Genomic DNA, 57671 nt, shown 5'->3' on the forward strand with positions numbered 1-57671 from the left:
CCTGCTTTCCACTAACTCGAAAACAGCGGTCGCGCTCGAGCTTTCTAAATATTATTCGATCGCGGCGCTACATTCCAGACAGAAGCCCCCTGCTTTCGGTAGCGGGACGAAACCTGTGCGTCATGGCCGCAACTCGTGCGAATCGAGGAGCGCGCCCGAATCTCACTGAATAGCGGCCGGATCGAATTATTGATATCGCAGCTCGAGCGAATGACATCGACTTCGTATTGGGCGCGTATGATCGAATGCCGACGCGCTCCGGCCGAGCGTCTTTCAGTTCTGTCCGCCGAAAGATCGGGTTAAGGCCTCAGCGCATCGCGGAAGGCTGGCGTTCCCTAACACGCGGGACCCAATCGTTCCGCTGCGCCTTCTTCGCCGCTCAAAGTCCATTTGCGGAGTGGATGCAGACAATCGATTGTTTCCCTTGGCCGCGTCTTTCGCTAGTGGTGGCTGGTCAACATGGATAGGATCGAGCGTCGCCCGTCTCCATCTGGGCGGCCGTATCCGTCAGAAAAGGGCCTGCACATTGCCGTTTCCAGAAGACGAGCAGATTGAACCCGCGTCCGGCGCATTCGCATGGTGGCGCGGGTTGCCGCTTTATGTGCGTATACTGGCGGCGGTGGCGCTGGGCGTCGTCACTGGCCTCTTGCTGGGGGACGGCGCCGCGTCGCTGGCGATTCCGGCGAAGCTCGTTCTGCGGGTGTTGGGAGCGCTTGCGCCGCCGTTGATCCTGTTCGCAATTGTGCAGGCCGTCATTAACGCGCCCGTGAGCGGGCGGCAATCGCTGCGTCTCACGACATTGCTAGCGGTGAATACGATCGTCGCCATCGTCATTGGCCTTGCGGTCGCGAATGTTCTTCGTCCCGGCGAATGGGTGCGGATGACGCCGCCAGTCACGAACGCAAAGGCCGCGGCGTCCGCTGCGGATCCTCTCACACAGTTTCTCGACAGCGTGCCGCGGAGCATCGCCGGCCCCTTTACCGACGACGGCAAGGTGATCGGCGTCATTCTCCTTGCGATCGCATTCGGCCTCTCGCTGCGAAAACTTCGAAACTATCCAATCCGGACCGTCGAAGATCTCGTCCATGTCGGCCTGTCGAGCCTCGTCACGATCCTAGAGGCGGTCGTGGAAGTCGTGCCGCTCGCCGTGTTCGGCGTCGTCGCGAGCATTGTCGGCGCCAAGGGCTTGAGCGATTTCCTGGCGCTCGGCGGCTTCGTCGGCGCAGTGATTGCGGCGCTCCTCCTTCAAGGAGTGTATTATCTCGTCCGCGTGCGGCTCGGGTCGTGGGTTCGACCCGCTGCGCTCTTGCGCGGCGTTCGGGACGCCCTGACGATGGCCTTTTCCACCGCCAGTTCGACGGCCACCATGCCCGTGACCTATCGCTGCCTGCGGGACAATGTCGGCCTGAGGGAACAATCCGCGAGTCTCGGCGCGCTGGTCGGAGCGAATTTCAACAATGACGGAACCGCGCTTTATGAAGCGATGTCGGCGCTGTTCGTCGCGCAGATGCTCGGGATAAACCTGACTTTCAGCCAGCAGCTCATGGTGGTGCTGACGTCCATCGTCGCTTCCGTCGGCGCGGCCGGCATTCCCGAGGCCGGACTCGTCACCATGACGCTTGTCTTCAAATCGGTGGGGCTGCCGACCGAATATATCGCCTTGCTCCTGACCGTGGACTGGTTTCTCGACCGCTGCCGGACCGCGATCAACGTAATGGGAGACGTGACCGTCAGCAGCCTCCTCGACGGTAAGACACCGGAGAAGCCGGTTTCGCCTACGCTACAGAACGTTTAGGCGAGCGATCGATCAACGCTGGAGGCCGGCGACTTCGCGATTGGCTATATCGAGCCGCGACGCCAGCATGCGCACCACGAATTTGTGGAAAGCGTGCGCGAGTTGGGGCTCCTCCCGCTCCATTCGGTCGAACGCCTCGTCGGAGAGCCGATAGACGTGGGTCGGCTCGTCGACCAGAACCGAGGCGCCGCGCGGCGCGCCGCGATACAGACCCATTTCGCCCAGCAATGTATTGTCGAGCATGCTGCGCAGCCGCACGACCTTGCCGTCGGGCGAATTGAAGAGAATGGTGACGCGTCCGGACGACAGAAGGAAGAGACTGTCGCCCGCGTCGCCTTGTTCGAAGACGAATTCGCCGGGCTGCAACTCGATCGACGTGAGGTAATTCGTCAAGCGCTCGAACAGGCCGGGGGCGCCGAGTTCGGCTTCGAGCCATTCCCTGGTCGAGCGTTTCCCTGCCGCGACGCCCGCCGAACTGGCGAGCAGCCTGTCCTCGCACCATTCGAGCGCGGCGTCGAGATCGGGGAAGACGCGACAGGACGCGTCTCCCTTCTCCCGAAGGAGGCCGCCATTCGCGAGCGAGAGCGCGACATTGGGCGGCAATTCGGCGAGCACCAGATCGAACCTTTCGCGCTCCGCGAGATGACGAAGTTTGAGCAGCGTCATGACAGCCGAATAATCGATCCCGAGCACCTGACGAAAATCGAGGATCAGACTTCGGCAGGCGCCTTCCTCGCCTGTCAGCGCTTCCTTGACATGCATGAGGAGATTGTGCGCGCTGCCAAAGAAAATAAAGCCGTGAAGCCACATGATCTGGATCTCCGAGCCCTGACGTCTCAGCGCGTCGGCGTGGTGGCTCGGCCGATCCACGCGGCTGGAGTAATTGCTGCGATCCATGCCGTGCTTCACGAGCCGCACGCGGCTCGTGCTGACGGCGAAAGTAATGCAGGCGGCGATGACGCCGACGCCGACGCCCGCGACGAAATCGAAAAGTACAATGGTAAGAAAAATAATGATCAATTGAAGATAGTCGGCGCGCTGCAACGTGCGCCAGCTCCTGACGAGCCATTCGTCTAGCATTCCGACGCCGAGTTGGAGCAGAAGTCCGCCGAGAACCGGCACGGGCACAAAACCGAGCGGCGTGGGGCCGAGCGCCAGTGGAAACAGGCACAGGGCTCCCGCCACGAGACCGCCCGCGCGCGATCTCGCTCCGATCTGGTGTCCGAAAAGAGTGCGGCTGACCGAAAGCGTTCCGACGGTTCCGCCGCCGAGACCGGCGACGGCGTTCGCAACGCCGTTGACTTTCAGCTCATGATCCAGGTCGACCTCGGCTCGCGTTTCGACTTCTATGGCCATGATGCTGAGAAGCAAGGTCGCGACGGTCACCGTGATCAGAGCAATATAATCTCCCGCAGATTTCAGGATCTCGTCCGGAGCGACCTGCGTCAGGGCGCCGTAAAGCCAATGGACGGGGAGCGCGCCCGAAGAAGTCGCGGGAAGCGGAAGCAGCCAGCCGGCTTCGCGCGCCTGCGGGACAGGGACGCCCATCACGAGCAGCGCCAATGGAATCCCGGCGGTGGTGAAAATGAGAAGGCCCGGGAAAACCGCCGGATGACGGGCGCGGCGCGCCTGAGCGAGGGCAATCGCGAAAGCGGCGCCCACGGCGAGTTGTGCGAGATGGCGGCCCGAGGCGACATCCGTCAGGAGTTCGGGAGACAGGGGCTTGCGACTGAGAATGCGGATCGCGCCGCTCGCGAGAAACCATCCCGATGCGGCCATGAAACCGCCGATCACGGGGTAGGGCAAAAATCTTATCCATCGTCCAAGCCTCAGTACGCCGAAGGCGTAGGAGGTGACGCCGACGATCAGCGAACCGGCGAGAAGCGCGGCGATGACTGTCGGGCCCGCCTGATCAGCGCGTCCCAGCCCGATCAGATTGTTCGCAATGATTGTCGACATCGACGCCAGCACAGCGATCGCCTTGGAATCCGGCGCCGCTATGGCGAAGGGCAGTCCGCTCATGACGGCGAAAACAATCGCGCCCAGTCCGGCGCCAACGAGCCCGGAAGCGATTCCGACAGGAAGGAACTCGGCGAGCGGTCCCGAGAAAATCAGCGCCGAGTAACTCAGAGAAGTGGCGATGATCACGACGGACGCGATCACTCCGGACATGACGTCCCTGGCGTTCATCGGATCAATGGGCTCTGCGCGAGCTGCGGAAGGCCAAAGAGGCGGCTCGTGTGAGCAATGCAAATCTCTCCTGGTTTTTTCGTTCGCAAGCGACCAGCGGACCGGACAGCGGCGTCATGGGCGAAAGCGCGCCGCCTCGTCGACAGACGCTTCGATACCAAACTGTTGCAGCTGAACAAATGAATACAGCCAGGCGACCGGATGACGGCAACCTCCAATTTACTAAAAATGTCTCGGAAAGGTCCTGATGGTTATGATATCTCTTTACGGGCCGGCGAAGGCCGTGTTGGACTGACGTGCGTCGTTCCGAAAGCCGAGGTTAAGGTTATGCGTGTTTTGAATGCTTCGCGTCCATTTTTGATTTTGTCGGCGATCGGCACGATGGTCTCGCTGCTCTCCGCCTGTAACTCTACCCAGACCGCCGATCCGGGCGTGCAGGTCGCGCAGGGCGTCCCGTCAATTCCATCGACAATTCCTGCTGACTCGCTTGTCGGCCGTTGGGGGGTCGCCGCCTATCACCGCGACAGCGACCGCGCGCGCACCGAGAGCGAGGCGCGCCGACAGTGCAACAATCCCTACACGATCAAGCGCGGGTCCAATGGCGGGGTGATGATGCATCTTGCCGATGAATCGGAAATTCGGGAGCTCGTGTTGAAGGGCAGCCCGAGCGGAGTCACCTATCTCGGCCTTGCAGGGCCGGCGGCGATCGCGAGCGATCGCGAAATCGTCACGGTCAATGACAATTCATTCACCGTGAAATGGGTGAGCCCCGACAATTCTACCCGTTACGGCACGATGGTCTATGTCCGCTGCTCATGAGCAGTGGCGTCTGACCTTCCGAGTTCCTCCAGTCTCGCAAGGGGATCGACATGGGATTCATGAATGCGGGCGTCAAACGCCTGATGATTGCATCGGCGGCTTTTCTGTTTCTGGGTCATGGCCCTGTCGCTCTCGCGGCCGGCGCCCAACCTGATGAAATGGATATCGACGACCAGCCGGGCTACACGCCAACTCCAGAGGAGGAAAATCTCTCCGGCCCCTATGAGCGGCAAGTCGTTTTCTTTCGCACGACGGAAGCGCCCGGCACGATCGTCGTCCATACGGCGGAACGCTATCTTTATCTCGTGCAGGGCAACAACCGCGCCATTCGCTACGGCATCGGCGTTGGCCGCGACGGTTTTCAATGGGCCGGCATGCACAAGATTTCTCGCAAGCAGGAATGGCCCGACTGGCGTCCGCCGCCGGAGATGATCCAGCGCCAGCCGTATCTTCCGCGTTTCATGGCGGGCGGTCCGGGGAATCCGATGGGCGCGCGTGCGCTCTATATCGGCACGACGATTTACCGCATCCACGGAACGAACCAGCCGCAAACTATCGGCCACGCCGTTTCGTCCGGCTGTTTCCGCCTCGTCAATGGTGACGTCACCGACCTATACGGTCGCGTTCCCGTCGGAACCAAAATCGTGGTCAAGCAGGCTGCGGATCTGTAATTTTCGAAAAACAGGAAAGAGGTGTTCATGCGTATGTTCCAGAAGCGCGTCCGCGCGTCGCTATCACTGCTGATCGCCTCCTTCTGCCTCCTCGCGGCGCCCTCGCAGGCGTCCACGCTGGATAGTGTAAAACAGAGCGGCGCGCTTGCCTGTGGCGTAAGCAACGGCATTGTCGGATTCTCCATAGCCGACGATAAGGGCAATTGGTCCGGCTTCGATGTCGATTTCTGCCGGGCGGTCGCCTCCGCCATCTTCGGTGACGCTTCCAAATTACGGTTCGTGCCCGTCGGAACCGAGGAGCGTTTCGAGGCGCTGAAGTCCGGAAAATTCGATCTCCTGTCTCGCAACTCGACCTGGGCTTTCTCCAACGAGGTCGACCAGGGGCTGATTTTTGCCGGCGTCACCTTTTACGACGGTCAGGGCTTTCTTGTTCCCAAAAGCCGCAAGATCGCTTCTGCGCTGGAACTCAATGGCAGCAAGGTCTGCGTGAAGTCCGCAACGACGACGGAAGCGAATGTAGCGGATTTCTTCAAGCAGAATCACATGAGTTTCGAACCGGTTCGCTTCGAGACGCTCGCTGAAATCATCAAGGCCTATGATGCGGGGCAGTGTAACGCCATCAGCAGCGACATCTCTCAGCTTCATGCAATCAAGCTCGAACTCAAAAAGCCGGCGGACAACCTTATCCTGGCCGATGTGATCTCGAAGGAGCCGCTGGGCCCGGTTGTGCGTCAGGGCGACGACCAATGGCTGAATCTCGTAAAATGGGTCATTTTTGCGATGCTGAACGCCGAAGAGCTCGGCGTGTCGAGCTCCAATATCGAGCAGGCAAAGAAGTCGCAGAAACCCGCCGTGCGTCGCTTCATCGGCGCCGAGGGCGACATCGGCAAGCAACTCGGCCTGTCGCCGGACTGGGCGCTCAACATCGTCAAGAACGTGGGCAACTACGGAGAAGTCCTGGAGCGCAACGTCGGCAAGAAATCCAAACTCGGCATTGCTCGCGGGCTCAATCAACTTTGGTCCATGGGCGGCGTCCAATACGCGCCGCCGCTGCGCTGACGCGCCCGGACAGGAATCCGCGGAAATGAAACTAAAGCTTCCCCGACTTTGTTGGGGGAGCAGAAGAGCTATGACGTTTTCGGGAGTCCATCGACGAAATCGCCCCTCGTGAGCATCCAGCGCGCGGCGAAGAAGATCAATTATGGGTGACCATGAATGCCTTCTCTGATTGAGGTCGCCAGCCTCAAGTCGCCCTGTCTCAATCGGAATCGACTTTTTGATCGTTCGATTTTCTCTCGCTTTTTTTCACTTGCTTTGACGGATCGTAATCAGCGCTCCCGGGCTTCGCCATTTACAGCAATCTGGAGCCGCATACGCGCGGGTCATTCGCCGCCCTGTCATTCAGCCCTCAGTCCGGCCGGGGCGTGACCAATAAGGGATCGAAGCCTTTTGCCGCCGCGCCCTGACGCCCGACCTTCAAGTCATTTTCGATCCTGCTGAGAATCCGCTGGCGTCGAACGTGGTCGTTGGCGGAGTGTGGCTTCGAACTCTACTTTGATGCGTTCCTTTATGCCCGGCACATCGATATCCTGAATTGTCGGTTTCTCTTCCCATGTGTTATTTTAGGAAAAGGAGGGCGCGGGCACGCAATCGCTCCGGGAACTGTATCTCTGCCACATGCAATTTCGCCTCTGACGCAAGGGCGATCGGCCTTTGACCCTTGGGCTCATAGTTCTGACGGCCGACGTCGGTGTCGACCAAAGTGATCACGCGAGCTCAATGAATTTCATCACCTTTAACCCGGGCGCGCCTTTCAGTCGCCGGATCCAGCTTGCAGACGTCGTCCCCTAGCTCGAATCTCAGCACTCGGCTTTCTCCCCCGCTCCTCTGGCCTTCAGGGTCGTCGCATTGCCGCTTTCTCACCGATCAATCACAGCGCGGACGGTCGACCACGACAGGTCCGCCAAGTCGACATTCGACAGCGCCCTGTAGCCATTCTGATCGCGCCAAGCGCCTCGCTTGCGGCGCTCGTGAGGCTCACGCAGCGATTGAGTGTGCGCTACTACCTCTTCCCAAACAAACTCACGGGAAGCGACACCGCATATTCACACTTTAATACATTTTATGTATAAATGTGAATGGCTATTGCAAACTATTTGAATACACATTTTCGCCGTTTATAATAACGCATCGCAGATTTTCTTTTACCTTAGCTGTCTTTGGTGTAAATGGTTTTTAGCGCATGTGTTTAATTCGGGCAGAATGTGAACAAAAACATGAAGGTTTTAGCTGCCCTTGTCGCAAGCGCGATCGTCATCGGGCTTTTTGGCGGGCAGGCGCTGCAAAGCGGGCATTCGGGTGAAAATGTTTCATTCCAGGGATATGTCGAAGGTGATTTCGTTTATGTCGCGCCAAGTGACGCAGAAAGAATCGCGGAGCTACACGTCGAGGCGGGAAGTTTTGTAAACGAGGGAGATGTCCTCTTCCAAATGTCGACGTCGCTTCTCGATAATAAGCGCGCGGAGGCTAGCGCCCGGATTGCCCAAGCTGAAGCGACATTGGGAAATCTGGAAGCTTCCGTAAGCCGTCCGGAACAGATCAGCGCCCTTCAGGCCGGCGTCGAGCGGGCGAAAGCGGGTCTCGAACTTTCCCAAAATGACTACAGCCGTCATTCGGCGCTTTTTGAAAAGGGAGTCATATCCAAGGCGCTTCTTGAGCGCGTCGCTATGGCCAGGTCTCGCGACATCGCGACGGTGAAAGAGGCAGAGCGGCATGTCGCCGCTGCACGCATAAGCGGCAGGTCATCAGAGATCGACGCAGCGCGCGCGGCGCTGCAGGAGGCGAAGATCCAGCGCGACGAGCTCGATATTCGGATCGCAAGACAACGAGTTGTCGCGCCCGTGTCAGGCGTCGTGCAGGAAGTTGTATTTCGCGCAGGTGAAATGGTTAATGCCGGCCAACCGGTTCTCACGCTGCTGCCGCCGGAAAACCGCTCGGTTAGATTTTTCGTGTCTGAGGCTTCGCTGTCCCAAGTGAAGCTCGGTGAGCGCGTGACGATAAAGAGCGAGTCCGGCGACCGGGTGTTCGGCGGCGTCGTATACTACATGGCGCCCCGAGAGGAATATGCGCCTCCGGTGATCTTCGATTCCGCCGACCGGAAGCATCTCTTTTTCAAGGTATGCGCCCGTCTCGAAGGACGCGCGGAGGCGCTGGCGCTTGGTCAGCCATTGTCGGTGTCACTCATGACGGATGGACGACGCGCTGTTGCCAGCAGATGAACGAAACAATACAAGCGCAGGCCGGACGAGCGATGCGTCAATGCCAAATTCTGCAATAGCGATCGAAGTCGACGGACTCACCAAATCCTTCGGTTCCAGAAAGGTGGTGGATAATCTCAATCTGCGCATTACGCGCGGCCGCATACACGGATTTCTCGGACCGAATGGCAGCGGAAAAACGACGACTATTCGAATGTTGTGTGGTCTATTGACGCCTGATTCCGGGCGAGGCTCATGCCTTGGCTACGACATCCGCACGCAACAGGCTGAGATCAAGCGTCGGGTTGGTTACATGACGCAAAACTTTTCACTCTATCGCGACCTGACCGTGCGGGAGAATTTGGAATTTCTTGCCCGGGTGTATGGGCTCAGAAACCCCCGCATTCTGGCGAATGACGCGCTCGCGCGGCTCGGACTTGCATCGCGCGCGGATCAGCTCGCAGGCGATCTTTCGGGCGGATGGAAACAACGACTTGCGCTTGGCGCCTGCATCTTGCCGAATCCGTCACTCTTGCTGCTCGATGAACCCACGGCGGGCGTCGATCCGAAGGCGCGACGGGATTTCTGGGACGAAATTCATCGTCTCGCAGCAGGTGGGCTGACGGTGCTTGTCTCAACTCATTATATGGACGAGGCAGAGCGCTGTCACGAAATCGCATACATCTCCGGCGGTCATCTGCTTGCCAATGGCACGAGCGATGAAATCATCGGAGGTTCTGGCCTCGTGACCTATGTCGTTACCGGCCCGGAACTCGATAGTCTTGCTGAAAGGCTCAGAAACGCGAAAGGCGTCGAGATGGTCACGCGCTTTGGCGTCGCTCTTCACGTTTGCGGGCGCGATCTGCAAGATCTGGAAAAGCTTGCGAAAGACAGTGATGAAAAATCAGGACAAAAATGGATCCGCGAGCAGCCCTCTCTCGAAGACGTCTTCATTCATCTGATGAACGATAAGGAAGGGCGCAAGTGCAACTGATGCGAACTCGCTCTCAGGCACACCCCAGCCTTGAACGAAGTAGCTTAAGCGCCCTAGCGCCTCAAGGAATATGGGCCGTATTCATCAAGGAGTTTATACAGCTTCGTCGAGACGTGCCAACCTTTGTTTCGATCATCGCGATTCCGCTGATCGAACTGCTTCTCTTTGGTTACGCGATCAACACTGATCCAAAGCATCTGCCAACCGTGCTGCTTATCCAGGACGAAGGTCCTTTCGCTCGTTCGCTTGTATCGTCAATCGTCGGAACAGATTATTTTTCGGTGAAGGCAAAAGCGACGACTGAAAAGGAGGCGGAGATGATGCTGCTATCAAATAGCGCCTTGTTTGTTCTCCAGATACCAGCAGACTTTTCGAAGCGTCTGATGAGAGGCGAAAAGCCAGCCTTGCTCCTCGACGCGGACGCGACCGACGCGACGTCCACAGCAGGGGCGATCGCCGCCGCTTCTGGAGCCGTGGCGGCCGCGCTCGATCGGGAAATGAAGGGTCCGCTCGCCTACTTGGCACAGAGTCCGCCACCGTTCGAGCTACGCGTGCATCATCGCTACAATCCCGCGAGCGATACGCGGCGCAATATCGTGCCAGGCATGATCGGAACGATCCTCACAATGACCATGCTGATTTATACAGCGCTCTCCGTAACGCGCGAGGTAGAGCGCGGAAATATGGAGGCGCTTCTTGCAACACCGCTGCGTCCGGTCGAAATCATGCTGGGGAAGATTTTGCCCTATGTCGTTGTTGGCGCCGTGCAGATGGTCACAATCCTGATCGTCGCTCATTTTCTTTTCGACGTTCCGATCGTTGGTTCGCTGATGGTGCTCACCACGCTGACGATGCTGTTCATCGTTGCCAATCTCGCTGTCGGCTATACATTTTCGACCATCGCTGAAACGCAGCTTCAGGCTGTGCAGATGACATTCCTGTTCTTCCTGCCTAACCTACTGCTGTCAGGTTTTCTGTTTCCCTTTTTCGGGATGCCGGGATGGGCGAGAGTGATTGGCGAATGTCTCCCGCTCACGCATTACACGCGGATTGTCCGCTCTGTCATGCTCAAGGGTTCGGGATTCATTGATCTTCTACCCGACACCGGAGCGCTCATGCTGTTCGCGCTGGTCGCGATGAGCATTGCCGCCGTAAGATTTCGACAGACGCTCGACTAGCAAAGGAAGCCTTCGAATCGGCGCTGGCTCGGAATTGACGACCGTGGAGACTGCGTCACCTTCGACGACCCGAGTCCCGTCTCCGTCAAGCCGCACTCGACGGCCATGCGCGCCGAACTCCCAACGGGGCGGAACAAGCTCCTTTCTCAGCGCTGGCGCACTTCAACGCGACGGGGAATGGATAATCGAAATCTTCCATGAATACGCCCTGCAGAACTGGCTGGAGCGCGCAGTGTCTATCCGTTCATCGGCAATCGGTGACTCAACCTCTCGCGCGTAGCTGCTGCGCGCCGCCGCGTCGGCAAAATCGCTTTTTACGGCAGGAACCGGCTCACATCCGACAGCTTGCGCGGCAAATATTCGTCGATGACATAGTTCAGCCCCCATTTGGCGAGCGCCTGCTGCTCCGCGCGAACGCCCATATCGAGCAGCTGCCTGATCGCGGCGGTCCATTGCGGATGCGCAATGATGAAAGGATCATTGCTCAATGCGTCCTTCGCGCGCTTCACATCGACCGGGGTCAGCGGATGCGTCGCGTCCTGAAGGCCGAAGTCGATGATGTCCTGCGGCGTGACGCCCAGAAATCTCGCGCGGGGCACGCAAAGGAACCGGTTGACATGGGCGGCGTTTCCCGAACCCGCCTTCAGCGTCCGATATATGTTGGTGAAGCCGTAAGGATCGCAATCGACGAAGCAATAGACCGGCAGATCGTGTCTGTCGGACAGGAGGCGAATGAAGCGCCTTGTCGCGCGGGTCGGCACGCCTCCCATCTCGACGATGACGCATCGGGCGCTCTCCCAGAAACGGTGATTGTTGAGGCGCTGGAACATGCCGCCGGTTTCGATGGCGAGAATGAAGCGCGCATCCGTCCTGAAGCGCAAGTGTTCGGCGGACCGCGGTATGGTGTAAGCGCCGCTCCCGAGGTTGGCGCAATCGATCTCGATCGGCTCCCCCGTGACCGCGTTGCGATCGACGATAACGACCCGTCCCGCGACCGAGCCGCCGTGCGACTCGGGATAAAATCTGAGGTTCTCGCGCGACAGGCCATGGCGCGACGCGATCGCCTCGATGTCGTCCATGATGGCGTCGGACTCGGCCTGCTCGTCGAAACGGCAGTCGCCCCAGTTCTTGCTGATGTAATAGGCCTCGCGCTTGGTGGCGAAATCATTGCTCTCGACCATGGTCCGCGACGCCGCCATCAGTCGAAGCATCTGGGCGAAGGACCGCGCGGTGTTGACCGTCAGAGTGCGGACGCGCTCGATCCTGCCGAGTTCGAGATAGCCGGCCGCTTCGTCATAGGTCACATTCTCCAGCCCGCGCGCCGGCGTCCTGATGTTCGGCAGGCTGCCGCTCGCGATGGCGTCGCGAACCTTGTTGGCGATCGACTCGATCAGCGCGATCGTCCGCCTGTCCTCATCGCCGCCGGAGGCGTTGGCGCCCTTTTTCATGAAGCTGACCTTTTCCCGGCTCGGCTCGAATGCAGCACGTCGTCGAGCTTCGTCACCGTCGCGTCCCGCTCGTCGTCGCTGAGCGCGAGGATTTCCTGAAGGGCGAGACCGATATGGGGAAGGTATTTCTCGATATAGGACCGCCGCTCATACTCGTGCTGCAAGCTGGATTCGCGCTGCAGATAATGCGACAGCCGCCGCGCGCATTGCTGCAGCCCGAGTTTGATCTCCCTGACCAGCTCGGGATAAGGCTCGATGGCCTCCTTGGCCTCCGACGTATAGGGAACCCAGACCGACGCGACATGAACGACGATCGCCATCGGCGCGATGGGCAAGGCGCCCCTCGACTGATGCAGGCCGTAGGCGCGCCAGTTGGTCTGCAGCACAGATTTCGTGATCGCGCAGCTCGCCTGCTGATAAAGCAGCGGGACGCGGTTCGCAAAGCGCAGGAGGCGAACGGGTTCATCCTTCCTCGCGATCAGATGTCGCGTCGCGTCGGGACGTTCCTGCTTCTTCCTGCGCATGTGGCCGAGCGCGTCCACTTCGATTTCAGACTCGCCGGGACGGGCGAAGGCGATGCCCACTTCCACCTGAAAGGGATTGCCGCGATAGGTCGCCGGGGGGCGTGTGGCGACCGTGTAGAAATCCGCGGGCAACTCCTTGCGCAGCCCTTCGAGAAGCCGAGCCTCGCCGATCGGAACAATGCAGTCAGTCCGCGGCGCCCGAACGCGCGTCTTCTGAAGAGCGCGATGCAGGGCGCTCGCCTGGGCGTGCGCGATATGCGCCGGATAGGAACGATCGCTCAAGGGTTTGCCGGCCCGACTGATGATCTCGAGCGCCGTCTTCGCGCCCACGCATGAGAATTCGTCGACGAGGAAGCGCAGCAGCGAACGGCTTTTCGTGACGTTCAGCATCTGGATCAGCCGCCCGAGCTCCATGCCGCTCGGATGCGGCCTGATTTCCTTCGGCCGCGGTGGAAGCGTTTCCGACGAACGGGCGAAGACGAGCTCCCTGCCCCGCGGGCCTCGGTAAGCGATCGACACATGCGGATTGGCGATGGCGGTTTGCTTCAGATAGACCTCGACCGAATGCGGCCCCGCCTGGTCGACGCCCTCGATCTCCATCTCGACCCGCGTGCCGTGCGGGCTGTCCCACTCGATCCGTTTCTTCCTGTGAATGTCCGGGCGGTTGTTGGCCGTATCGATCGACACGTAAAGCTCGGAAGCGAGCGCGTCGCCCTCCGTGCGGCTGATGACATGCAGCGGTTTGCCAACCGTGAGCTGGCCATACATTCCCGCCGCGGAAATCCCCATGCCCTGCTGGCCGCGGGACTGGGCGAGCTTGTGAAATTTCGAGCCGTAGAGAAGCTTGCCGAAGATGCGCGCGATCTGACTTTCGACGATCCCGGGGCCGTTATCCTCCACGACGATCCGCGATTTCTCGAAACGGCCCCGCACCTCGACCGTGATGTCCGGCAAGACCCCTGCTTCCTCGCAGGCGTCGAGGGCGTTGTCGACCGCCTCCTTGACCGCCGTGACCAGCGCCTTCGCGGGCGTGTCGAAGCCGAGCAGGTGGCGGTTCTTGAGAAAGAACTCCGAAACGGAGATCTCCCGCTGCCTGCCCGCCATTTCCAGGGCGGTCGGCGCCTTTGCTTGTCGATCAGACATCGGTCCACGCGAATTGGCGCCTGTGGCGGATCCGCTTGCGATCTCCCGATAGCCGCTTCAGAACCGCCACAACGTCGCCAAGGGTCCAAAGCTCGACGGCAGGGTCGAGACAGACGGCGCAACTCCGTCCGCACACGAGCGTAGCGAGGCGCTCGGCAATGTAAAGAGCTCGAAAAGGCTTGTCCCCGTGATGAAAGTCGCGCCCGGAACGAAGTCGCGGAAAGGTCTCGCACAGCCTAAACGCAAAACGCGTCCTCGACCTTGCGCCCCCAGTATCTCCATGCGACATCGATCAAACCATTGACCGTCTTGTTTGGTTGGAGGTTGAAGTTAGCGCAGATAGTTGAAAATGCAGCGGAGGCGCGGGTGAACTCGGCGGCGCTGTAATCCCAATATTTCAGCTTGAGCCTTGGAGAGACCTGCTTGGCGGCGAGGCGCTGCAAAACATAGACAACCTCGGGATTATTGCCAAAGGCGCCACAGCCGATCTTGCCCGTGTTGACCGTAATGATTCCCTTGTAAGCAGGATAAGCCTTTGCTGTGGCGTCGACCGACAGAGCGAAAGCCGCGAAAAATGTGTTGAACAGATCCCGCAGCGTAGCCTTGACGAAGGGCGTCGTGTCACGCCGGTAAAATATGTAGCAGGACGCGCCCACTTTTCTTGGGATTGTTAAATCTGGAGCGGCCGCAGCCAGCATATTGAATCTTTGCGCCGCCGGCAGTCGTTTGACGGCGCTCACGATTTCCATCTTGGTCGCGGTCTCGAAACGCTTTCCGTAAATGCTGCGGTCGATTTGCAGCACCCGGTTCGCGCCCAGGATCGTGACCGGCGTCGGACTCCCTTGCAGGATGCCGGCGCCGGTCGCAGGGTTGCGCGTATGGATCACCGCCTTGTGGTTCGCGTCGAGAATTGCTGCGGCGTTCGCAAGATCGGGGGTTTCGCAGAACATGACCTCCTCCTGCACGAAGCCGCGGCCGAAGACTCCGCCGCCCAGATAGGGATTTGCAAAATCCACCCAGAACGTCACATTGGCGCCGTCCGGCTTGTAGTCGTAGTAATCGGGGCTGTAACCGATTCCCGAGATGGAGAAATTCTTGTAAGCTTGCCCGAAATAGGCAGGGTTTATGGGTGGCGGATTCGGCAGGCCGCGAACCATATTTGCGGCTATCGGAACCGGCTTGATCGCGGAAAAATGTTTCAGCGCTTCCGAAAGGATGAACGCTTTTTTCCAATAGATGAAACCAGGGTCTTTGCCGGTCTGCGCGCGGCGCCAAAGATAATCGATCTCACGCCGCAGATAGGTTGGAAAGTTCAATGGTGGGAGAACCTGGGCGAGCGCGATTTCGCTTTGCGTCGACAGGATGCTGTCGCTGACGGCCTGCCCCTGTGACGCGGAGGCGGTGGACAACATCGTCGAAACACCTGCAAGCAGGTCGCGGCGCGTCACGGCGCATTTCCTGTCTACAATTAGCGAAGGTGTTGTTTGTGAGTGTTCGACAACTTTTGTGAGCAATTTCACGCCTCCGCCCCCCAAACAGCCCTTCGCCGGCAGGACGCTCTGCGAAAAACGGGCGGCCAATTCAACGTATAATGTAACTCTTTTCATGTAACGCCATTGCGGCCAAATGACACGTATCCCGATCATTGGATGTTTGGTCGCCTGTCCAGCGATCTTTCGCCGGAGCGAGGAACAGGACGCCGATCCAGAATAAGGCGGAGCTTCAGGAGATCAACGCGGAACCCGACAGGCGGGGCGCACGCTTTTCCCGCTCACATCACCGCCCAGGCGCGATAGCGTCGGCGGCCGGTGAGTTCGCGCAGGTTGGGGGAGAGTTCGTCGATCATCGTCGTCGCCGCCTGTTGCGAGACGCCGAGCTCCTTTGCGGCGAGCGGGACGCTGACGACCGGCAGGCGCAGACACAGATCGACGAGGCGCGGCAGTTTCGAATTGCCTCTCCTGCCCGCGCATCTTCGCAGCAGCAATTGGCGCGCGAGCGTCAGCCGGTCGATTTCCTTCAGCCCCGTCGCCGCCATGGTCTCGACCGCCTGCGCGAAGCCGACGAGCCGCGTCGCGAGATCGTGATGGCGCGAGCGGCGATATTTCACATGTCGAAATCCCGCATGCAGCGAAGCGAGATGATGGCGCGTCTTGCCGCGCGCCCGCAGCAGGGCGGCGGCGAGCAGCGGGCCGAGCCAGGACTGACGCCGCAGCGGCTCGAGCGTCTCCCAGCCTTCATAGGCGAGAGCGGCGGCGAGCAGAGGCGGCAGTGTTTCGATTTCCTTCAGCGCCGCGCGCCATTCGTCGAGCCTGCCCTCCTCGTCCCAGTCCTCGTCATAGACGAGGCCGGAGTCGTCGCGCTTGAGCGGAATCGCCCTTACATCGCTCGCTGCGGCCGAGCTTCGCGCCAGCAGCGCGTCGATCTCGGCGAATTCGCCGGCCAATGGCGCGGCGTCGTCATCGGAGTCATGGAAGTCGCCGCCCTCGTCATCGTCGTCATATTCATTTCCGTCGTTCGTTTTGACGGCGCCGTCATCGACCGTTCGCGCGCCGCGCAGCGCGGCCAGTCCCGCGGCCGTCAGCGCCCATCCCGGCGGCTGACCGGCGATGCGACGGCGCGTCAGCAGCGCCGCATTGGCGCGGACCAGCTCATGCGTCGGCGCGCGCGCGTCCATGCCGGCGTCATGCAGCACGAGATCCTCGATCTGCACGAAATCGCCCTGCCGCCACAGCGCGGCGCAGGCGTCGTGGAAGTCGGCGCGGACGATGAAGGCTTCCGCCACGGGGCTGGACCGCAATCGCTCGTCGAGCCGCGCCAGCACATCGGACGCGGCCTCGAACGGCCCCTGCAGACGGGCGGGAGGGAGCAGGCGCTCGATCTCGGAGTCTGCTGGAAATCTGTGCCTTGCAATCATTGAACCAAGCTAAACTACGATTCGCTTTATTCACAGGCCATTCCGTTTGACGCCCCTCCCCGGCAAGACGCTCCGTTCGCCTTTCGGCCGCCGATCAGAAGGCTCCCGCGTCCCGCAACAGGGCCTCCCGCCCCTCGAAACGCCGAAAAACGGCCCTTTTCGCCGCCATTCGGAGCCGGTCAGCAGCCGAAAGGCGCTTCCGGAGGCGCGTTCAAACGGTCGTTTTGTGGAGCTGGGTGAAACTGGAAATCGGCCATCGGCGGCTCATTGATCGCCTCATGGCCCGCAAAGGCGGCGAAGCGCCCCGGCCTGAAAGCGAGAGTCCGCCGAGGATCGCTGACGGAGCAAGCCGCCTTTCGCCTTGTCTTGGCGCGCGTTCCAATGGAAAACCGCCCGCAATTTTCCTGAACGCGCGACGATGTTCAGCGCTCGCGGCTGTTTTCCCAGTCGCGCAGCCGGTTGGCGAGAAGATAGCCCTCCGCCTCGCCGCTTTCGGCCAGGAATTCCTTTGCCGCCTCCTCGAGGGCCGAAATATTCTCGGGTTTGTATTTCTTCTTGTCGGGATTGAGTTCGGCGTTCGTCACGATGACGAGGATGCGTTTCGTCTCGCCATTGCCGAGTTTCGCCGTCCAGACCTTGGCGCCGCGCGCCATCGGATGTGTAAAATCCATCGAAAAAGCTCCCAGCGGCGCCAGCCGCCGCGGCCGCGCCCCGGCGGCATGTGAAGGGCAAGAGACTGTCACATTCAACCGCCGCGGCTGCGACGGAGCGGGGTCCGGCCGCGCGAGCGCAGGCTAAACTGCTGGAATTTAATGATTATCTGCAGTTGCGCGCGGAGCGGCGCGCGCCATGTCTTCATTACAGCCAGTCTTACTGGGGGAATGAAATGCGCAAATTGTCGATCCTCGTCGCCGGGTGCCTGCTGGCCTCCGCCGTGCCGGCGTCGGCGAGCCACGAAGAAAACCGCAAGCACAGCGCCATGCAGCATATCGGCGGCCACGCCCGGCACATGCACCGCGACTGGAGCGGCTCACAGGGCCGCGGCCATGTGCACAATATCTGCTGGGACTGGGACGCCTTGGAAGGCTGGGTCTGGACCTGCCGGTGAAGCCCGATGTCCGGTCGCGCACTGGAATGGAAAACCGCCTGCGTTTTTCCTGAACGCGCTTGAGCGCGGCCCTCTCAGAGCAGCGTCCCCTGCTTTTCCCCGCTCTCGCGGCTTGCTTTCTTCAGGCTCTCGGTGAAGCTGAAGGGAACCTGCGGGCGCCTGCCCTCGATCACCTCTTCCGCCGTGAGGATTTGCAGGCGTGGGAATTTGTGATTGCCGGTCTCGTAGAAGCCGGCGGAGACCGCCTCCTTCTCCATCTCGCGCGTGGGCCTGTTGAGGGTGAGGAAAATCCCCATCGCCGCGCCCTCCCGCTCGACGACGCCCTTGAGGTCGCGGATGTCGCCGGATTTCGTCGCGCCGCCCCTCAAATCCGTGGACAGCGCCGGCGCGCCGCCGCTCCCCTGACTGTAAACATATGTAAACAAAGAGTTTTCCGTCATCCACGTGCGCCCCCGCACATTTTTCGGGAAGCCGCGCCGTTACCTTCCTCTCATCGAAACACGGAGCGACGGAGACGCGAAATGATCGAGTGGGACGGCTTCTGAGGCCGACGAAACAGAGGGAAACGGGCTTCCCGCAAGACCCGGCGGGATCGTTTGCCGCCCGGAATGGTCACGGTGAAATCTTCCGCAACGCCTGCGGATATCGAGAAGCGGGTGACGGCGCGCCACTATCGCGCCCGCCCGGCGAACGGCGACAGGGCTGCGTGACGCGCGCCGCAATGAAAGGAGAAAGCCATGAAAGGCCGCAGATTTACGATCGAACCCGAGAAGCGGGGACCGGGCGCCGCAGTAGCATGGGCCATGGGGCTCGGCTTCGTCCTCGCCGCCCTCGCCACGGAGGTCTCTCTCGGCGCCCTGACCTTCTGAGGGCGTCCGCCCGGCGCGCAGAACGGCCCCGGCGGCCTTTCGCCGGCGGCGCGGCCGGCCGGGGGTTTTCCTCAGGCGGGGATGGGGAGCGGATCGCGAGCCTGCTCCATCAACAGATCGAGTGTCGCGATCTCCTCCTCGAGATCGCGTATCCGGGCCTCGAGCGCGCGAATGACCGCCGCCGCCTCGAAACCGTCGGGATTGCGGATCGAGGCTATTCGTTCACCATTTTCCCACATGCAGAATTCGAGTTTCTGCAGTCGATCCAGAAGGGATGAGTCCATAGGGCAAAGCTCCGAAGCTGTGCTGTCAGTCCAGCCACGTAAACATGAATCATAGGTTACGTCGATGGAAAATATTGAATTTTCCATGCTGAATGCTTTTCAACACGCAATTCGTAAGTGAGGCCATATGTAAACTTACAGAAAAAACAGGCGCAGATGCGCTTTTATAGTCACGTTCACGCTTCGATTATTTCCAGCCCAACGCCGAAGACATGGACCAGATGCGCGCCCGCCCTCGTTCAGTCGCAAACCGGATCGGGATCGCCGCGCGCCTCAAGAATATGGTCGAGCGCTTCGATCTCCTCCTCGAGCTCGCGGAGCTTCGCCTCGAGATCCCGGATTGCCGCCGCCGCCTCGAAACCGTCGGGATTGCGAAGACAGCCAATGACTTCGCCATGTCTCCAGGGGTGGTAATCCAGCGCCTCGAGCCGGTCCAAAAGCGATGAAATCATCGTGATAATCCCAACTTATATTACTCAGCCCAAGGTAGTGAACTGATAAAATGTAAACAGTTTCTTATGATTTTCGTCCGGTCCCGGCCGGTGCGGAACTTTTTGCGCGGCCCTCGCCCGGCCCGGCGATCATGAACCGCCCTCAGGCCCCTGAATCAGCTCCCGGAATCCGCCGCCGGGTGAAGAAGCGAGAAGACCGTTCCCGAGACGCTTGCATAACCCGCCCCGGCGCGGGCAATTTAGCAGGCGCTCGAATTCAGAGCGGCCGCCGAGGTTCAGCATGCCATCAGACGACAGGATCAAACAGGCGCTCATCGTGGCGGGGGCCGTTCTCGCCGGCCTCGCCTGGGTTGCGCTGCTGTTGTATCTGATCGGGATACGCGCGGGCCGCTTCGCATGAAACGGTCCCGCAGGACCGCGCGGCGACGCGCTGACGGCGCAGGCGGATGACCCTCATCGGCTATGCGCGCGTCTCGACCGAGGATCAGGCGACGGACGCGCAGGCGGACGCGCTGGCCGCCGCCGGCTGCGCGGTCATTTTCCGCGAGCACATGTCGGGCGCGAAGGCGTCGCGGCCCGAGCTGGCGAAGGCGCTGGCGCGCGTCGGCAAGGGCGACGTGCTGGTGGTGGCGCGGCTCGACCGGCTCGCCCGCTCCCTCTCCCATCTTCTCCGGGTGATCGCCGAGCTCGACGCGCGGGGCGCGCATTTCAGGTCGCTCGCCGACCCGATCGACACCACGACGCCGCAGGGGCGTTTCGCGCTTCAGGTGCTCGGCGCCGTCGCGGAGCTGGAACGCGCGCTGATCCAGGAAAGAACCAGGGATGGGCTGAAGGCCGCCAGAAAGCGCGGCCGCGTCGGCGGCAATCCGAAATTGCGCGCCAGGGATCCGCAGGCCATCCGCCGCATCGCCGACGCGCGCAGCCGGAGCTATTTCGACCGGGTCAATCAGGACGCCGGCGCGTGGCTCCCCACGGTCAGGCAGATGCGTCCCGAACATCGCTGGGAGGATGTTGTTCGCGTCCTCAACGCCAAAGCGCAGGGTGGCGGCTCCCCGTGCTGGACCGTCGAGCGCCTAAAGCGCGCCGTCAAACGCTTCGTCGCCGAGGGGCTGGCCGATCCCGACCTCCTCCGCCCCGCCCGCCGCAGGCAAAGCAGCGAGCGGCTGCTCACCCTCGTCGCCGGCGTCGCGCGCGCCAATCCGCAACTGACGCTGGCCCAGATCGGCGCGCAGCTCGAAGCCATGTTCGAGCGCACCCCGCGCGGCGGAACGCGCTGGTCGCCCTCCTCGGTGAAGAGCCTGCTCGATCGCGCCGAAAGGCTCGGGCTGCTGGCGCGCGACGGGCGATAAAGTAAGGCAGGCAGGTCGGCTCACCCTGCGGCCTTTTGCTTTCGGGGGGTTTTTGCGCGCAGCAGGGCCATGAGCAGGGGGCCGAGGGAGAATTCGCCGGCCTGCGCTTTGGCGGTGAGGGCGCGCAGATAGCCGCCGGCGCTTCTGATTTCTTCGCTGCGTTGCAGGATGGCGGCGATGACGATTGCGGCGTCATGTTCGCCCATCGTCTCCAGCGCCTGCGACCAGGCGTCGGGAGAGACGCCCAGCGCCGGGCGCGCGACCGCCGCCGCCGCGGCGAGGTCGCGCCAATTGGCGATTTCCCCGCCCCTGGCGTAATCGAGGATGTCCGGACAGGCCGAGAGCACCATGCCGAGCGGATAGGTTTTCGCCGCGCCGCCGCCGCCGGGGTTGAGCGCGCCGGCGGATGGCGGTTCGGGCGCGACCGGCGGCGGCGATCGCCGGCCGGTCGGTCCGGACGGTTCGGGCCCGCCTTCTCGAAGGCTTGGTTCAGAATCGCGAGAGTCGGTGATTTGATTTTGTATGTGGCGCTCAGAATGGGACTCACTGGCGCTCTTTTTTCGGCCGTTCACGTGGTCTTCCAGCAGCTTGCGGAGTTGCGCGGCAAAGCCCGCGAGATCGCCCGCCAGAGCCTCCAGATCACGACGGGTGAGATTGCGGGCGTAGCGGGCCGCGAGCCGCAGATAGCCGTCCTGCGCGCCCCGCCAGTCGCCGGGAACCCCCTCCCCGACGCCGGTCTCGATCATCTTGACGATGTCGCGCCGCGCCAGCGTGATCTTCTCCCGCAAGAGCGCCATCGCCCGGCTTTCGGCCCGCGCCTCCTCGGCGAGATTCTCGATCTCATCGGCGCGCGCGACGAGCGGCGTCAGATCGAAGCCGAAGGCGTTTTCGATCTCTCCCCCCTGCCCCTTGCGCGCATAGCGTTTGCCGTTGGGGGAGTCGCGGCGGATGATCAGCCCGGCCTCGACGAGACTGGCGAGATGGCGGCGCAGCGTCGCCGGCGCCATGCCATGGGCGCGGATCGACAATTCGCGGTTCGACGGGAAGACGACGAGGCCGGCGCGCTCCTCCCCCGCCGCGGCCGGCAGGCTCAGCGCCGTCTCCTGATGGAAGCTCAGCAGCGCATGCAAAACCGAAAGCGCGCGGTCGGTGACGCCGAGCGGCCCCTTCGCCTCGGTGAGCGCGCGGAACAGCCGCCATTTGTGCACGACCGTCTGCGCCGCGCCGGGGCGCTCAGCAAAATCCTTCATCGCCGCCTGGCTCGCCACCATGGCGAGCGTCAGCGACCGCCGCCCGAAGGGCGTCGTCGGCTGTGTCTGCATCATCCTTCGCCCTCTTCAGGCAAAAGAAATCCGCTCGCCAAAACAGCGCCCAGTATTGACAGCAATTTGCGGAAGTGATTCTCTAGAGGTGCGAACTACAGAGAGGCTTCCGGGCGGCGACGTTTCGGGGGCCTTTTTCTTTTGCTGATGTTGCTCCTTCGTTTTCAAAGATCTTTCGGGACGTTTTCGACGTCCCCGGAAGCGTGAAACGCCTCGATCAATTCCGGCAGGCGGCCGGCCAGGAACCGCGCGAATGCTGCGCCGTCCGGTTTTGCGAGCCTCACCTTGACGTCGCGCGTCGTGGCTCTGATCTCGGCGACAGCCTGACCCCTGGCGTCGTTGATCGCAATCACCGATGGGGCAGGGGTCCCGTTTTCATCTGTGCGCTTCGCCGCTTTCAACACGCGCAGGAATCGTTCGTCCGCTTCCGCCCTGGCGAAGGCCGGGCCATCGGTCGCCGCCCTGGCTCTCTTGATCGCGGTCTTGTCCTGAAGGGCTTCGGCGAGTTCCTGCCAGCGGCCGCGGCCGATCTTCGGCGCCTTGCCAATGGCCCGAACCAGTTCCTCGGGCACCGCCCTTGCGACGGAAATGAGCTTCGAAGCCTCGGCTCGATCGATGGCGAGCGCCTGTTGAATGATTGTCCGGCTTCGGCCGCTGGCCTCGAGTCTCAGAGCAAAAACCGCGCGCTCGATGAAGCTCAGATCCTCGCGCGCGGCGTTTTCGACGCCCTGTGCGACGACGAGCTCGTCGTCGCTGAGCGCCCGGACAATCGCCTTTACCGAGCGTCCGAGCAGTCGGGCCGCCCGAATTCGGCGGTGTCCGAAAGCCGTCTGATAGCGGCCGGGCGCGGCTACATGCTCGCGAAGAAGGACCGGTATCTCCTGCCCCCGTTCGGCGATCGATTGTTTTAGCGCCTCGAAGGAAGGGTCGTCCTCCTGGGCGAACCGGTCAGCGAATGGCGAGGGGTCGATCAGCGCCGGGTCGACGTCGACCACCTGCTCGGCGTTCTCCAGCCGCGCGCGAAGGGATTCGTTTTCGCGCTCGACGTCCGAAAAGGTTTCCTGCATCGAGCGGACCGGCCCCGCCGCGACGCGCCTTGGTTCGGCCCGCATGTTGTCAGCAGACAACACCGGGGTGGGGGCTCGCGTAAAAAGGGAGCGCAACGTGTCCGTGCGTTTGCTCATCGCCGCCATACCCCCCTGACGAGACCGAGGATTTCGTTGTTGGCCCCGTTGACCGATTCGAGCGCTCTTTCATAAGCCGCTCGCCCCACCGAACCCTTGTCCAGCTCGTAGAGCGACTGCTTGGTCAGACCCGCGTTGGCGATGGCCGTCGACTTCCAGACGGTGGCGCGCAGGACGTCCTCGCCGAACAGATTGCGAAGCAAAGCGACGATCTGGGTCTCCGGCACGTCATTGGGGTCGTGACGGGTCACGACATAGCGGATGAAGTCGTAATCGAGCTGCCCTCCCGCCTCTTCAATCACCGACATCACGTCGGAGGTCATGAGCAGAAATTGATTCATCGACGCGACATCCACCATTTGCGGATGGATCGTGATCAGCATGGCGGTCGCCGCGTTGAGCGCGCCCATGGTGAGATAGCCCAGCTGCGGCGGGCAATCGATCACGACGATGTCGAAGTCTTCCTCCACCTCCGCGACGGCGGCGCCGACGCGCCGGAAAAACACATTCGCGCCGCGCAGCGACCGCTCGGCCATCGCGCGCGGCGTATGGTGCTCGAACTCCATCAGCTCCAGATTGCCGGGAACCAGGGAGACGCCGTCGAAATAGGTCGGCCGCACGACCTCGCGCATGGGGCGCCGCGCATCGTCGTAGCGGATCGCGCCGTAAAGCGTTTCGCCCTCGCCGAGGTCGAATTCCGGCTGATAACCGAACATCGCCGAAAGCGACGCCTGCGGATCGAGATCGATCGCCAGAACCCGAAACCCCTGAAGCGCGAGAAACTGCGCGAGATAAAGCGCCGTGGTCGTTTTGGCCGAGCCGCCCTTGAAGTTGGCGACGGCGATAACCTGCAGTTTGTCGCCCTCACGACGCGCAGGCAGGAACGAAAGCGCCTCCTTCGGCCGTGCGCCGGCCAGATATTGACGCAGCTCGCGAATCTGCGCCGGCGTGTATGAGCGACGTCCGCCCGCCGTCAAGGACGGGGCGGGGCCAAGTCCGTCGAGCGACAATTGCCGCAGATAGCCGTCCGACACGCCGAGAAAGCGGGCGACCTCTCCGGAGGAGAAAGACCGCAAGCTCTTTTTGGACGAGGGAGGAAACAGCGTCTCGCTCAAAGACTGCAATTGGCCCGACAAGACTTTCGCGTGTCGACTGAGACGCACAAGCGCGCTCTCAGCGGCATGAGAAGGCTGGGCGCTTGGCATACTTGCCATTGGAGACGGTTCCTGAGCGTTAGACGGCGATTTTCCGTCTCAAACTAAAAGCTGATTCTCACTCCTTGGCAAGAATTAAAGGGTTAATGAAATCTTAATGGCTTATCCTCACTCGGGCGTCGACTTCCTGAAGGGTGAGCGCAAACAACGCTGTGGACTCAAGAACAAAGCCATCAGCAACTGAAAGAAGAACTTCGCCTCGATCAAGCCGGAAGCGCGAACATGGCGGGGACTTTGCTCATTTTCGAGCGTCTTCTGGATTACTCCGAGTCTGCTCGAATTGATTCGGATTCGTGTCTCGATGACGGGGCGACGCCGGGAGCAGGGGCGCACTCACGAAAGTCAGCCGCCGCTGACTTCTTTTCGAGAGCGCGCCCGCCGATTGCGAATCGTCATTCGCTCTCTGCCTGGAGACCGGAGATCCACAAACTCGGCAGATCCCGCGCCAGGCATTACCAGTATATTTGCGCGCGAGCTTCGAAGAGGTTCGGATGCGCGCCGTTGAAATATGGTCCCTGGCGAGCCGGAACGCCGGCGGAGAACAGACCGTAGTCGTTGAGCGGAGCGGACGTCTGCATGACATGCGTCCAGTTGAACTGGAAATGGAAGCCGTTTTCCGGATACCAGTTCAGCCCCAGCGTGAAATTCTGCTGCCTTCCGCCGACGACGCCGGCATTCGCCACAGCGCTGGCCGCCAGGGGATTGGGTGACACAAGTGTGGTGTAGGCGAGCATATTGTAAAGCGCGGAGCCCGAAAACGGCCCGCTGTTGAGATTGACCTCGCTGTATCGCGCGGCGACGCCGATGGCGCCGAAGCCACCCTCGCTGAAAGGATGTTTGATCTTGATTTGCGTGAAATTCGCGCCAATCTTGTCGCTGACGTTGTAAGCTGCGGCGCGCTCCTCGCCGGTCAGATACCACTGGCCATAGACGTAAAAGCCGACGAAATAATGCGACGCGCCGCCTGGCGCGAATGCGCCACCCAAGCGCGCCAGCATGATCCTCGTCGGATCGCGGTTCACTTGCTGGCCCAGATACTCTGCCTGAAGCGAGAACGGTCCATGCGCGGCGGACATCTCCACTCCGAAGGATTCGACATTATTTACACAATGTGCGGCCGCGGCCGTCGTCCCGCCGGGCGTAATGATGGAGCCGCAGGAGAGGTCCGGCGTTCCCAATAGCCCCTGATTCAGGATATAATTCTCCGACCGCACGCGATTGCCGAGCCTTAACACCCGATCGTCCGAAAGGCCCGTCGCGTCATTGGGCTGGTGATAGCGGCCGGAAACGCCGAGATGCAGCAAATCATGCTCGGTCTTGATCGGCGCATATGTCAGGCGGCCCGTAAGATCGAAATATTGTCCGCCTCCCGTGGAAACCCATCCCGCTTTCGCCGGGACGCCGAACACGGCCGGGGTTCCAAAGGCCGGATTCATGTTCAGGTCCTCGAAACTCGTCGTGAATATGCCGCCCTTGGCCGACCAGTTGTCGCCATAGGCTCCGATAGCGGCGCCGAGATGTCGATTCGGCGCGATCGCGTCCACCGCCATCGCGCGTTCGATGAAGTCGCGGAAGCGCGAGGATGCGGTGAACTCCAGGCTGAAGGGCTCGAAATAGCTGCCAACGTGAATGAAGGCGGGCTCTTTGGCGAACGGCAATGTGAGCGCCGGATGTTGCAGGGCAATCCAGAAGTCCCGAATGCCGCCCTGCACGGGGGCGTTGAAGGGCCCACCATATTGCGCGCCGGCAAAATCATATTGGAGCTTGTAGAACCAGTAATTCGCCGCCTTGCCTTCGACTTCGAGGCGAACCTGTCGCACGCCCGCCTGACCCGACCAGCCGTTCAGCGGTTGTGTGGCCACGCCGCCGTCGAATTGCATGCGGCCGCCGATCTTGAAGCTGTATGCCTTATCCGCTGTCTCGACAAAAAGGCCGTTGCGGAAGCTCACGAAGACAGGCGGCGGCGCGGGCTTCGAGTCGCCGGACGCAAGCGACGCCGAATTCGCAACATTTGTCGCACGCGGAACGTTGGGAGAACTACGGCCGGCGCGTGTCTTCAGGGGTTTTGACCTTGCGCCGCCCTGCGCGCTGAGGAGAGCGTCGACCTTCGCCTCCAGAAGGCGCAAGCGTTCTTTCAGCATTCGGTTTTCCGCAGAGAGATCCCCTGCGGAAGCCGGAAAAACGGTGAGCGCCGAGAACAGGACGTTTCCGGTTGCGACTGCAGCGAGAAGTTCTCTTCCTGCCTGTTTCTGCATGATGTCATCCCTGCTGAACTCCTGACATCAGGTGTCGCAGGCGACGTTTTCTGCAGTTTTTCATTCAGCAATTGAATGTTGCTCGCGCATTTCCGGAAATCGGCAGATTTTCCAGCGCTGCATGTCATGGAAAAGAGAAGAAGTTTGGCCCCGGCTTACCTCGCCGCTTTTCCGGCGGCGTCGACCAGCGCGATCAGGCCCTTGAGCAGAGCAATCGGATCCGGCGGACAGCCTCTGACATGCAGGTCCACAGGAACAACCTTTGTAACTGCGCCGACGCAAGCGTAACTTCCAGCGAACACGCCGCCATCGAAAGCGCAGTCTCCGACCGCGACCACCCATTTTGGGTTAGGCGTCGCATCATAAGTCCGCTGAAGCGCCTCACACATATTCTTTGTCACCGGCCCCGTCACCATCAACACGTCCGCGTGTCGAGGCGAGGCGACGAAGCGCAGGCCGAATCGCTCCAAATCGTAATAGGGGTTGCTCAATGCATGGATTTCAAGTTCGCATCCGTTGCACGAGCCTGCGTCGACCTGGCGGACGGAAAGGCTGCGCCCCAGCGCCCGGCGCGCGCTCGTCGAAAGCGTTTCGCCAAGCTCCGCAAGCATTTTTTCATCAGATTCGGGCGGCGGCTCGGTGAGGACTCTTTGCATCAGAGCCTGAAAAAGAAGTCGTCTCATCGCGAAGATCGGTCCTAAAGGTCATGCCCCGAATAGGAGCAATTGAAGGATTTGTTGCACAAAGGAAAATCCGCGACGATGTTTCCCTTGATCGCCGCTTCAAGCAGCGGCCACTGGAACCATGAGGGATCGCGAAGATGAGAGCGTTCGACGACGCCCCCCGATATCCTGACCCAGGCAAGGATGTCGCCGCGGAAGCCTTCGACGAGCGCGGCGCCTTCGCAGATTGAATCATCCGACGGTCCGACATTCACATTAATCGGACCCGAGGGGAGTTGGTCCAATATCTGTTCGATGATCTGAAGCGACGCTTTCACTTCGTCGAAACGCACCCATACGCGCGCGTCGACATCGCCATCCGTGGAGGCGCCTGTTTCGAAAGAAAGCGCCGGATATGGCGCGTAGCCGATCGCCTTTCGGGCGTCGAACGAGCGACCGGACGCCCGGCCGACAAACCCGCCGCAAGCGTATTGCGCGGCGAGATTATTGCTCAGAACGCCGGTCGACACGGTACGATCCTGCAGGGAGGTTGTGTCGCCGTAGACAGTAATGAGCTGCGGCAGCGCCGACGAAATGGAGTCGATGAGGACACGAAGCGACGTTACGCCGTCCTCCGCGAGGTCGGTGACGATTCCACCGGGCGCAATTCGATCCATCATGAGGCGATGACCGAAGCATGTCTTCGAGGCCCTCAAAACCTTCTCGCGAACAACGCCGCAATGAGCATGCATCAATGAGAAGGAGGCGTCGTTGCAGATCGCGCCGATGTCGCCGATGTGATTGGCGAGACGCTCCAGTTCCGCCATCAGCGCACGCAAATAAATGGCCCGTGGAGGCGGTTCTATTCCAAGCGCCGCTTCGACAGCCTGCGCGAAGGCGAGACTATAGGCGACAGTGCTGTCGCCCGAGACACGCGCAGCCAACCTGGCCGCGCGGTCGATCGACGCGCCGGCCATGAGCTGATCAACGCCCTTGTGGACGAAACCCAGCCGCTCTTCGAGTCGAACAACAACCTCGCCATTCGCCGAAAAACGAAAGTGCCCCGGCTCGATGATTCCGGCGTGAACCGGGCCGACCGGTATCTGGTGAAGAGGCTCGCCTTCTGCTGGCAGAAAGGTATATTCATCGCGCGTCGAGTCGATCGTTTCCCGCGTTCCTCCCGGATAACGAAAGCCCCAGCGCCCATGGTCAAGCCACCTCCGGCGATCCGGCGTTTTTCGGGGCTCCAGTCCGTAAAGGTCGTGAATCGCCCGCTCCAGCCGGAGCGCGGGGGGATGCAATCGCCCGACTGACGGGAAGCGGGAATCCTCACATTTATAGGAAATGATGCGGAACTCCTTCGTCTCCTTTTCAAAGGTGGCAAGGAAGACGTTCGCCCCATCGCTCCAGAGGCTCAGCATGTCTCTGCCCCCCGTTGCGATCTGCTCGATCGCGCGCGACCATCCTGTTTCGTCCACGTTTTCACGCATCCATGGCCCCGCCTGCGGAGCCGACGACGCCGGGATCGGCTTGTCCTTGCGCGAGATCAGCATCTCCTGTCCCTCTCTTGCTTATCCCAACAATCGCGCCACGTTTTGAAACCAGGCGACTAGGTAGGAGGGGAGATAAAGTCCCGCGATCAGCACCAGAATGAGATGGGCGAAGAGCGGGACGACGGACGCCTCCACTTTCCCGATGCTGCGCGACGGTTCGCCGAAAGCCATGCTCGTCAATCGCATCAGCAGGGCGCCGAAAGCGAGAAGGAGACCGACGACGAGCGGAAGCGCCAGCCAGGGCTGCTGCGCGAAGGTCGAGCTCACGAGCAGAAATTCACTCATGAACAGGCCGAGCGGCGGCATGCCACATATTGCGAGCACGCCGAGAACGAGGCCCCAGCCCAGCACTGGATGGCTTTCCGTCAAGCCTCTTATCTCCGCGATCTTCTGCGTGCCCTTTACCTGAGCAATGTGGCCGACGGTAAAAAAAATCGCCGATTTCGTCAGGCTGTGCAGCGTCATGTGAAGGAGCCCGGCGAAATTCGCCAGTGGACCGCCGACGCCGAAGGCGAAAGCGATGATGCCCATGTGCTCGATCGAGGAATATGCGAAGAGTCGCTTTATGTCGTCGCGCCGGTAGAGCATGACGGCCGCGAAAATGAGAGATATGAGGCCAAGGACCATCAGCATCGGCCCCGGCGTGATCGCCGCCGCATTCGCCGTCAGCAGCATCTTGAAACGTAGCACCGCATAAAGCGCGACGTTGAGCAGCAACCCGGACAGGACCGCCGAAATCGGCGTCGGACCTTCCGCATGAGCGTCAGGGAGCCAGGCATGCATTGGCGCAAGGCCGACCTTCGTGCCATAGCCCAGCATCAGGAAGATGAAGGCGACATTCAGTAGTCTGGGACTGAATTGGGGAGCCTGTTGCATGAGGGACGACCAGACCATGGCGTTATACCCTTCGCCCAGCACCGGTTCGGCGGCCATGTAAACGAGGATCGTGCCAAACAGCGCCAGCGCAATGCCGACGCTGCCAAGAATGAAATATTTCCAGGCGGCCTCCAGTGCGTCGCGCGTCCGGTAAATTCCGACCATCAGGACTGTCGTCAGCGTCGCAACTTCCACCGCGACCCACATGAGACCGATATTGCTCGCGAGCAAAGCGAGATTCATCGCGCACATCAGGGACTGAAACATTGCATGGTAGAAGCGAAGATTTGTCGACGTAAGGCGACCGATCTCGATCTCATGCGCGATATAACTGGCGCTGAAAGCGCTTGTCGTGAAGCCGACGAAGGTGGAGAGCACGACGAAAACGATGTTGAGGTCGTCGACGGACAGGAAGCTCCCTGTCTCCTTGCCCTTGAAGAGGAGAATGATCGCATAGAAAAGCGTCACGCCGGACGCGGCCAGATTGATCTGCGCCGACCTTTGGTAATCCGTCCGGTAAATGAGAAGTATTATGGCGGCCGCCGCCGGTATCGCTATGAGGGCGTTGGACACCATCAGAATTTCGGAAATCATCGACGCTCTCCCCGCACGCGATCGAGCTCGAACAGATCAACCGTGTCGAAGCGCTCGCGAATTCTGAAAAGAAAGATTCCGATCACGATGAACGCGATCAGGACGGACAGCGCGACGCTGATTTCTACCACGAGCGGCATGCCATTCGCGCCGGCGGCGGCGAGGATGAGCCCGTTTTCGAGCGACATGAAGCCGATGATCTGGCTGACGGCGTTTCGGCGCGTCACCATCATCAGGAGACCCAGCAGTACGATCGATAGGGCAAAGGCGAGATCCTCTCTTGCGATCGGTTCGGCCTCGGTGGTTGACCGCAGCATGACGACGAGCGACAGGGCGACGAGAAAGATTCCGACGAGCATCGTCGGACCTATGCCGCCGACAACCTCGACAGTACGATGAATGCGCAGCCGTTTCACGATCTTGTGGAGGCTCAAGGGAATGATCAGAGCCTTGAAGATCAGGGCGATTCCAGCCGTCAGATAGAGATGGGGAGCCTGCTGGACATAGGCCTGCCATGCGACAGAGAGTGTCAGCAGGAAGGCGTGAAGCGCGAAAATATTGATGAGGCCGGACAGCCGATCCTGATAAAGCAGCATGAAGCTGACGAGCACCAGCCCACCGGCGAGGAGTTGCGCGATATCAAGCGAAAGATGCGTCATCAAAGACTCCGGGTGACAAAGACGAGCAGGGTTCCAAGGAGCCCCAGCATCAATGCGGCGCCGAGAAAATCCGGGACCCTGAAAACGCGCATCTTTGCGGTCGAGACTTCAAAGAAGGCAAGGAGAAAGCCTCCAATCGCAAGCTTTGCCAGATAAAACGCCGCGCCATTCGCCATCGCCCTGACGCCCGCATCGTGCGGCGCGAGGCCGAAGGGAAAAAAGACGCAGGCGATGAGCGACATGTAAAGCAACAGCTTGAGCGCCGTAGCGAGTTCGATGATGGCGAGATGACGTCCCGAATACTCCAGGATCATCGCCTCATGCACCATTGTCAGCTCGAGATGCGTCGCCGGATTATCGACGGGGATTCGGCCGTTCTCCGCTATTGCGACAATGATCAGGCCGATCAGCGCAAATCCAAATGAAACGCGCAGCTCAAGGTGTGACGCCATATAGGCCGCGACTTCGGAAAGCTGGGTAGACCCTGCGATGAGCGACACGACGAAAACGATCATGATCGTCGCGGGCTCGGCGAAGGAGCCAAACATCGTCTCTCGGCTGGACCCTATGCCGCCGAAACTCGTCCCGACGTCCATGCCCGCAAGCGCAAGGAAAAATCGAGCGCCGCCAAGCAGGGCCGTGAGCGCCAGCAGGTCCGCCGTCCAGCTGAACATCAATCCCGTAGCGAAAGTCGGCACGAGGGAAGCGGCGATCCATGTCATGGCGAAAATGATGTAAGGCGCCGACTGATAAAGCCAGGAAGCGTTCTCCGCGAGTACGGCCTCCTTTCGCAGCAGGCGGACAAGGTCGTAATAAGGCTGCAGTAGCGGCGGCCCCCGCCGGCGCAGCAGGCGCGCCTTCACCTTGCGCGTGAAGCCGATCAGCAACGGCGACAGCGCTAGCACGAGGGTCATTTGAACGGCTTGAGCGACGAGATCGAAAAGAAATGTCATAGCGCGGCGAGGGTGAGAAGGAAGACAAGTGCGACGAAGACAAGCGCGAGATATTCCTGGATCGTCAGGAAATTGAGGATGTTCAGTTTGCCCGCGCAGAACCAGACCGCGCGTGAGAGGGGACCATAAATGTAGTCCATGAACCGATCGTCGATCTCGACGCCAAATCTTGCGGCGCGCGTCTCTCCCGGCAGAGGGAAATCGAGCCGTTCTCGCGCAGAGAACGCAATTGCGCCAAGCGCCCGGCGGACCGGCTGCGCGAAGCTGCTCGCAGTATATTGCGTCGCGGGGTTTGCATCGACATAGCCGCAGTCCCATGCCGGCGCGCGCCGCGTCTCCCGCCGCCAGAAGCTGTGAATGAGCTTCATCGAACCCAATGTCGAAAACAGCATGAAGGCGAAAACGAGAAGTCCGTTATAGGAGCTGCGACTCTCGGCGATGGGCGCAATCGACAGCCAGGGGATCTGGCCCTGCGCGGGCATGCGGCCGCCGACATACTCCGCCGCAGCAGGCGAAATCGTGTCGATCATGAGACTGGGCAGCACGCCCGCCAGCAGGCAGGGACCGAGCAGCGTAGCCATGGCGCGCAGCGACCATTGGTCCGCTTCCGTCGCGCCTTCGGCGGCCGGAGAACGGGGGCGCCCCAAAAATGTGACGCCATAGGCGCGCACATAGCATCCCGCACCCAGCGCGGCGCTCAACGCCAGCGCCACTCCCGCCGCGGGCGTCGTGAGTTTCAATATCCATTGCGGCAGCGACGGACTCAGCAAGATCGCCTGGAAGATAAGCCACTCGGACACGAATCCGTTGAGCGGGGGCAGCGCCGAGATCGCCGCGCATCCGCCGAGGACGATGAAGGCGGTTTTCGGCATTCTGTGAATTAGGCCGCCCAACCGCTCTATGTTTCTCTCGCCCGTCGCGCCGAGCACCGCCCCCGCGCCGAAGAAAAGGATGCATTTGAAGAGCATGTGGTTGAACACGTGGAACAGCGCCGCCGTAAAGGCGAGCGCAGCGGGCGTCGCCTGGCCATTGGACTTGAACGCGAGCGCGAGCCCCAGCGCGATGAAGATGATGCCAATGTTCTCGATCGTGCTGTAGGCGAGAAGCTTCTTGAGGTCGCTCTGCATCGTGGCGAAGAGAACACCCACGAGAGCGCTGACCGCGCCGAAAACCAGCGGATGAATGGCCCACCAGAACGGCGGCTGCCCAAGGAGATCGAACACGACCCGGATGAAGCCGTATATCGCCACCTTGGTCATAACTCCGCTCATCAGCGCCGAAACATGGCTTGGGGCTGCGGGATGCGCGAGCGGCAGCCAGATGTGAAGCGGAACGAGCCCCGCCTTCGATCCGGCGCCCAAAGTAACCAGAGCGAGGACCAGACCGGCTTTCCAGCCCTCTCTGGTCGCTTCGCGGATGGTGGAGAAGTCATAGGCGCCGCCCACCCCACCCAGAAGACCGAAAGCCATCAGCAGGGAAAGCGTGCCGAAGCTCGCCATTACAAGGTAAATATACGCCGCCTTCCGGTTTTCGACGTCGTGATGATGCGCGAGCACGAGCGCCCAGGAAACGATCGACATGAATTCCCAGGAGACAAGAAATGTGAACGCGTCGTCCGCCAGCACGACGAGATTCATGCCGGCGATGAAAGCCGGAAAAAACGGAAGCACGCGCATCGGGCTTTTTTCATGCGCGCCGTATCCGATCGCATAGGCGCTCGCGGCGGCGCCGCCGATATTTATGACCGCCAGGAAGAAGGCGCTGAGCGCATCCAGACGAAAATGCATCCCGACCCACGGCAGTCCGAGCGGCAAGGTCGTCGATAGCGAATTCGCGCCTCTCGTCACGACGACCGCGATGAAAATCATTGCGCAGACGCCGCCGCAGGCGATGTAGACGCGTTCGCTGATGCGGTCGCGATCTCTCGAGAAGATCGAAAACGCGCTCACGCCGAATAATGCGGCGATGCACAGCAAGGCAATGTCAAGCGGCATTCGTCTCCCCTTCCGTGAAGTCGCAGCGTGGTCTCAGGCGCTCCGCTTGCGCGGAGCCAGGGGATGGTTGGACGTGGCGACCAGTTGATCGAGCCCGCGTATCTCGGCAAGACCGCCCTTGCCCCTGTAGTCCTCGCAGTAGTGATGAAGGTTCTCCATCACGGTGTGGTCGATCGAGGACGCTTGTGAAAGATCGAAGACGACGCATTTACCTTGCGGGATTCTCGAAAGATCGCTTTTGAGCGCGAGATAGTTGGCGAAGAAAGCCGCTCCCTTCACCTCGACATGAAACACGCCCGGCGCCCTCTCCTCGACGCTGCGACTGACTCCGAGGACGTCGCGCCAGTTGATGCTGCGCCAGAAATGGAAGAGAAATTCGGCAACGACGCCGATGGCGACCCCGATGAGAAGGTCGGTGGCGAGCACGCCGATTATGGTGATCAGAAAGACGCCGAGCTGGTCCCAGCCGATCTCCAGCGTCTTCCTGAACTCATGGGGCGAAGCGAGCCGATAGCCGGTGAAGACGAGAAGCGCCGCGAGCGAAGCAAGCGGGATCTCATGGATCACATTGGGAAACAGGGCGACGAAGACGAGCAGGAACAGGCCGTGGAAGAAATTGGCCCATCCCGTGCGAGCCCCGTTGTTTATATTTGCGGAGCTGCGCACGATTTCCGCGATCATCGGCAGACCGCCGATCAGGCCGCAGATCGTATTGCCGACCCCGACGGCGGCGATGTCGCGATTTAGATCGGAGGCGCGCTTGTAAGGGTCCAGCTTGTCGACGGCGGCGGCGCTCAGAAGGCTTTCGAGGCTTCCCACCAGCGCGATCGCGAACACCTGCTGCCAGAACAGCCGCTCGCCGACCCGGGCGAAATCCGGGAAGGCGAATCCGGCCAGGAAATTCTGCGGAAGCGAAACAAGGAACTTCGGGCCGATCGTGTATTCGTGATGCGGCATAAACTCCGCATTCGGCAGGAACAGATAGATGTGTTCGTCATTGAGGTCGAAATATTGGGCGAGCGCCATGCCGACGACGACGACGACCAGCGGCGCCGGGATCATTTTGAGACGGCGGTTGCTTACGAAGGTCCAGACGGCGAGAATCCCGATCCCGAGGAAACCGATGACCGCGACTTCGGGATTCATGTCCCTGAAGCTCGCCGGAATAGCCCCGATTGTCTGAAAAAGCGTCTGCGCCTCGGGCTTAACGCCGATCATGACGTGAATTTGTTTAGCCATGATGATGATGCCGATGGCGGCGAGCATCCCATGCACGGCCGAGGACGGAAAGAAGGCGCTCATCTTTCCGGCCTTCATCACGCCCATGAGAATCTGAATAATTCCTGCAAAGAAAACAGCCGCCAGCGTGTAGCGATATCCGGCCATCGCGTCGCCGGCGCCGAGTTCCTGAACCGAATCCAGAATGACGACGATAAGACCCGCGGCCGGCCCCATGATCGTCACATAGGAGCCGTTGATACGAGACACGAGGACGCCGCCGACGATCGCGGTGATAATTCCCGCCTGGGGCGGAAAGCCGGACGCCATAGCGATGCCGAGACACAAGGGAAGGGCGATGAGAAAAACCAGAAAGCCCGACAGGACATCGACGCGCCAGTTCTGGAGAAGGCCGGGGATCCCGGTCAGGGGCGCCTCCGGCGAATGGCTGGAAGGTCTTGCATAGTTCATGCTGCCGATGGCTCCGCAAAGAAGGAGGAGGAGGGGGCTGGCGCGCGGCGGCGCCCGTCCGCAGGGGCATTCCCGCATTTCCGGCGCTCGTCCGCGACGACGCTGGCGCCGCTTTCAACAAAGCCGTTGAATTTTTCGTGCGCGCCAATGTATTTTGCCACAATAAGCTGCTGTTTTTTGAGCTGCCTTGCAGGCTTTTCCGGACGGGATCGGAACTCCCGCAAGCAAGCGTCCGCGAAATGGCGTCCTCGGCCACGAACAAAGCCAGGGTGCGGCCTCATTTTGTTTTTCCCGGTTGGGAGCAGCAACAGATCGACTTTTGCAGCTGGCCGTTTCCACAGTTTTTCGCGCTGCAAAAAAATGTTTCTGGCTCATGTCCCAAAAGTGGCGGCGCGCCATATTCGCCGGACAATAGGACGCAGGAGCGCTATAGGGCCGGTATCAGGTCGGGCCTGAAAATTTCGAGTCGACGCGAGCATTGGGAGGCTGATCAACATATGAACGATCGCATTTCGGTTCTGCTCGTGGAAGACGACGCCGAGATCGGCGAGCTTGTGTCTCGCTACCTTGAAAACAACGGGATGGACGTAACGCTCGTGGCGGACGGCGCGGCCATGGACGCCAGATTTTCGAAGGAAAGCTTCGATATTCTGATATTGGACCTGAACCTGCCCGGGGAGGACGGTCTTTCCATTTGCCGACGGGTTCGGACGACGCATGAAATTCCGATAATAATCCTCACCGCGAATGGCGAGGATGTGGAAAAGATTCTCGGTCTCGAAATGGGGGCTGACGACTACATCGTAAAGCCGTTCAATTCTCGCGAGCTGCTGGCGCGTGTGCGCGCGGTGCTTCGGCGGACCGAGGCGCGAGGCCGGATCGACGATCGATCGCCCCGCCAGGGATACCAGTTTCTTGGCTGGCGGATGGACCTGCTTTCGCGCGAAGTCGTTTCGCCCGAAGACACCAAGGTCGCAATGACCGGAGCCGAATTCGATCTTCTTCACGCCTTGTGCGAAAATCCCAATCGGGTGCTGACGCGGGATCAGCTCATCAGCATGACTCATGGGCCGACTTCGGGACCGTTCGAAAGAAGCATCGACGTGCTTGTCAGCCGCCTGAGACAGAAGCTGGAGAAGGACCCGAGAAATCCCTCGATCATCCTGACCGTGAGGTCCGAAGGCTACCTGTTTTCGGCGCCGGTCACGCGAGGGTGAGAGGCCTCATGCGCCTGCTGTTCGTGGATCGTCTCGCCAGTCAGATCACGCTGCTGATATTGATCGCGATCGTGTGCTTCCAGACGATTGTGCTCGTTACATTCCATTTGCTCGACGTCGAGGGACGACGGCACATTGTCGACCAGACCGATTTTGTCGCGAGCATCGTTCTCGCGCTGGACGCCGCGCCTGTTTCGGATCGGGGCAATCTGCTGTCGGGATTCTCGCACGCCGTTCCCTTCGCCAGTATCCACCTTCGCAGCGAACGCCCCAAAGCCGTCGAATTGGAGGATCGGGAATTCATCAGCGAGATTCGCCGCGTTCGCTCGGATCTCTGGCCCGACGCCGACATCTTCGCCGCGGCCGCACCCGGCGACGACGCGCCGGGCGTCATGGCGGTGGCTCTGCGCAAGGGAGGCTATGCGCTCATTTCGATCTTCCAGCATCGCAAGCCGCCGCGCTCCGTATGGCGATGGCTCTGGCAGCCCGAACCCGGCACGCCCTTCCTGCTGACGCCCTGGGCGCTCTCCGCCATTCTTTTCTTCATATGCACGACAGTTCTCGTGCTTTGGGCCTCCAATGCGATCATCGCGCCGCTGGTCAATCTGGCCAGGCATGCGGAGCAGTTTCCAGGCGAGGCGGGAGGGCTGGCGCCGCTTCCCGAACGCGGCGCGCATGAAGTTCGGGAGCTCACGCGATCGATCAATCGAATGCAGGAACGAATTCGTTCGATGATCGCCGCAAGAACGCGAGCGCTCGCCGCCGTCAGTCACGATCTGAAGACGATCATCACACGGCTAAACCTGCGCATGGAGTTCGTCGCGCCTGGCGAGCTTCGAGAAAAAATGCTTCGCGACATCAATCTGATGGATGCGATGCTGCGCAAGAACCTGCAATATTTGCGGGCTGAAAGCGACCGGTCGGACTATTCGCTGATCGATCTCGACAGCGTTCTCCAGACAGTCACAGACCAGTTTTGCGACATCGGCCACGAAGTTGTCTATCACGGCGGCGGCAGACAAATGGTGATGGGATCGATGACGGATCTGCAGCGGATTTTTTCCAATCTGGTCGAAAACGCCACCCATCACGCCAGCCGGATTGAAATCGCGATTTCCGAGGCGACGCCGAAAAACCTTCACGTCGACGTAATAGACAATGGCCCGGGAATGCCTCCCGAGCAAAAAGCGGCGGCGTTTGAGCCTTTCGTGCGTGGCCAACCCGGGCGCACGATCGACAATCACAGTGGCTTCGGGCTGGGTCTGTCAATCGTTCGCTCGCTCGTCGAACGCCATGGCGGGTCAGTCGAACTGCTGGACGCCGAGCCGCACGGCCTGATCGCGCGGGTTACTCTTCCGCGCGCAAGCGGTCCTGTCGGTTCGGGCGTTTTCGAGTAGCGTTTTAACCGGCCGTTTTCTTTCTCCAGGCCCGAATTGTCGGAGTAGATTGAAATGCGCCTGCGCCAGACTTGCGGCGGGGCCTCGGCGCGGCGCCCCGTCACAACCTCCTGAACGTCCCCGGCTCGCAGGCCGGAGGCAGTCAACGAAACGCTGACGGCCTTCGCGGCTTCTGACGGGCTGTCATTTTCGCGCCGGACGTGCAAATCTGCGCGGCGATCCCTGCGTGAAAGGTCAAATGGCTTTCGACGGTCGCCTGTCTGCAACCCGGGCCGGAAAACTCGGCCTGAACACGGTCTTCACGCTCGGGATCGCCGTCTCGGTCATTCCCGTCCTGCTGTTCATCCTGACCTTCGGCTATTCACGACTCTCGGCCGCCGGCCGCGCATTGCTCGAGGAGCGCGTCGCCCAGTCGCAGCGCGCGATCATCGCCTCGACATATAATTTCTTCGGCGTCGTCGAGACCGGCATCGGCGCCGTGGCGCAGTTCGCCGCAGCCGATCCGAATTTCTTCAGGAAAAACGAAAGTCGCGACATTCTCTATCAGACATTGCGGCCGATCCCGCAGGTCGATGCGCTCTATGTGAGTTTCGAGGACGGATACCATCGCGTCGTCACGCGCATCGACGAGGACCGTCGCAGCGCCGATCCGAGAATTCCGCCGCAGGCCATGTGGCATTCGAGCTATGTCGACGCCTATTCCGCAGGCGCGGACCGGCGGCGCCGGCGCACTTTCTTCGACGTCTGGCCGCATGTCTTGAAGGCCTATGACGAGGAGACGACGCTCGACATGCCTGCGACGCCACAATACCGGCTCGCGAGGGAGCGCCGCGCCTTCGTCATGACCGATCCCTCGATCAACCCCGACACGGGCTATCCGGTCATCGCGCTTTCAAGCCCCATTCTCGTTTCCGGCGCATCCGGCGCCGAAAACGAATCCTTCATCGGCATTGTCGCCGCCAATGTGACCATGCAGATGCTTTCGGAGTTTCTGAAAGCCAACCAGGCGAGCCGCAACAGCCTCACGCTCATCGTCGACGCGGACGGCCGAATCTTCGCGCATCCCGATCCGGAAAAGGCGCGGCGCCGGACCGAAAAGACGCTGGAGTTCGCCACGCTCGACAACACCGCCGACAGCCGCATCCGTCAGGCGGCTGTGAAGCGGCGCGAGCTGGGGCGCGACGCCTTCCGCTTCACGAGCGCGGAAGGCGAGGAGCTGAACGTCTCCTTTCTGGGCTTTCCCGCCGAGTTCGGGCGCCCCTGGCAGGTCGTGGTCATCACGCCGACCGACGATTTCATCGGCGAACTGAAGGCGACGAGCCATGTCATCGCCCTTGTGACGAGCCTTGCCCTGCTGCTGGGGATGCTGCTGATCTATCTCCTGTCGCGCAGCCTTTCTCAGTCGATCCGCAGCCTCACGCGGCAGTCGCACGAAATACAGGCGCTCCGCTTCGCGCCGGCGCAGACGCGCGCTTCGCCCATCCGGGAAATATCCGACCTGCAACAAGGCTTCGCGCTGTTGCGCAACGCGCTGCAGACCTTCGTGCAATATGTGCCGACGGATCTCGTGCGCACGCTCGTCAGCTCCAACCAGCCGCTGGGGCTCGGCGTCGAGTCGCGCAACCTGACCGTCTTCTTCTCCGATCTCGAAAATTTCTCCACCCTCGCGGAAGCGATGGACGCCGACGAACTGTTGCTTCAGGTGTCGCAATATTTCTCGACCGTCACAGGAGCGGTCGGCGAGGAGGGGGGCACGGTCGACAAATTCATCGGCGATTCCGTCATGGCCTTCTGGGGCGCGCCGCTCTCCATGGAGGACCATGCGCTTCGCGCCTGCGCCGGAGCCCTGCGCGCGGCGCGGCGAATGGAAAGGCTCAATCGGGAATGGGCCCGTGAGGGCCGCGCGCAGATGCGGCTGCGCATCGGGCTCAATACGGCGCATGTTCTCGTCGGCAATGTCGGCTCGTCCGAGCGGATGAGCTATACGGCGATGGGCGATGGCGTGAATGTCGCCTCGCGGCTCGAACGCATGAACAAACGCTTCGGCACGACGATCTGCATCGCCGACAGCGTGCTGGCGGCGGCGGGCGCGCGCCTCGTCGTACGCGATCTCGACGTGGTGACGGTCGAAGGCCGCAGCACGCCGTTCCGCATTTATGAACTGCTGGGACTGAGGGATAGCGACGACCCCGAACTCGCGCCGCCGCCCGCAGTCCCCGCGCGACAGGAATCGCTCTAAAGCGCGTTCAGGAAAAGTGTAGGCGGTTTTCCGTTTGAACGCGCGACAAGATTTGAAGCGAGAGCAAATTCGCCGAATTTGCTCTAGAGGGTGTTATGTACTTTGGTGATTGATTGTCTTAGTAGAATCGGATGTCTCCGATTCGCAAACCTTATCCGTCTGACGTCAGCGACGAAGAATGGTCGCTGGTTGCGCCTTATCTGACGCTCATGGACGAAGGCGCGCCGCAGCGTCAACATTCGCTGCGCGAGCTGTTCAACGGCCTGCGTTACGTGCTGCGCTACGGCATCGCCTGGCGCGCCATGCCCAACGATCTGCCGCCATGGTTCGCCGTGTATCAGCAATCGCAGCGCTGGCTGTCGGCGGGCGTGTTCGAGGCGCTTGCGCAGGATCTGCGCGCCCAGTTGCGCGTCGCTTCCGGGCGGGCGGCGGAGCCGACGGCGGCGATCATCGACAGCCGCACCTTGCGCTCGACCCCTGAGAGCGGCCCACGAGCGGGCTATGACGGCGCGAAGCGAAAGCGCGGCTCGAAGCTGCACATGGCAGTCGACACATTGGGCCATTTGCTGGCGTTGCATGTCACGCCGGCGAATGTCGATGACCGCGCCGAGGTCGGCAAGCTCATCGCAGCCGTGCAGGATGTGACAGGCGAAAGCGTCGAACTCGTTTATGTCGATCAGGGCTACACCGGCGAAAAGGCGTCCGAGGCGGCGAAGGCGCAAGGCGCCGAACTGTGCGTCGTCAAACTTGCCGAAGCGAAGAAGGGCTTCGTGTTGCTGCCCAAGCGCTGGGTGGTCGAGCGTTCATTCGCCTGGGCGACGCGATGCAGGCGGCTCGTCAAAGACTACGAGCGCTATGCTCAGACCCTCGCAGGACTCCACGTCGTCGCCTTCGCATGTCTCATGCTCAAGCGCGCAGCAGATTTCATGATCCAAGGTGCATAACACCCTCTAGACGCCGGGGCTTTCCGCGGCGGCGAAGTCGACCTCGATCTTCGCGCCATTGGGATCGAGGAAGAAGAGTTGCCAAACGCCGGCGCAATGTCCGCCTTCCGGCAATCTCCGCAGCTCATACGCCACGTCGCGCGCCCTCAGCTTTTCGAGACAGGCGGGAAGGCCCTCGCCCCAGAAGGCGACATGGTCTAAGACGCCGCCGCCCGCGGGCGCGTCCGGCCGCTCGACGAGATGCAACGCCGCCCGCTCCCCGGCATAAAGCCAGGCGCCGGGGAAATCGAAGGCCGGCCGAGGCCCCGGCGCGAGGCCGAGAATATCGCCGTAGAAAGCGGCCGAGCCTTTCGCATCCCGTGTGAGAATGGTGAAATGATCCATTCGGACAATCGTCATGAGCGTCCCCGATTTGCCGCCCTCATCATAACCCGCATTCGATCCCGCGTCCTCCCGGTAAGTGTTTCACGCGTCGTCGCGCTCATCATCGCGATATCTTTGAAACCACGAAAGGCGCCTTCGGGCTAACGCCAGATTCATTGGCGAGAAAAACACGAGACGGAAAGCCCGGCCTTGACCCCGGCATGAGCGCCGAAACATAAATCGATCTCGGTCGCCTCCCGGTGAGAAAACCGGGTCAAATCCTCGCGGAAATCAACAAATGTCTCTCGGGACGCTCACTGAACACGCAGACGAGCTTTTTGTCGCGAAATATGTAAACTCCTCCGCGCATTTCGCGCCTGATCTCCCGACGCTCGAGAGCAGCCTTCGCTCCTTCTCGCGGATGGACGAGGCGCGCGAAGCCCTTGCGGCGCTCGGAGGCCGCGCCTCCTGCCTCATTCAGGGATATACGGCTCCGCAGAATGTCGAGGCGCTGCGGCGCCGTTTGTCGGAGGCGGGCGTCGCGCGCGCCGACGTCGTCGCGGTCGATCTTCTCGATCTCCCGCGCATCTACGATCGTCTCGGCGTCGGCATCCCAGATGTCGACTTTCTGCAGGGCGACGCCTGCGATCTTTCGGCGCTGATCGCGGACGCGGTCTTCGACATCGTCATTCAGGACTTCACGCTCAACTGCCTGCCGCCGGTCCTGGCGCCCAAACTGTCGCGCGAGGCGCAGCGCGTGCTGAAAGCCGACGGTTTTGCGATGGTCAGTTTCACCGACGCGACCGGATTGCGCGAGCGTCCCGTGCTTCCCGCGACGAACGCGCTGCTGCGCCATGGCGTCGAATGGACATCGACGTTGACGGGACTGATGGACGCGGCGGAGTCCGGCAGCCATTTCGATGAACTCTCAGCCGGCCTCATGGGCGCAACGCTCGCCGCGGGCGCCCGGGGCGAGCTGATTTTCGTCACGCCGCCGTCCGGACGCTTCGAGTTCTTCGCGCCCGCCGACTCTACTTTCGAGATGCTGCGCCACGCGGGATTTCACTGCGTCGCCTTCGATCGCAGCATCGGGATCGATCCCGCCGGATTGCAATGCGCGCGATATCGCTGCCTGCTGCGCCCGATCTAGGCGCAGGCCGAATCCCCTCCCGCCAGAATGGAGCGGATGGCTCCGGCGAGACTGCCGACGTTCGGAGGTTCGAAGAACTCGCCATGCTCGCCGGAAATGAAGTGAAGCGCATAACCTCCGGCATAGGCCGCGCGAAGGGCGGGATCCGGCTCCGATATCCGTCGCCTCGGATTGAAGCTGCTGTCTTCGCCGAAAATGAGATCGACGCGCTCGTCATACGGCCAGTAGCCGTCCTGCTCCATGAGGATAAGGCGGTCGACGCGGCGCCCTTGCGCGCGCAAAGCCAAGGCCGTCGCCCGGGCAATGAGGCCGCCCTGACAATTGCCGCCGAGCGCGATCGCGCCTTCGGGCTGGATGGAGTTGATTTCCTGCGCGTAAAGCCGCGCAAGCGCTTCGATCGTGTCCGGCCTGTATTCAAATGCGAGATGGCCCGAGCGCATGCCATGCGCCGGCTGATCGGGTCCCAGCTCCCCGGCGAGCGCGACAAGCTCGGGATAGGCCTGAAAGCACCAGAAGAGACCCCCGCGCCCACCCGCCTCATTGAGCGTGACGATGAGTGACTCCGGCGTCCGCCGGGCGCCTTTCCAGCCGGCGAGATAGTTTCTGATCTTGCCCAGCGACGTCTCGAAATCGTCCATCGCGCCGGACTGCGTCGCCGCGCCATCATCGAGGGCCCTGCGAACGAAAGTCGCCATATGCGCCGCCGTCGCCAGCTGTTCGAACGCCTCGACCGGGAGCCGGACGTCGAATGCGTCTTCGACGGCGAGCGTCAGCGTCATGGCGGCGAGGGAGTCGCCCCCCGTCTCGAAAAAGTCGTCGTCGACGCCGAGCGCCGGCGCCCGCAACGCTTTCCGCCATATGTCGAGCAGGCGCCGTTCGATGTCGTCCCGCGGCGGCGCCGCGGGCCGCAGCATGGCTGCGAGGGGAACGAGCTGCGCGAGTTTGCGCCGGTCGAGCTTGCCGCCGACGGTGAGCGGCAGATCGGGCGCACGCAGGATGAGTCCTGGCGTCAGCGCCTTCGGCAGCCGCTTGTCGAGCTCGGCGCGGATGCGGGAGAAGTCGGCGTCGGCGGCCGCAGTCACATAGGCGACGAGTTGCGGCGGACCGCTCCTTTGCGAGGAGAGAACGACGGCGGCGCGTTCTACGCCGGAGCAGGCTTCGAGCTGCGTCTCGATCTCGACGGGCTCGAAGCGCACGCCGTTGATCTTGAGCTGCGCATCCTTGCGGCCGATGAATTCCAGCGATCCGTCGGAAAGCCGCCGGCCGAGATCGCCCGTGCGATACATTCTCTCGCCGGGGCGCGACGAGAAAATATCCGCGCCGAAACGCTCGTTCGTCAATGCGGGGTCGCCGAGATAGCCGCGGCTGACGCCTCCGCCCGCTATGACGATTTCGCCAGTCTCGCCGTCGGGGACGATGTTTCCATTGTCATCGACGAGATGAACGCGCGTGTCGCGAATGGGAAAGCCGATGACGCGCCCGGCGACTTCACCGGGACGGGAAGCGGCGTCCGCGTCGAGCAGGCGCGCGACGGTGGAATAGATCGTCGTTTCGGACGGGCCGTAGAAATTCAGCGCGCTGCGCAGTCCGCGAGCCTCGCGAAGACGCGCGACGAGCGACGCGGGAACCGCTTCGCCGCCGACCATGATGAGGCGCAGCGAGACCGGAAGCGACGACGCCTCGATCAGCCGCTGCAAGACCGACGGCGTGGCGCCAAGCGCAGTGATCGCGGCCGCGTGTTTCGATTTCAGCAGGCTCGCGAGGTCACGCTCGATCAACAGCGCGCCGCCATGGGCGAGCGTCGTGAAGATCTGATGGACGCTGGCGTCGAAACTGATCGAATCGATAAAGGGCGCAAGCGCGAGATCCTCGGGCTGGATCAACTCCTCGACAGCGTAGTCGATGACATTCGTGACGTTGCGATGTTCGACGCCGACAAGACGGCATTCTCCCGTCGAACCCGAGGTGAAAATCGCATAGGCGAGATTGCCGCCCGTCGCGGGGCAGGGCGGGGGCGCGGCGGCGGCGAGCGCGCGCCAGAAGCTTTCGATGTCGACGCAGTCCACGCCCGACAAACCGCCATGGCGCGGCGCTTCATCCGTGATGGCGAGCGCGGCTCCCGCGCGCATGAGCGCCGCATCGATCCCTGGCCGCTCCATTTTCGGGTCGATCGGCGCGAATGCGCAGCCAGCTTTCAGCACGCCGATCATGAGGGCGACAAGTCGCGCGGATTTATTCAGGCGGAGCACGACGATGTCGTCGGGACGCAGGCCGCGTTTGATCAGCTCATGCGCGACGCGATCGGACGCCTTCGCAATGCCCGCGTATGTCCATGTCGTCTCTCCGTCGATGACGCAGGGCGCGGAGGGTTGAAGCGCTCCCATGCGTTCGAAACGCGAATGCAGGCGTTCGCCGCCATCGGCGAGCGGCGTCGGGGCAGGGGGCTGAATCACGGGCGCGGGCGGTCGTTCCCCGCACGGCTTTTGCTCCGATATTGCGGCGATTATCGCGGGTCCGCAACGCTGCGCGAGACCGGCGCCCATCGTCACGACGACGTCGCCGGGGCCGGCGAGAGCCGCGACGGTCGACGCCGCATCCGTCGGACCATTGCAACAGGCGAAGCGCAAGCCGGAGCGGCGAAACACATCATGCAAGAGCGCGTCGGAGGAATCCGCCGGAGTAGGCTCGCCGGCTCCGTCGACCGGAAGGACGATCGTGTAATCCGCCATCGAAAGCGCGCGGGCGTAATGCGTCGCGAGACGACAGATGCGCGCGTGCGACAGCGGTTCGACAATGGCGACGACCTTCCCGCCTGCTTCGGCTGAGTCGCGCGCGGCGGCGAGCGTCGCCGCGATCTCGGTCGGATGATGCGCGAAATCGTCGAATATGCGCACGCCGTCCGCTTCCCCAACCCGCTCCCATCTCCTGCCGACGGGGATGAAGCGCTCCAGCGCAAGGGCGGCGGCGTCGAAAGGCGCGCCGAGCGCATTCGCCAGTGCGAGGGCGCCGAGCGCGTTGGCGGCGTTATGCGCGCCGGGAGCTTTCAACCGAATGCGGCCAAGCGGCCGCCCCCATGCAATGGCGTCGAAAGCGACGGCGTCGCGCCCGCGCTCGATCCTGTCCGCGCGCCACGACGACTTGTCGCCAAATCCGTAAGTAACGGCGCGGGAACCGGGCTTTTCGGCCATTGCGGCGAGAAACGGATCGTCGCCGCAAAGAACGATATGGCCGTCACTCCGCGTCCTCTCGATCATCGCCGCAAAGGCCGCTTCGAGCCTGTCGCGTCCACCATAGTGCTCGCTGTGTTCGTCATCGACATTCGTCACGAGGCAATGGGCGGGCCGCACATGGTCGAGCGCGCGGAACGCCTCGCAGCTTTCCGCCACGAAGAGCGAACCTTCGCTCCAGCGCGCGTTGACGTCGCCGAGCGCAGGCGCGGCCGCGCCAATCGTGAAACCGGGCGAAAACCCCGCGTGTTCGAGGATTGCGGCGAGCATCGCCGCCGTCGTCGTCTTCCCGTGACTGCCGGCGACGCCGATGACGTCGCGGCCATCCAGCAGATCCGCCAGCGCGCCTGCGCGCGAGCGAATGACGAGGCCCCGCTCGCGCGCCGCCTTCAGCTCGACATTGTCGCGCGGCACGGCGGGGCTGAAGACGACGAGATCGGCCCGCCCGAGATTGTCGGCGGCGTGACCGACGCTGACCTCCGCCCCGATGTCGCGTAACCCGCGAAGCCTGTCGCCATCGACCTCGTCGCTGCCGGTGACACAGGCGCCGCTCTCGATGAACAGCCGCGCGAGCGCGCTCATGCCGGAGCCCTGAACGCCGACGAGATGGACGCGCCTGTGTCCGCAAATGCCGCGCCCGTCAGTCAATCGAAAGATCGCCCTTGACCGCATATTCGCCAATGCGGCGCAACTCGCCCATCACGCGCTCGCGCCCGACAGGCGTGCGCCACCAGTCGTCCGCCTGAATGTCGGCGGGATGCTTAGGCGGCGTCATCAACAGAACGACGTCCTTCGGGAAATGCCGGCGAGCGGTCATGTAGGCGCGCCGGGCATGCAACGGCTTGCTGCAGATCGCCATGGAGCCGATGTTCGACCAGCCGATTTCATCGGCGATGAGTCTGTCGCTGAAGACGAAATTCTCGAGCGTGTTGCGCGCGTGCGGCTCGACGAGAATCGCCGCCTCGGGCACGCCGGCGCTCAACGCGTAATCACGGTAGACGCGCCATTCCGGCTCCGAACCGTCTGCGGGTCCATGGCCGGTGACGACGATCCGGCGCGTCATTCCCTGCATATAGAGAGAAACGGCGGGAAGAATGTTGCTGATCGACGGAGAGCCGAGAACGAGCGCAACGTCCACATTCTCCGGCTGATGGCTGAGAAAGACGAGACGGGTGATGGCGTCCCGGGTCGCCTGTCCCGGCGCGGAATCGGCCTTCCCCGAAGGGAATCCTTCGACCATTTTTTCCCCAGCCCCGCTGTTGACAAAACAAGATGAAGCCCAGGCGGCAAGCCGCTTCGACCGCACTAGAGGAGAAGGCCGGACTCCGCAACACGAAGGCGCCGCAGGGCGGCCCCATCCCCGCCGAACAGTCGCAGACTCGAAGCCTCCTCTCTATCCACCCGGCGCGATCGTCGGAGCTTCGAGCGGTTCTCGCCGCCTCGCGAGCCGGAACCGATGACAGGGTCCATTTCATACCCCCGGCGCGGCGTCATTTCCCGAAATCCCTTTTTTGCGAGGCTCCATCGGTTTTCATGGTTCCACGTGGCGATGGCTCGACCTGCGTCGTTCGCGACCGTTGTTCCTCGCGGACAGCCGCTCTAATTTATTGCGGACGCCTGGATCGGAGCTGCGAGCGGGGGCCTGTCCATTCGCATTGCGCTCGGGAGCCCGGGCGCCATCCTTCTGCATAAGGCGAAGCTTGGCGGAGCTTCGCTGCGTCGCCAACAATTTCCGCGCGGCGACGAACGCCGCGAAGATCCCGGGGCTGCGCGAGAGAGCGCGATAAGTTTTCAGGAGCATCATGGACGGATTGACAACCCGCGAAGCGCAGGAGCGCCTCGCAGAATTCGGCCCGAATGCGCTGCCGGAAGCGCGCCCCCCCTCCTTCGCGGCAGTCTTTTTCAGACAGTTTCTCAGTCCGCTGATTTATATTCTTGTCGGCGCGGCGGCTGTCGCGATGACGATCGGCGACGCCAAGGACGCCATCTTCATCGGCGTCGTGCTGATCATCAACGGAATTATCGGCGCGGTTCAGGAATATTCCGCCGGCCAGGCGGCGGCCGCGCTGCGCGAACAGGATCAGCCGCGCGCCTTTGTCCTGCGCGACGGCGTGCAGCAGGAAATCGACGCGCGCGATGTCGTGCCGGGCGACATCGTGCTGCTCGAGGCCGGACGCCGGGCGCCCGCGGACATGCGGCTGATCGAAGCCATCGATCTGCGCTGCGATGAATCACTGCTGACGGGCGAGTCCCTGCCGGTGAAGAAGGTCGCGGCGACGAAGACGCAGGAGACGCCGCGCGACGGCATGGTCTTCGCGGGCTCGATGGTCACGCGCGGGCGCGGGGTCGGAGAAGCGACGGCGACGGGTCTCGCGACGGAAGTCGGCAAGATCGCCGGCGAACTCGTCAAGCCATCCGCGTCCCAGCCGCCGCTGATCATCCGCATGGAGCGGTTTTCGAAGCTCATCGCCGTTCTCGTCGCCGTGGCCGTGGGCGTTCTGATGGTCGTCGGCTATCTGCGCCACATGGGGATCGTCGAGCTCTTCATGATGGCGGTGGGCCTCGCCGTCGCGGCCATCCCCGAAGGGCTTCCGGTCGCGATCGCCGTGGCGCTGGCGATCGGCATGCGGCGCATGGCCAAGGCCAATGTGATCGTGCGCAAGATGGCGGCGGTCGAGTCGCTCGGCTCCTGCACCATGATCGCCACCGACAAGACCGGCACGCTCACGCGCAACGAGCTGACCGTCACCGACATCGTGTTGCCGGACGGCTCGGCCCTGTCGCTCGAGCCCGGGGAGGGCGTCGAATCCTATTCCTTCCGCGGCGCGACGCGCAACGAGCAGGCCGATCTCCTGCTCGCGGCGCTGCTGCGCGCGGCGGCGCTGCCCAACGAGGCGGAAATCCGTCGCGAAAAGGAAGAGATCAAGGGCATAGGCGACACGGTCGACGTCGCCTTGCTGGTCGCCGCGTACAGAAGCGGCGTCGCGCATGAGGATCTGCGCGCGCGCTATCCGCTCGTCAAACGCATCCCCTACGAGCCGGACCTCAAATATGCGGCCTCCTTCCATCTCCACGAGGAAGAGCGCGCCGTTCGCGTTTTTGCGAAGGGCGCGCCGGAGACGCTCATCGCCATGGCCGGCCGGATGGACGTCGGCGGCGCATTGGCCCCGATCGACCGCGAGGCGCTCTGGCGCCAGAAAGACGAACTGTCGGCGAGGGGTCTGCGCGTCCTTGCCTTCGCCGAAGGCGAGATCGCGCCGGAGCCCGACGATGGCTATGGCCCGAGCCATCTCGAAAACCTCGTCTTTCTCGGCCTCGTCGGCATGCATGATCCGCTGCGGCCGGAAGTGCGGCGCGCCATCGGCGAATGCCACGACGCCGGCGTCGTCGTGGCGATGGTCACGGGCGACGCGCCCGGCACGGCCGCCGCCATCGCCAGAGAGGCGGGCATGCACTTTTCCCCGGACCAGATCGTCACGGGCGACGAGGTGCGTCGCGCCGAGGAGGCGGGCGAGGCGTCGCTCGACGCCTTGACCAGGCGCGCCCGCATCTACGCCCGCGTCGAGCCGATACAGAAACTCGCCATTGTCCTGTCGCTCGCGCGCAACGGTCATTTCGTCGCCGTCACGGGAGACGGCGTCAACGACGCGCCGGCGCTCAAACATGCGCATGTCGGGGTCGCCATGGGCAAGCAGGGCACCGACGTCGCCAAGGAAAGCGCCGACATCATCATCGCCGACGACAATTTCGCGTCGATCGTGCGCGGCGTGCTGGAGGGCCGCGTCGCCTACGCCAACATCCGCAAGGTCATCTTCCTTCTGGTCTCGACCGGCGCGGCCGAATTGCTGCTCTTCCTGCTCACGATCCCGGTCGGCCTGCCCATGCCGCTCCTGCCCGTGCAGCTGCTGTGGCTCAACCTCGTCACCAATGGCGTCCAGCATATCGCTCTCGCCGCCGAAAAGCCCGAGGGCGACGAGCTGACCTATCCGCCGCGCAAGCCCGAGGAGCCGATTTTCGACCGCGTGATGATTGTTCGCAACCTCTATTCGGCGATCGTCATGGCGGGCGTCGGCTTCGGCCTGTTTTACTGGCTGATCGCGCAGGGCTACGAGACGAATCACGCGCGCAACCTGCTGCTTCTGCTCTTCGTCATCTTCGAGAATTTCCAGGCGCTGAATGCGCGCTCGGAACATCATTCCCTGTTCTACAGAGGCCTGTTCTCCAGTCCGCTGCTCGTGGCGAGCGTTTTCGGCGCCCAGGCCATCCATCTTCTGGCGTCGCATGTTCCGGGCCTTGCCGACACGCTGCGGATCTGGCCGCCGACGCTTGCCGAATGGGGCGCCTTGCTCGTCGCCGGCTCATCTCTGCTTGTCGTGATGGAGCTCGAGAAATGGTGGAGCGAGCGCCACAGGCGCCCGAAGACCCGGCCCGAAACAGAGATCGCGATCGCCGCGCCGTCCCCCATTCGCCGCTACGCGCCTCTGGCTGCGGGCCTCGCGCTCGCTGTCGGCGTCGCCGCAGGCGGAGCGCTCTATTGGCGGGCCATGCGCGAGGAGGCGAGCCTTCAGCTGGCGACGGTCGAGCGCGGCGATATCGTCCGGACCGCCGATGTGGCGGGCGTCGTCGTTTCCGCGCCGCCGGCCGAGGCGGCTGCGCCGGTCGGGGGGACGATCGATGCGGCGGCGTGCGCCGTCGGCGACCGGATCGACGCCGGGCGCGTCTGCGCAAGGATCATCCCTCCCGATCTCCAGGCCGAGGTCGCCCGCGCCCGTCGGGCGTTCGATGCCGCGCAGGCGGCGCAGCGCAAACGCGCGGATGCGTTCGAACGCGCCAAGGCGGCCTATGAAAGCGCAACGAGCAAGCGGAAGGCGAGAACGCGCGCCGCAGCGGCGCGCGCGGAGTCCCGCCTGGCGCAGGCGCAGGCCGAGACGAGCCGGCGCGAAGCGGCGTTGCGCGCGGCGCTGGAGAAGGGCGCGGCGGTCGTCGCGCCCGTCGGCGGAGCCATCCGCGATAGCCGTCTGGAGGCAGGCGGGAAGGCGAAGGCGGGCGACATATTGTTCCGCGTCGATCCGGCTGACAGGGACGCCTTGCACATCGAAGCCGCGCCGGAGGCGGGCGCGGCCCTGCAGGCGCGGCCCGGCGCCACGGTGACGGCGACCCTCGCCGCCGATGCGGCGCAGCGAATCGAGGGCAGGCTGCGCGAGATCGTCCCGACACAGCGCGGCCCGAGGATCGTCGTCGACGCGCCGGCGCCGGCTTCCGCCGCGCAGCCGGGCGGGGCGGCGTCGCTTCGCATCGAGCTCGACCGGCGGGAGAATGTGCTGCGCGTCCCGAGCCGCGCCCTGACTTACGTCCCCGCCGCAAGCGCGCCGGCTGCGTCGCCGCCCGCGGGATGGGCGCGCGTGTGGGCGTGGCGCGAGGGCGCTGCGGTTCCCGTCGATGTGAAGCCGGGACTCGACGACGGAGCCTTCGCCGAGATCAGCGACGGCGCGCTCGAGGCGGGCGATCGGGTCATCGTCGACGGGGAAAGGTGAGCGCCTTGACCAGCGACGCTTTCAATATGACCGCAGCGGAGAAAGCGGGATAGCCGATCGATCCGGACGATTTTCGGCGCGGCGCGGAGAACCGCGTCGACGCCACCTGGAGTGAATACGGGATCGTCCGCCTGATTTGCGCACGCCCAGATTTTGAGCAACCGCGCGACCTTCTATGCGAAGGCGCCTTCAAAGACGGCGTCGCCGCAAATCGGCCGACAGCCCTTCACGAGCCTTGGCGGCTCCGCAAAGCAGCTGATTCCAGCCAGATGCGACCCGACCTCGACCGCGGCGCGAAGGCTGGCCCGGTTCGTGCTTTATCATTTCCAGTCAACGACGACCTCCGGTCCGCCGGACACGAGCCCGACGATGGGTTCGTATCACAGATGTCGCCTGAAGGACTCCCGTATGGGAATCCGATGCGACGATGGTCGTCTTGCCCTGCTCCCCCAGCCAAGCCGATCGACCTGTGGACGGACCGCGAGGACGCTTAGCAGGGTCGGTAACATGTCCATCGCCAGAGATAAAAACAAACGCCCCAGGCTCGTCGTCATCGGCAACGGCATGGCCGCCGGCCGCGTGCTCGAGGAATTGTTCGAGCGCCGCGCCGATGCGTTCGACGTTGTCGTCTTCGGGTCGGAGCCGCGCGTCAATTACAACCGCATCATGCTGTCGCCGGTTCTGGCCGGCGAGAAAAGCTACGAAGACATCATCATTCACGACGACGGCTGGTATGCGCGCCACGGCGTCGCGCTTCACAAGGGCGAGACCATCGTCGCCATCGATCGAAACGCGAGGAGCGTGGCGACGGCGTCGGGGCGTGTCGAGACCTACGACAAATTGCTCATAGCCACCGGCTCCACGCCGATCGCCATCCCCGTGCACGGCGTCAATCTGCCGGGCGTCGTCACTTTCCGCGATCTCGACGATGTCGACGTCATGTTGCGGCAGGCTGGAAAGGGCGGCCGCGCCGTCGTCATCGGCGGCGGTCTGTTGGGACTGGAGGCGGCCGCGGGCCTCAAGGCCAAGGGCATGGAGGTCAGCGTCGTTCATCTGATGCCGACGCTGATGGAGCGCCAGCTCGATCCTTCGGCCGGCTATCTCCTGCAAAAGGCGATCGAGAAGCGCGGCATCGAGGTGCTGACCGGCGCCAATACGCAGGCCATTCTCGGCGACGCGAAGGTCGAAGGCGTGAAGCTCGACGACGGCCGCGTCATTCCCTGCGAGATGGTGGTGATGGCGGTCGGCATTCGTCCGAACGCCAGCCTCGCCAGGACTGCCGGTCTCGCCGTCGAACGCGGCGTCATGGTGGACGACGCGATGCGCACGAGCGATCCCGACATCTACGCGGTCGGAGAATGCGTCGAACATCGCGGCCAATGCTACGGTCTTGTCGCGCCGCTTTTTGAAATGGCGAAAGTCGTCGCCGCGCAACTCGTCGAGGATGGCGCAGCGAGCTACGAGGGTTCGGTCACCTCCACGAAGCTCAAGGTCTCCGGCATCGACCTCTTTTCGGCAGGCGATTTCTCCCAGGGCGACGACGACGACGAAATCGTGCTGCGCGATCCGTCGCGCGGAGTCTACAAGCGGATCGTGCTGCGCGAAAATCGGGTCAAGGGCGCTGTGCTCTATGGCGAGACCGACGACGGCCCCTGGCTCTTCGATCTGCTGAAGAAACAGACGGACGTCGGGGCGATGCGCGACACGCTGATCTTCGGTCAGGCCTATCAGGGAGGGTCTCCGCTGGACCCTACGGCGGCCGTTGCAGCCTTGCCGGATGATGCGGAAATCTGCGGCTGCAACGGCGTGTGCAAGGGCGCGATCGTCTCGGCGATCACGGGCGGGGGACTCACCTCGCTCGACGAGGTGCGCGCGCAAACGAAGGCCTCCGCCTCCTGCGGTCAATGCACGTCGAAAGTCGAAACGCTCATCGTCAGCGTGCTCGGCGACGAATACAAAGGCGCCGCGCGGCGGCCGATGTGCAAATGCACCGACCTCACGCATGAGGAAGTTCGCGGCTTCATCGTGTCGAAGACGCTCGACTCCATGCCCGCCGCCATGCAGGAACTAGCCTGGAAGACCTCCTGCGGCTGTCCGACCTGCCGCCCGGCGCTGAATTATTATCTGCTCTGCGCTTTCCCGCTGACCTATCGCGACGACGGCCAGTCGCGTTTCGTCAACGAGCGCGTGCACGCCAACATTCAAAAGGATGGAACCTTCTCCGTCGTTCCGCGCATGTGGGGCGGTCTGACCACGCCCGACGAATTACGCGCCATCGCCGATGTGGCGGAGCGTTTCAACATCCCGACCGTCAAGGTCACCGGCGGGCAGCGGATCGATTTGCTGGGCGTGAGGAAGGAGGATCTGCCCGCCGTCTGGGCGCAGCTCAATCGCGCGGGCCTCGTGTCCGGCCACGCCTATGCGAAGGGCCTGCGCACGGTGAAGACCTGCGTGGGCAAGGAATGGTGCCGGTTCGGCACGCAGGACTCGATGGGCCTCGGCGTCAGGCTCGAACGCCTGCTCTGCGGATCGTGGACGCCGGCGAAAGTGAAGCTTGCCGCCTCCGGCTGTCCGCGAAACTGCGCCGAAGCGACGGTGAAGGACATCGGCGTCATTTGCGTCGACTCCGGCTACGACATCCATATCGCCGGCGCCGCGGGGCTTCATGTGCGCGCCACCGATCTTCTCGGCCATGTCGAGACCGAAGAGGAGGCGCTGGAATATGTCGCCGCCGTCCTTCAGCTCTATCGGGAAGAGGCCGCCTATCTCGACCGCCTCTACAAATGGGTCGAGAAAACGGGGCTCGAGCGCGTGCGCCGTCTGATCATGGAGGATCACGACGCGCGCAAGGCGCTCTATGAGCGCTTCCTCGTCTCGCAGCGTGCGGTGCGCAAGGACCCATGGGCGGAGCGCGCGGCGGGCTTCGGCTCGCAGGAGTTCACCCCCCTCGCCATCGTCGCGCCCATCGCGCAAATCGCTGCGGAGTAACGCGCCATGAACGATATGTCGCCGAACTGGTTCGACATCGGACCGCTCGATCAGATCCCTCAGCGCGGCGCGCGGCTCGTGAAGACGCCCCGGCGCAACATCGCCGTCTTCCGCACCGCCGGCGACGAGGTCTTCGCGCTCGAAAATCGCTGCCCGCACAAGGGCGGCCCGTTGAGCGAAGGGATCGTGCACGGACGAAAGGTCGCCTGCCCCCTGCACAACTGGGTGATCGATCTCGAAAGCGGTACAGCAACGGGCGCCGATCACGGCTGCGCGCGCAGCTTTCCGGTGAAGATCGAGAAAGGGCGCATCTATCTCGAAATGGGCGTCGCGGTTACGCCATAAGGGAGACGGCCGTGAACGCACCGTCGAAGATCATCCGCACGACCTGCCCCTATTGCGGGACCGGATGCGGCGTCAAGGCCTTGGTGTCGAGCGCCGGCGCCGTGCATGTTTCCGGCGACGAGGAGCACCCGGCGAATTTCGGCAGGCTCTGCGTCAAGGGCGCCGCGCTCGCCGAAACGCTGACCCACGAAGGGCGTCTGCTTCACCCCCGGATCAACGGCCAGCGCGCGAGCTGGAACGAGGCGCTGTCGCGCGTCGCGCGCGGCTTTCGCGCGGCTGTCGACGCGCATGGGCCAGACTCGGTCGCCTTCTATGTTTCCGGACAGATGCTCACGGAAGACTATTATGTCGCCAACAAGCTGATGAAGGGCTTCATCGGCTCGGCCAATATCGACACCAATTCGCGCCTCTGCATGGCGTCTTCCGTGGCCGGCCACAAGCGCGCCTTCGGCGCCGACGTCGTCCCCAATTGCTACGAAGATCTCGAACTCGCGGATCTCGTCATTCTCGTCGGCTCCAATCTCGCCTGGTGCCATCCCGTGCTGTTCCAGCGACTGGAGCGCGCGAGGGCCGCGCGGCCGGACATGCGCATCGTCAATATCGATCCGCGCCGCACGGCGACGAGCGAGATTTGCGATCTCCATCTCGCGCTCTCGCCCGGCTCCGACGTGGCGCTCTTTCTCGGCCTTCTGCGCCACCTCGAACAGACCGGAAGACGCGACGCGGCCTATGTCGCGCGCCACACGCGCGGACTCGAAGACGCGCTCGCCGTCGCCGACGCATGGGACGTTGCGGCTGTCGCGAAGGCGACCGGACTCGAGCCGACAGCCATCGAACGGTTTTTCGGACTTTACGCCGAAAACGCGCGCGTCGTCACCGTCTACTCCCAGGGCGTCAATCAGTCCGTCTGCGGCGTCGACAAGGTCAATGCGATCATCAATTGCCATCTCCTGACGGGGCGCATCGGCAAGCCGGGCGCCGGGCCTTTTTCAGTGACCGGGCAGCCGAACGCCATGGGCGGGCGCGAGGTCGGCGGACTGGCCAACCAGCTCGCCTGCCACATGGAGCTCGACAATCCGCAGCATCGCGACATCGTTCGGCATTACTGGCGCTCGCCAACCATCGCGAACCGGGCCGGTCTCAAGGCGATCGATCTGTTCAAAGCGGTCGGCGACGGCGAGATCAAGGCGCTGTGGATCATCGGCACCAATCCGGTCGACAGCCTGCCCGAAGCCGATCGCGTGAAAGCCGCGCTGGCGTCCTGCCCCTTCGTTGTCGTCTCCGACGTCATGGAGCGCACGGACACGACGGCCTTCGCGCATGTTCTGCTGCCCGCGCGCGCATGGGGCGAGAAGGACGGCGTCGTCACGAATTCGGAACGGCGCATTTCCCGCCAGAGGCCGCTTCGCGCGGCTGCGGGCGAAGCGATGCCGGATTGGTGGAGCGTCTGCCGCGTCGCGAAGCTCATGGGTTTTGCGGAGGGCTTCGACTACGGCGGGCCCTGCGACATATTCCGGGAATATGCCGGCCTCTCGGGGCGTCTCAACAATGGTTCGCGCGATTTCGACATTTCGGCCTGCGCGGATATTTCTCAGGCCGACTATGATCGCCTCGAACCGTTTCAATGGCCCCTCCCCAGGGATGCGGCGCCGAACGACGAGCCGAAAAGGTTCTTCGCCGAGGGCGGATATTTCACGCCGGACGGGCGCGCCCGGCTTGTCGCAACACCCTTCCAGCCACCCCGGAGTCGCAAGAACGACGGCGCGTTCATTCTCAACACCGGGCGCATCCGCGACCAGTGGCACACGATGACGCGCACCGGCGTTTCGCCGCGCCTGTCGCAACATATCGCGGAGCCATTCGTCGAAATACATCCGTCCGACGCTCGCGCCCTCGACATATCGCCGGCGAGCCTCGTACGGCTTTCCAACGCGCATGGCGCCGTTATCCTTCGCGCGCTCGTGACGGATCGCCAAAGAGAGGGCTCGGTCTTCGCGCCCATGCACTGGACGGGGCGCAATTCGAGCGACTGCAGGATCGACGCGCTCGTCGAGGCGAACACGGACCCCCTGTCCGGACAGCCCGACTCCAAAGGCTCGCGCGTCGACGTCGAGCCCTGGCCCGCCGCCTGTTTCGGCTTCGCGCTCATGCGCGATGAACCCGACCATGTCGAGGCGGACTACTGGGCTCTTGCGCGCACGACCTTCGGCTGGCGCATGGAGCTTGCCGGACTGAACCAGCCGCAGGACTTCGAGCGCTACGCCCGCGAGCTTTTCGGCCTGAACGGCGATTGCGAGATCGCCAGCGTCGCGGATGA

The 57671-nt window shown here is 62.5% G+C and carries 41 protein-coding genes and 2 pseudogenes (1 of these 43 running past the window's edge); 20 read left to right on the top strand and 23 right to left on the bottom strand.

Annotation, left to right across the window (positions count from 1 at the left end; genetic code table 11):
* The first annotated feature begins 526 nt into the window (after positions 1-526).
* Complete coding sequence (locus MET49242_RS00175; RefSeq protein WP_084678786.1) at positions 527-1795, top strand: dicarboxylate/amino acid:cation symporter; 1269 nt, start codon at positions 527-529, stop codon at positions 1793-1795.
* A gap of 12 nt (positions 1796-1807) precedes the next feature.
* On the opposite strand, the gene MET49242_RS00180 is transcribed toward MET49242_RS00175, so the two are convergent.
* Complete coding sequence (locus MET49242_RS00180) at positions 1808-3967, bottom strand: SulP family inorganic anion transporter (RefSeq protein WP_158497221.1); 2160 nt, start codon at positions 3965-3967, stop codon at positions 1808-1810.
* A 399-nt stretch (positions 3968-4366) separates the two neighbouring features.
* Between MET49242_RS00180 and MET49242_RS00185 the strand changes: the two genes are divergently transcribed.
* The 6 genes from MET49242_RS00185 to MET49242_RS00210 all read left to right on the top strand — a co-directional run bounded on the left by MET49242_RS00185 (position 4367) and on the right by MET49242_RS00210 (position 10904).
* Positions 4367-4804 (top strand): hypothetical protein, encoded by a 438-nt coding sequence (locus MET49242_RS00185; protein ID WP_244430600.1) that lies wholly within the window; start codon positions 4367-4369, stop codon positions 4802-4804.
* A gap of 50 nt (positions 4805-4854) precedes the next feature.
* Positions 4855-5475: a L,D-transpeptidase gene (locus tag MET49242_RS00190; protein ID WP_370635082.1), complete on the top strand. Its 621-nt coding sequence runs from the start codon at positions 4855-4857 to the stop codon at positions 5473-5475.
* 27 nt (positions 5476-5502) lie between these two features.
* Positions 5503-6534, top strand: a complete 1032-nt coding sequence (locus MET49242_RS00195; protein WP_036279190.1) for an amino acid ABC transporter substrate-binding protein — start codon at positions 5503-5505, stop codon at positions 6532-6534.
* 1217 nt (positions 6535-7751) lie between these two features.
* A complete protein-coding gene (locus tag MET49242_RS00200) occupies positions 7752-8753 on the top strand; it encodes an HlyD family secretion protein (RefSeq protein ID WP_036279296.1) in 1002 nt (333 codons plus the stop codon).
* Positions 8754-8793: 40 nt separating this feature from the next.
* Positions 8794-9726, top strand: coding sequence for an ABC transporter ATP-binding protein (locus MET49242_RS00205; protein WP_036279299.1), 933 nt, complete (start codon positions 8794-8796; stop codon positions 9724-9726).
* Positions 9726-10904, top strand: a complete 1179-nt coding sequence (locus MET49242_RS00210) for an ABC transporter permease (protein WP_051133870.1) — start codon at positions 9726-9728, stop codon at positions 10902-10904. Before MET49242_RS00205 ends, MET49242_RS00210 begins: the two co-directional genes overlap by 1 nt.
* Positions 10905-11218: 314 nt before the next feature.
* On the opposite strand, the gene MET49242_RS00215 is transcribed toward MET49242_RS00210, so the two are convergent.
* The 5 genes from MET49242_RS00215 to MET49242_RS00235 form a co-directional block, all read right to left on the bottom strand.
* Positions 11219-12352, bottom strand: a complete 1134-nt coding sequence (locus tag MET49242_RS00215) for a DNA topoisomerase IV subunit A (protein ID WP_051133871.1) — start codon at positions 12350-12352, stop codon at positions 11219-11221.
* On the bottom strand, positions 12349-14019 hold the full coding sequence (locus tag MET49242_RS00220) for a DNA topoisomerase VI subunit B (RefSeq protein ID WP_084678787.1): 1671 nt from the start codon (positions 14017-14019) through the stop codon (positions 12349-12351). Before MET49242_RS00220 ends, MET49242_RS00215 begins: the two co-directional genes overlap by 4 nt.
* 236 nt (positions 14020-14255) lie before the next feature.
* A complete protein-coding gene (locus MET49242_RS00225) occupies positions 14256-15467 on the bottom strand; it encodes a hypothetical protein (protein ID WP_036279192.1) in 1212 nt (403 codons plus the stop codon).
* Positions 15468-15790: 323 nt separating this feature from the next.
* On the bottom strand, positions 15791-16933 hold the full coding sequence (locus MET49242_RS00230; RefSeq protein ID WP_051133873.1) for an RHE_PE00001 family protein: 1143 nt from the start codon (positions 16931-16933) through the stop codon (positions 15791-15793).
* A 422-nt stretch (positions 16934-17355) separates the two neighbouring features.
* Positions 17356-17604, bottom strand: a complete 249-nt coding sequence (locus MET49242_RS00235) for a hypothetical protein (protein ID WP_144259381.1) — start codon at positions 17602-17604, stop codon at positions 17356-17358.
* A 50-nt stretch (positions 17605-17654) separates the two neighbouring features.
* Here MET49242_RS00235 and MET49242_RS24570 point away from each other — a divergent pair, with 50 nt between their 5' ends.
* Complete coding sequence (locus MET49242_RS24570) at positions 17655-18041, top strand: hypothetical protein (RefSeq protein WP_144259382.1); 387 nt, start codon at positions 17655-17657, stop codon at positions 18039-18041.
* A 74-nt stretch (positions 18042-18115) separates the two neighbouring features.
* On the opposite strand, the gene MET49242_RS00245 is transcribed toward MET49242_RS24570, so the two are convergent.
* Positions 18116-18481 (bottom strand): hypothetical protein, encoded by a 366-nt coding sequence (locus MET49242_RS00245; RefSeq protein WP_036279200.1) that lies wholly within the window; start codon positions 18479-18481, stop codon positions 18116-18118.
* Between the two features lie 297 nt (positions 18482-18778).
* Here MET49242_RS00245 and MET49242_RS26300 point away from each other — a divergent pair, with 297 nt between their 5' ends.
* The gene (locus MET49242_RS26300; RefSeq protein WP_256378544.1) at positions 18779-18910 is read left to right on the top strand and encodes a hypothetical protein; all 132 of its coding nucleotides are present in this window, start codon (positions 18779-18781) and stop codon (positions 18908-18910) included.
* A gap of 71 nt (positions 18911-18981) precedes the next feature.
* On the opposite strand, the gene MET49242_RS00250 is transcribed toward MET49242_RS26300, so the two are convergent.
* The gene (locus MET49242_RS00250; protein WP_036279203.1) at positions 18982-19194 is read right to left on the bottom strand and encodes a hypothetical protein; all 213 of its coding nucleotides are present in this window, start codon (positions 19192-19194) and stop codon (positions 18982-18984) included.
* Positions 19195-19433: 239 nt separating this feature from the next.
* The gene (locus MET49242_RS00255; protein ID WP_036279206.1) at positions 19434-19646 is read right to left on the bottom strand and encodes a hypothetical protein; all 213 of its coding nucleotides are present in this window, start codon (positions 19644-19646) and stop codon (positions 19434-19436) included.
* Between the two features lie 446 nt (positions 19647-20092).
* On the opposite strand from MET49242_RS00255, the gene MET49242_RS00260 reads away from it, so the two are divergent.
* Positions 20093-20995, top strand: coding sequence for a recombinase family protein (locus MET49242_RS00260; protein WP_036279209.1), 903 nt, complete (start codon positions 20093-20095; stop codon positions 20993-20995).
* A gap of 20 nt (positions 20996-21015) precedes the next feature.
* Here MET49242_RS00260 and repC read toward each other — a convergent pair whose 3' ends face one another.
* The 11 genes from repC to MET49242_RS00315 all read right to left on the bottom strand — a co-directional run bounded on the left by repC (position 21016) and on the right by MET49242_RS00315 (position 35950).
* Complete coding sequence (repC, locus tag MET49242_RS00265; protein ID WP_036279212.1) at positions 21016-22320, bottom strand: plasmid replication protein RepC; 1305 nt, start codon at positions 22318-22320, stop codon at positions 21016-21018.
* Between the two features lie 161 nt (positions 22321-22481).
* Positions 22482-23501 (bottom strand): plasmid partitioning protein RepB, encoded by a 1020-nt coding sequence (repB, locus tag MET49242_RS00270; RefSeq protein ID WP_036279312.1) that lies wholly within the window; start codon positions 23499-23501, stop codon positions 22482-22484.
* On the bottom strand, positions 23498-24706 hold the full coding sequence (gene repA, locus MET49242_RS00275; RefSeq protein ID WP_036279215.1) for a plasmid partitioning protein RepA: 1209 nt from the start codon (positions 24704-24706) through the stop codon (positions 23498-23500). Before repA ends, repB begins: the two co-directional genes overlap by 4 nt.
* Positions 24707-25167: 461 nt before the next feature.
* A complete protein-coding gene (locus MET49242_RS00280; protein WP_244430602.1) occupies positions 25168-26856 on the bottom strand; it encodes an OprO/OprP family phosphate-selective porin in 1689 nt (562 codons plus the stop codon).
* A gap of 269 nt (positions 26857-27125) precedes the next feature.
* Positions 27126-27653, bottom strand: a complete 528-nt coding sequence (locus MET49242_RS00285) for an NADH-quinone oxidoreductase subunit B family protein (RefSeq protein WP_036279218.1) — start codon at positions 27651-27653, stop codon at positions 27126-27128.
* Positions 27654-27667: 14 nt separating this feature from the next.
* Positions 27668-29185, bottom strand: coding sequence for an NADH-quinone oxidoreductase subunit C (locus tag MET49242_RS00290; RefSeq protein ID WP_036279221.1), 1518 nt, complete (start codon positions 29183-29185; stop codon positions 27668-27670).
* 18 nt (positions 29186-29203) lie between these two features.
* Positions 29204-30655, bottom strand: coding sequence for a hydrogenase 4 subunit F (locus MET49242_RS00295; RefSeq protein ID WP_036279224.1), 1452 nt, complete (start codon positions 30653-30655; stop codon positions 29204-29206).
* Complete coding sequence (locus MET49242_RS00300; RefSeq protein ID WP_036279228.1) at positions 30652-31314, bottom strand: hydrogenase-4 component E; 663 nt, start codon at positions 31312-31314, stop codon at positions 30652-30654. The genes MET49242_RS00295 and MET49242_RS00300 overlap by 4 nt, the downstream gene beginning before the upstream one ends.
* Positions 31314-32267 carry a respiratory chain complex I subunit 1 family protein gene (locus tag MET49242_RS00305; RefSeq protein WP_036279231.1) on the bottom strand — a complete coding sequence of 318 codons (954 nt, stop codon included), beginning with the start codon at positions 32265-32267 and terminating at the stop codon, positions 31314-31316. The genes MET49242_RS00300 and MET49242_RS00305 overlap by 1 nt, the downstream gene beginning before the upstream one ends.
* Positions 32264-34261: a hydrogenase 4 subunit B gene (gene hyfB / locus MET49242_RS00310; protein WP_036279234.1), complete on the bottom strand. Its 1998-nt coding sequence runs from the start codon at positions 34259-34261 to the stop codon at positions 32264-32266. The genes MET49242_RS00305 and hyfB overlap by 4 nt, the downstream gene beginning before the upstream one ends.
* Positions 34262-34294: 33 nt before the next feature.
* Positions 34295-35950, bottom strand: coding sequence for a SulP family inorganic anion transporter (locus MET49242_RS00315; protein WP_036279238.1), 1656 nt, complete (start codon positions 35948-35950; stop codon positions 34295-34297).
* 497 nt (positions 35951-36447) lie between these two features.
* On the opposite strand from MET49242_RS00315, the gene MET49242_RS00325 reads away from it, so the two are divergent.
* The 4 genes from MET49242_RS00325 (at position 36448) to MET49242_RS00340 (ending at position 41747) form a co-directional block, all read left to right on the top strand.
* A complete protein-coding gene (locus MET49242_RS00325) occupies positions 36448-37167 on the top strand; it encodes a response regulator (RefSeq protein WP_036279244.1) in 720 nt (239 codons plus the stop codon).
* 8 nt (positions 37168-37175) lie between these two features.
* On the top strand, positions 37176-38564 hold the full coding sequence (locus MET49242_RS00330; protein ID WP_036279247.1) for an ATP-binding protein: 1389 nt from the start codon (positions 37176-37178) through the stop codon (positions 38562-38564).
* 238 nt (positions 38565-38802) lie between these two features.
* Entirely contained in the window at positions 38803-40803 is a 2001-nt protein-coding gene (locus MET49242_RS00335; RefSeq protein ID WP_036279250.1) for an adenylate/guanylate cyclase domain-containing protein, read from the top strand.
* Between the two features lie 131 nt (positions 40804-40934).
* Entirely contained in the window at positions 40935-41747 is an 813-nt protein-coding gene (locus tag MET49242_RS00340) for an IS5 family transposase (protein ID WP_036279258.1), read from the top strand.
* A gap of 6 nt (positions 41748-41753) precedes the next feature.
* On the opposite strand, the gene MET49242_RS00345 is transcribed toward MET49242_RS00340, so the two are convergent.
* Positions 41754-42146 (bottom strand): VOC family protein, encoded by a 393-nt coding sequence (locus MET49242_RS00345; RefSeq protein WP_036279261.1) that lies wholly within the window; start codon positions 42144-42146, stop codon positions 41754-41756.
* A 262-nt stretch (positions 42147-42408) separates the two neighbouring features.
* On the opposite strand from MET49242_RS00345, the gene MET49242_RS00350 reads away from it, so the two are divergent.
* A complete protein-coding gene (locus tag MET49242_RS00350) occupies positions 42409-43260 on the top strand; it encodes a class I SAM-dependent methyltransferase (RefSeq protein WP_036279264.1) in 852 nt (283 codons plus the stop codon).
* Here MET49242_RS00350 and murC read toward each other — a convergent pair.
* Together murC and MET49242_RS00360 are read right to left on the bottom strand one after the other, a co-directional pair.
* The gene (murC, locus tag MET49242_RS23055; RefSeq protein WP_051133876.1) at positions 43257-47135 is read right to left on the bottom strand and encodes a UDP-N-acetylmuramate--L-alanine ligase; all 3879 of its coding nucleotides are present in this window, start codon (positions 47133-47135) and stop codon (positions 43257-43259) included. The two genes, MET49242_RS00350 and murC, sit on opposite strands and share 4 nt — an antisense overlap.
* Entirely contained in the window at positions 47128-47727 is a 600-nt protein-coding gene (locus MET49242_RS00360; protein ID WP_051133877.1) for a YdcF family protein, read from the bottom strand. Before MET49242_RS00360 ends, murC begins: the two co-directional genes overlap by 8 nt.
* A 562-nt stretch (positions 47728-48289) precedes the next feature.
* Between MET49242_RS00360 and MET49242_RS00370 the strand changes: the two are divergent.
* The 5 genes and pseudogenes from MET49242_RS00370 to MET49242_RS00385 form a co-directional block, all read left to right on the top strand.
* Positions 48290-50914, top strand: a pseudogene (locus MET49242_RS00370) (cation-translocating P-type ATPase); the annotation flags it as partial.
* Positions 50915-51148: 234 nt separating this feature from the next.
* Positions 51149-52021, top strand: a pseudogene (locus tag MET49242_RS25940) (efflux RND transporter periplasmic adaptor subunit); the annotation flags it as partial.
* Between the two features lie 507 nt (positions 52022-52528).
* The gene (gene nirB / locus MET49242_RS00375; RefSeq protein ID WP_036279269.1) at positions 52529-55009 is read left to right on the top strand and encodes a nitrite reductase large subunit NirB; all 2481 of its coding nucleotides are present in this window, start codon (positions 52529-52531) and stop codon (positions 55007-55009) included.
* 6 nt (positions 55010-55015) lie between these two features.
* Positions 55016-55354 carry a nitrite reductase small subunit NirD gene (nirD, locus tag MET49242_RS00380; protein WP_084678793.1) on the top strand — a complete coding sequence of 113 codons (339 nt, stop codon included), beginning with the start codon at positions 55016-55018 and terminating at the stop codon, positions 55352-55354.
* A gap of 11 nt (positions 55355-55365) precedes the next feature.
* Positions 55366-57671 carry the 5' portion of a nitrate reductase gene (locus MET49242_RS00385; RefSeq protein ID WP_036279271.1) on the top strand. It continues 370 nt past the right edge of the window, so only the first 2306 of its 2676 coding nucleotides appear in the window; the start codon lies at positions 55366-55368; its stop codon lies off the right edge, out of view.

The sequence above is a fragment of the Methylocystis sp. ATCC 49242 genome, assembly GCF_000188155.2.
Lineage (GTDB): Bacteria > Pseudomonadota > Alphaproteobacteria > Rhizobiales > Beijerinckiaceae > Methylocystis.

What these genes read in the sequence shown, in the direction of transcription:
- MET49242_RS00330 (WP_036279247.1), top strand. Translation starts at nt 37,176, where the DNA reads ATGCGCCTGCTGTTCGTGGATCGTCTCGCCAGTCAGATCACGCTGCTG.
- MET49242_RS00215 (WP_051133871.1), bottom strand. Translation starts at nt 12,352, where the DNA reads ATGAAAAAGGGCGCCAACGCCTCCGGCGGCGATGAGGACAGGCGGACG.
- MET49242_RS00350 (WP_036279264.1), top strand. Translation starts at nt 42,409, where the DNA reads ATGTCTCTCGGGACGCTCACTGAACACGCAGACGAGCTTTTTGTCGCG.
- MET49242_RS00200 (WP_036279296.1), top strand. Translation starts at nt 7,752, where the DNA reads ATGAAGGTTTTAGCTGCCCTTGTCGCAAGCGCGATCGTCATCGGGCTT.
- MET49242_RS00285 (WP_036279218.1), bottom strand. Translation starts at nt 27,653, where the DNA reads ATGAGACGACTTCTTTTTCAGGCTCTGATGCAAAGAGTCCTCACCGAG.
- MET49242_RS00300 (WP_036279228.1), bottom strand. Translation starts at nt 31,314, where the DNA reads ATGACGCATCTTTCGCTTGATATCGCGCAACTCCTCGCCGGTGGGCTG.
- MET49242_RS00245 (WP_036279200.1), bottom strand. Translation starts at nt 18,481, where the DNA reads ATGACGGAAAACTCTTTGTTTACATATGTTTACAGTCAGGGGAGCGGC.
- MET49242_RS00205 (WP_036279299.1), top strand. Translation starts at nt 8,794, where the DNA reads ATGCCAAATTCTGCAATAGCGATCGAAGTCGACGGACTCACCAAATCC.
- MET49242_RS00305 (WP_036279231.1), bottom strand. Translation starts at nt 32,267, where the DNA reads ATGACATTTCTTTTCGATCTCGTCGCTCAAGCCGTTCAAATGACCCTC.
- nirD (WP_084678793.1), top strand. Translation starts at nt 55,016, where the DNA reads ATGAACGATATGTCGCCGAACTGGTTCGACATCGGACCGCTCGATCAG.
- repB (WP_036279312.1), bottom strand. Translation starts at nt 23,501, where the DNA reads ATGAGCAAACGCACGGACACGTTGCGCTCCCTTTTTACGCGAGCCCCC.
- MET49242_RS00345 (WP_036279261.1), bottom strand. Translation starts at nt 42,146, where the DNA reads ATGACGATTGTCCGAATGGATCATTTCACCATTCTCACACGGGATGCG.
- MET49242_RS26300 (WP_256378544.1), top strand. Translation starts at nt 18,779, where the DNA reads ATGAAAGGCCGCAGATTTACGATCGAACCCGAGAAGCGGGGACCGGGC.
- MET49242_RS00315 (WP_036279238.1), bottom strand. Translation starts at nt 35,950, where the DNA reads ATGAACTATGCAAGACCTTCCAGCCATTCGCCGGAGGCGCCCCTGACC.
- MET49242_RS00195 (WP_036279190.1), top strand. Translation starts at nt 5,503, where the DNA reads ATGCGTATGTTCCAGAAGCGCGTCCGCGCGTCGCTATCACTGCTGATC.
- nirB (WP_036279269.1), top strand. Translation starts at nt 52,529, where the DNA reads ATGTCCATCGCCAGAGATAAAAACAAACGCCCCAGGCTCGTCGTCATC.
- MET49242_RS00340 (WP_036279258.1), top strand. Translation starts at nt 40,935, where the DNA reads ATGTCTCCGATTCGCAAACCTTATCCGTCTGACGTCAGCGACGAAGAA.
- MET49242_RS00280 (WP_244430602.1), bottom strand. Translation starts at nt 26,856, where the DNA reads ATGCTGAAAGAACGCTTGCGCCTTCTGGAGGCGAAGGTCGACGCTCTC.
- MET49242_RS00290 (WP_036279221.1), bottom strand. Translation starts at nt 29,185, where the DNA reads ATGCTGATCTCGCGCAAGGACAAGCCGATCCCGGCGTCGTCGGCTCCG.
- repC (WP_036279212.1), bottom strand. Translation starts at nt 22,320, where the DNA reads ATGATGCAGACACAGCCGACGACGCCCTTCGGGCGGCGGTCGCTGACG.
- MET49242_RS00180 (WP_158497221.1), bottom strand. Translation starts at nt 3,967, where the DNA reads ATGTCCGGAGTGATCGCGTCCGTCGTGATCATCGCCACTTCTCTGAGT.
- MET49242_RS00335 (WP_036279250.1), top strand. Translation starts at nt 38,803, where the DNA reads ATGGCTTTCGACGGTCGCCTGTCTGCAACCCGGGCCGGAAAACTCGGC.
- MET49242_RS00250 (WP_036279203.1), bottom strand. Translation starts at nt 19,194, where the DNA reads ATGGACTCATCCCTTCTGGATCGACTGCAGAAACTCGAATTCTGCATG.
- MET49242_RS00255 (WP_036279206.1), bottom strand. Translation starts at nt 19,646, where the DNA reads ATGATTTCATCGCTTTTGGACCGGCTCGAGGCGCTGGATTACCACCCC.
- MET49242_RS00190 (WP_370635082.1), top strand. Translation starts at nt 4,855, where the DNA reads ATGGGATTCATGAATGCGGGCGTCAAACGCCTGATGATTGCATCGGCG.
- MET49242_RS00295 (WP_036279224.1), bottom strand. Translation starts at nt 30,655, where the DNA reads ATGATTTCCGAAATTCTGATGGTGTCCAACGCCCTCATAGCGATACCG.
- MET49242_RS00325 (WP_036279244.1), top strand. Translation starts at nt 36,448, where the DNA reads ATGAACGATCGCATTTCGGTTCTGCTCGTGGAAGACGACGCCGAGATC.
- MET49242_RS00235 (WP_144259381.1), bottom strand. Translation starts at nt 17,604, where the DNA reads ATGGATTTTACACATCCGATGGCGCGCGGCGCCAAGGTCTGGACGGCG.
- MET49242_RS00360 (WP_051133877.1), bottom strand. Translation starts at nt 47,727, where the DNA reads ATGGTCGAAGGATTCCCTTCGGGGAAGGCCGATTCCGCGCCGGGACAG.
- hyfB (WP_036279234.1), bottom strand. Translation starts at nt 34,261, where the DNA reads ATGCCGCTTGACATTGCCTTGCTGTGCATCGCCGCATTATTCGGCGTG.
- repA (WP_036279215.1), bottom strand. Translation starts at nt 24,706, where the DNA reads ATGCCAAGCGCCCAGCCTTCTCATGCCGCTGAGAGCGCGCTTGTGCGT.
- MET49242_RS00260 (WP_036279209.1), top strand. Translation starts at nt 20,093, where the DNA reads ATGACCCTCATCGGCTATGCGCGCGTCTCGACCGAGGATCAGGCGACG.
- MET49242_RS00210 (WP_051133870.1), top strand. Translation starts at nt 9,726, where the DNA reads ATGCGAACTCGCTCTCAGGCACACCCCAGCCTTGAACGAAGTAGCTTA.
- MET49242_RS00185 (WP_244430600.1), top strand. Translation starts at nt 4,367, where the DNA reads ATGGTCTCGCTGCTCTCCGCCTGTAACTCTACCCAGACCGCCGATCCG.
- MET49242_RS00220 (WP_084678787.1), bottom strand. Translation starts at nt 14,019, where the DNA reads ATGTCTGATCGACAAGCAAAGGCGCCGACCGCCCTGGAAATGGCGGGC.
- MET49242_RS00230 (WP_051133873.1), bottom strand. Translation starts at nt 16,933, where the DNA reads ATGATTGCAAGGCACAGATTTCCAGCAGACTCCGAGATCGAGCGCCTG.